Source organism: Trichocoleus sp. FACHB-46, assembly GCF_014695385.1.
Lineage (GTDB): Bacteria > Cyanobacteriota > Cyanobacteriia > FACHB-46 > FACHB-46 > Trichocoleus.
In genome coordinates this window covers 1-57,671 of record NZ_JACJOD010000010.1, presented here as the reverse complement: position 1 = coordinate 57,671, position 57,671 = coordinate 1, and the positions used below count along the sequence as shown (strand labels likewise).

45 protein-coding genes and 1 pseudogene (1 of these 46 running past the window's edge) are annotated in these 57,671 nt (G+C 46.3%); 18 read left to right on the top strand and 28 right to left on the bottom strand.

The window, feature by feature from the left end:
• The 4 genes from radA to H6F72_RS06190 form a co-directional block, all read left to right on the top strand.
• Positions 1 to 489, top strand: partial view of a DNA repair protein RadA gene (radA, locus tag H6F72_RS06205; protein ID WP_190432839.1) — the 3' end only. 1,032 nt of this gene lie to the left of the window's left edge; the window shows 489 of its 1,521 coding nt (coding positions 1,033-1,521); the start codon falls outside the window, past its left edge; its stop codon occupies positions 487 to 489.
• 54 nt (positions 490 to 543) lie between these two features.
• Entirely contained in the window at positions 544 to 945 is a 402-nt protein-coding gene (locus tag H6F72_RS06200) for a biopolymer transporter ExbD (protein WP_190432837.1), read from the top strand.
• A 322-nt stretch (positions 946 to 1,267) separates the two neighbouring features.
• Positions 1,268 to 1,951, top strand: a complete 684-nt coding sequence (locus tag H6F72_RS06195) for a HEAT repeat domain-containing protein (RefSeq protein ID WP_190432835.1) — start codon at positions 1,268 to 1,270, stop codon at positions 1,949 to 1,951.
• Positions 1,952 to 2,329: 378 nt separating this feature from the next.
• Positions 2,330 to 2,806, top strand: a complete 477-nt coding sequence (locus H6F72_RS06190) for a tetratricopeptide repeat protein (protein ID WP_190432834.1) — start codon at positions 2,330 to 2,332, stop codon at positions 2,804 to 2,806.
• A gap of 39 nt (positions 2,807 to 2,845) precedes the next feature.
• Here H6F72_RS06190 and H6F72_RS06185 read toward each other — a convergent pair whose 3' ends face one another.
• From H6F72_RS06185 to H6F72_RS06170, 4 genes are all read right to left on the bottom strand, one after another.
• Positions 2,846 to 3,736 carry an LD-carboxypeptidase gene (locus H6F72_RS06185; protein WP_190432832.1) on the bottom strand — a complete coding sequence of 297 codons (891 nt, stop codon included), beginning with the start codon at positions 3,734 to 3,736 and terminating at the stop codon, positions 2,846 to 2,848.
• Positions 3,733 to 4,836: a glycosyltransferase family 4 protein gene (locus H6F72_RS06180; RefSeq protein ID WP_190432831.1), complete on the bottom strand. Its 1,104-nt coding sequence runs from the start codon at positions 4,834 to 4,836 to the stop codon at positions 3,733 to 3,735. Before H6F72_RS06180 ends, H6F72_RS06185 begins: the two co-directional genes overlap by 4 nt.
• 57 nt (positions 4,837 to 4,893) lie before the next feature.
• Positions 4,894 to 6,216, bottom strand: a complete 1,323-nt coding sequence (locus tag H6F72_RS06175; protein WP_199298923.1) for a HEAT repeat domain-containing protein — start codon at positions 6,214 to 6,216, stop codon at positions 4,894 to 4,896.
• A gap of 165 nt (positions 6,217 to 6,381) precedes the next feature.
• Positions 6,382 to 7,494 (bottom strand): DMT family transporter, encoded by a 1,113-nt coding sequence (locus tag H6F72_RS06170; protein ID WP_190432829.1) that lies wholly within the window; start codon positions 7,492 to 7,494, stop codon positions 6,382 to 6,384.
• Between the two features lie 473 nt (positions 7,495 to 7,967).
• On the opposite strand from H6F72_RS06170, the gene sppA reads away from it, so the two are divergent.
• Together sppA and aroH are read left to right on the top strand one after the other, a co-directional pair.
• Positions 7,968 to 8,789 carry a signal peptide peptidase SppA gene (sppA, locus tag H6F72_RS06165; protein WP_190432827.1) on the top strand — a complete coding sequence of 274 codons (822 nt, stop codon included), beginning with the start codon at positions 7,968 to 7,970 and terminating at the stop codon, positions 8,787 to 8,789.
• Between the two features lie 175 nt (positions 8,790 to 8,964).
• Positions 8,965 to 9,378 carry a chorismate mutase gene (gene aroH / locus H6F72_RS06160; RefSeq protein WP_370527456.1) on the top strand — a complete coding sequence of 138 codons (414 nt, stop codon included), beginning with the start codon at positions 8,965 to 8,967 and terminating at the stop codon, positions 9,376 to 9,378.
• 82 nt (positions 9,379 to 9,460) lie between these two features.
• Here aroH and crtR read toward each other — a convergent pair whose 3' ends face one another.
• Positions 9,461 to 10,432 carry a beta-carotene hydroxylase gene (gene crtR, locus H6F72_RS06155; RefSeq protein ID WP_190432823.1) on the bottom strand — a complete coding sequence of 324 codons (972 nt, stop codon included), beginning with the start codon at positions 10,430 to 10,432 and terminating at the stop codon, positions 9,461 to 9,463.
• A gap of 402 nt (positions 10,433 to 10,834) precedes the next feature.
• On the opposite strand from crtR, the gene H6F72_RS06150 reads away from it, so the two are divergent.
• A complete protein-coding gene (locus H6F72_RS06150; RefSeq protein ID WP_242016816.1) occupies positions 10,835 to 11,701 on the top strand; it encodes a COP23 domain-containing protein in 867 nt (288 codons plus the stop codon).
• 393 nt (positions 11,702 to 12,094) lie between these two features.
• Positions 12,095 to 13,876: a pyruvate kinase gene (gene pyk / locus H6F72_RS06145; RefSeq protein WP_190432821.1), complete on the top strand. Its 1,782-nt coding sequence runs from the start codon at positions 12,095 to 12,097 to the stop codon at positions 13,874 to 13,876.
• 71 nt (positions 13,877 to 13,947) lie between these two features.
• On the opposite strand, the gene H6F72_RS06140 is transcribed toward pyk, so the two are convergent.
• Positions 13,948 to 14,784, bottom strand: coding sequence for an alpha/beta hydrolase (locus tag H6F72_RS06140; RefSeq protein WP_190432819.1), 837 nt, complete (start codon positions 14,782 to 14,784; stop codon positions 13,948 to 13,950).
• A 146-nt stretch (positions 14,785 to 14,930) separates the two neighbouring features.
• Between H6F72_RS06140 and gcvH the strand changes: the two genes are divergently transcribed.
• Complete coding sequence (gene gcvH, locus H6F72_RS06135; RefSeq protein ID WP_190432818.1) at positions 14,931 to 15,320, top strand: glycine cleavage system protein GcvH; 390 nt, start codon at positions 14,931 to 14,933, stop codon at positions 15,318 to 15,320.
• Positions 15,321 to 15,497: 177 nt separating this feature from the next.
• A complete protein-coding gene (gcvP, locus tag H6F72_RS06130; protein WP_370527455.1) occupies positions 15,498 to 18,545 on the top strand; it encodes an aminomethyl-transferring glycine dehydrogenase in 3,048 nt (1,015 codons plus the stop codon).
• A 180-nt stretch (positions 18,546 to 18,725) separates the two neighbouring features.
• Here the strand turns inward: gcvP and H6F72_RS06125 are convergent, their stop codons facing one another.
• Positions 18,726 to 20,333: a glycosyltransferase family 39 protein gene (locus tag H6F72_RS06125; RefSeq protein WP_190432816.1), complete on the bottom strand. Its 1,608-nt coding sequence runs from the start codon at positions 20,331 to 20,333 to the stop codon at positions 18,726 to 18,728.
• 322 nt (positions 20,334 to 20,655) lie between these two features.
• Here H6F72_RS06125 and H6F72_RS06120 point away from each other — a divergent pair, with 322 nt between their 5' ends.
• Positions 20,656 to 22,296, top strand: a complete 1,641-nt coding sequence (locus tag H6F72_RS06120) for a CTP synthase (RefSeq protein WP_190432814.1) — start codon at positions 20,656 to 20,658, stop codon at positions 22,294 to 22,296.
• A 40-nt stretch (positions 22,297 to 22,336) separates the two neighbouring features.
• Positions 22,337 to 22,549, top strand: coding sequence for a hypothetical protein (locus H6F72_RS06115; RefSeq protein WP_190432812.1), 213 nt, complete (start codon positions 22,337 to 22,339; stop codon positions 22,547 to 22,549).
• 133 nt (positions 22,550 to 22,682) lie between these two features.
• On the opposite strand, the gene H6F72_RS06110 is transcribed toward H6F72_RS06115, so the two are convergent.
• The 6 genes from H6F72_RS06110 to H6F72_RS06085 form a co-directional block, all read right to left on the bottom strand.
• Positions 22,683 to 23,615: an ROK family protein gene (locus H6F72_RS06110; RefSeq protein WP_190432810.1), complete on the bottom strand. Its 933-nt coding sequence runs from the start codon at positions 23,613 to 23,615 to the stop codon at positions 22,683 to 22,685.
• Positions 23,616 to 23,673: 58 nt separating this feature from the next.
• Positions 23,674 to 24,252, bottom strand: a complete 579-nt coding sequence (locus tag H6F72_RS06105) for a hypothetical protein (protein ID WP_190432808.1) — start codon at positions 24,250 to 24,252, stop codon at positions 23,674 to 23,676.
• Positions 24,253 to 24,292: 40 nt separating this feature from the next.
• Positions 24,293 to 25,195, bottom strand: a complete 903-nt coding sequence (locus H6F72_RS06100) for an ABC transporter permease (RefSeq protein WP_190432806.1) — start codon at positions 25,193 to 25,195, stop codon at positions 24,293 to 24,295.
• Positions 25,196 to 25,286: 91 nt separating this feature from the next.
• Complete coding sequence (gene trxB, locus H6F72_RS06095) at positions 25,287 to 26,657, bottom strand: thioredoxin-disulfide reductase (RefSeq protein ID WP_190432804.1); 1,371 nt, start codon at positions 26,655 to 26,657, stop codon at positions 25,287 to 25,289.
• 78 nt (positions 26,658 to 26,735) lie between these two features.
• Entirely contained in the window at positions 26,736 to 28,703 is a 1,968-nt protein-coding gene (locus tag H6F72_RS06090; RefSeq protein WP_190432803.1) for a tetratricopeptide repeat protein, read from the bottom strand.
• 58 nt (positions 28,704 to 28,761) lie between these two features.
• Entirely contained in the window at positions 28,762 to 29,931 is a 1,170-nt protein-coding gene (locus H6F72_RS06085; RefSeq protein ID WP_190432801.1) for a glycosyltransferase family 2 protein, read from the bottom strand.
• A 139-nt stretch (positions 29,932 to 30,070) separates the two neighbouring features.
• On the opposite strand from H6F72_RS06085, the gene H6F72_RS06080 reads away from it, so the two are divergent.
• The 3 genes from H6F72_RS06080 (at position 30,071) to H6F72_RS06070 (ending at position 34,465) form a co-directional block, all read left to right on the top strand.
• On the top strand, positions 30,071 to 31,393 hold the full coding sequence (locus tag H6F72_RS06080; RefSeq protein ID WP_190432799.1) for a class I SAM-dependent methyltransferase: 1,323 nt from the start codon (positions 30,071 to 30,073) through the stop codon (positions 31,391 to 31,393).
• Positions 31,394 to 31,516: 123 nt separating this feature from the next.
• Positions 31,517 to 32,068 (top strand): type IV pilin-like G/H family protein, encoded by a 552-nt coding sequence (locus H6F72_RS06075; RefSeq protein ID WP_190432798.1) that lies wholly within the window; start codon positions 31,517 to 31,519, stop codon positions 32,066 to 32,068.
• Between the two features lie 153 nt (positions 32,069 to 32,221).
• Complete coding sequence (locus H6F72_RS06070) at positions 32,222 to 34,465, top strand: O-linked N-acetylglucosamine transferase, SPINDLY family protein (RefSeq protein ID WP_190432796.1); 2,244 nt, start codon at positions 32,222 to 32,224, stop codon at positions 34,463 to 34,465.
• Positions 34,466 to 34,563: 98 nt separating this feature from the next.
• Here the strand turns inward: H6F72_RS06070 and H6F72_RS06065 are convergent, their stop codons facing one another.
• From H6F72_RS06065 to H6F72_RS06000, 14 genes are all read right to left on the bottom strand, one after another.
• A complete protein-coding gene (locus H6F72_RS06065; protein ID WP_190432794.1) occupies positions 34,564 to 36,054 on the bottom strand; it encodes a glycosyltransferase family 1 protein in 1,491 nt (496 codons plus the stop codon).
• A 442-nt stretch (positions 36,055 to 36,496) separates the two neighbouring features.
• Positions 36,497 to 36,811 (bottom strand): tetratricopeptide repeat protein, encoded by a 315-nt coding sequence (locus H6F72_RS06060; protein WP_190432792.1) that lies wholly within the window; start codon positions 36,809 to 36,811, stop codon positions 36,497 to 36,499.
• A gap of 245 nt (positions 36,812 to 37,056) precedes the next feature.
• Positions 37,057 to 39,627, bottom strand: coding sequence for an O-antigen ligase family protein (locus H6F72_RS06055; RefSeq protein WP_190432789.1), 2,571 nt, complete (start codon positions 39,625 to 39,627; stop codon positions 37,057 to 37,059).
• Between the two features lie 17 nt (positions 39,628 to 39,644).
• Positions 39,645 to 41,168, bottom strand: a complete 1,524-nt coding sequence (locus tag H6F72_RS06050; protein WP_242016815.1) for a sugar transferase — start codon at positions 41,166 to 41,168, stop codon at positions 39,645 to 39,647.
• 346 nt (positions 41,169 to 41,514) lie between these two features.
• Complete coding sequence (locus tag H6F72_RS06045) at positions 41,515 to 43,671, bottom strand: glycosyltransferase (protein WP_190432787.1); 2,157 nt, start codon at positions 43,669 to 43,671, stop codon at positions 41,515 to 41,517.
• Positions 43,672 to 44,101: 430 nt separating this feature from the next.
• Positions 44,102 to 44,881 carry a WecB/TagA/CpsF family glycosyltransferase gene (locus H6F72_RS06040; RefSeq protein ID WP_190432784.1) on the bottom strand — a complete coding sequence of 260 codons (780 nt, stop codon included), beginning with the start codon at positions 44,879 to 44,881 and terminating at the stop codon, positions 44,102 to 44,104.
• A 12-nt stretch (positions 44,882 to 44,893) separates the two neighbouring features.
• A complete protein-coding gene (locus H6F72_RS06035) occupies positions 44,894 to 46,096 on the bottom strand; it encodes a glycosyltransferase family 4 protein (protein ID WP_190432783.1) in 1,203 nt (400 codons plus the stop codon).
• A 28-nt stretch (positions 46,097 to 46,124) separates the two neighbouring features.
• Positions 46,125 to 47,327 (bottom strand): DUF563 domain-containing protein, encoded by a 1,203-nt coding sequence (locus H6F72_RS06030; RefSeq protein WP_190432780.1) that lies wholly within the window; start codon positions 47,325 to 47,327, stop codon positions 46,125 to 46,127.
• Between the two features lie 55 nt (positions 47,328 to 47,382).
• Positions 47,383 to 48,240, bottom strand: a complete 858-nt coding sequence (locus H6F72_RS06025; protein ID WP_190432778.1) for a glycosyltransferase family 2 protein — start codon at positions 48,238 to 48,240, stop codon at positions 47,383 to 47,385.
• Positions 48,241 to 48,258: 18 nt separating this feature from the next.
• On the bottom strand, positions 48,259 to 49,161 hold the full coding sequence (locus H6F72_RS06020) for a glycosyltransferase family 2 protein (protein WP_190432776.1): 903 nt from the start codon (positions 49,159 to 49,161) through the stop codon (positions 48,259 to 48,261).
• Between the two features lie 22 nt (positions 49,162 to 49,183).
• Positions 49,184 to 50,404, bottom strand: coding sequence for a glycosyltransferase family 4 protein (locus tag H6F72_RS06015; protein ID WP_190432773.1), 1,221 nt, complete (start codon positions 50,402 to 50,404; stop codon positions 49,184 to 49,186).
• A 128-nt stretch (positions 50,405 to 50,532) separates the two neighbouring features.
• Positions 50,533 to 51,381 (bottom strand): bifunctional 2-polyprenyl-6-hydroxyphenol methylase/3-demethylubiquinol 3-O-methyltransferase UbiG, encoded by an 849-nt coding sequence (locus H6F72_RS06010; RefSeq protein WP_199298921.1) that lies wholly within the window; start codon positions 51,379 to 51,381, stop codon positions 50,533 to 50,535.
• A 77-nt stretch (positions 51,382 to 51,458) separates the two neighbouring features.
• On the bottom strand, positions 51,459 to 52,751 hold the full coding sequence (locus tag H6F72_RS06005; RefSeq protein ID WP_190432771.1) for an ATP-binding cassette domain-containing protein: 1,293 nt from the start codon (positions 52,749 to 52,751) through the stop codon (positions 51,459 to 51,461).
• Positions 52,752 to 52,766: 15 nt separating this feature from the next.
• On the bottom strand, positions 52,767 to 53,597 hold the full coding sequence (locus H6F72_RS06000; RefSeq protein WP_190432768.1) for an ABC transporter permease: 831 nt from the start codon (positions 53,595 to 53,597) through the stop codon (positions 52,767 to 52,769).
• A 174-nt stretch (positions 53,598 to 53,771) separates the two neighbouring features.
• Between H6F72_RS06000 and H6F72_RS05995 the strand changes: the two genes are divergently transcribed.
• The 3 genes from H6F72_RS05995 to ftsH3 all read left to right on the top strand — a co-directional run bounded on the left by H6F72_RS05995 (position 53,772) and on the right by ftsH3 (position 57,417).
• Entirely contained in the window at positions 53,772 to 54,572 is an 801-nt protein-coding gene (locus H6F72_RS05995; protein WP_190432767.1) for a hypothetical protein, read from the top strand.
• A 96-nt stretch (positions 54,573 to 54,668) separates the two neighbouring features.
• Positions 54,669 to 55,478, top strand: coding sequence for an aminotransferase class IV (locus tag H6F72_RS05990; RefSeq protein WP_190432764.1), 810 nt, complete (start codon positions 54,669 to 54,671; stop codon positions 55,476 to 55,478).
• 100 nt (positions 55,479 to 55,578) lie between these two features.
• Positions 55,579 to 57,417, top strand: a complete 1,839-nt coding sequence (gene ftsH3 / locus H6F72_RS05985) for an ATP-dependent zinc metalloprotease FtsH3 (RefSeq protein WP_348252499.1) — start codon at positions 55,579 to 55,581, stop codon at positions 57,415 to 57,417.
• Between the two features lie 122 nt (positions 57,418 to 57,539).
• Here the strand turns inward: ftsH3 and H6F72_RS05980 are convergent.
• Positions 57,540 to 57,671, bottom strand: a pseudogene (locus H6F72_RS05980) (IS1 family transposase); the annotation flags it as partial.

Here is a 57,671-nt window from a genome sequence, read left to right as displayed (position 1 = left end):
GAACTCCAAGCGTTAGTTAGTCCCACCAGCTATAGCTCTCCTCGCCGCTCCACCACAGGGATTGAGTACAACCGCTTGTTGCAAATTTTGGCAGTTTTAGAAAAGCGGGTTGGCATTCCCCTCTCTAAACTAGATGCATACGTCGCTTCATCGGGTGGCCTCAATGTCGGCGAGCCTGCAGCTGACTTGGGTGTAGCTGTTGCCGTCGCTGCTAGTTTCCGCGATCGCGTCGTCGATGCCAAAACTGTCTTAATTGGGGAAGTAGGCTTAGGCGGGCAAATTCGCCCAGTCTCGCAGATTGAGCTGCGCCTGAAGGAAGCCGCCAAACTGGGATTCAAACGCGCCATCATTCCTAAAGGGCAAACCGTTCCTGATATTGATTTAGAAATTATTCCAGTGGCAAAAGTGTTAGATGCGATGATCGCCGCCTTACCAGGCCAACCCCGACATACTGTAGAGGCAGTCCCGGATGCAGTCGAAGCCTCGTAGACCGCAGTAGCACCGCTACAATGGCTCTAACGTCGTTACCAGCGAGAGGAACTGATGCGTCTACCTTCTGAACCGGATGTGCCCCCACAGATTAACATCGTGCCGATGATCGATGTAATCTTTGCCATTTTGACCTTTTTCATCCTCTCATCGCTTTATCTGACCAGTTCTCAAGGGTTACCTGTCAATCTTCCCAAAGCAGCAACCGCTCAGGCCCAAAGCTCAACTCGCATCACAATCACGATTGATCCGCAAGGTCAAATCGCCCTCAACCGCCAAGCGATTCCGCTAGATGCTTTAGAGGTAGGGGTACGCAACCTGATTCCCTCTGGTCAAGAGTCGATCGTAGTTTTGAACGCAGACGAAAACGTCAGGCATGGCCAAGTTGTGCAAGTCATGGATCGCTTGCGTCGCGTTCCGGGAGCACGTTTAGCGATCGCGACTCAAAGACCCTAACTATAATTGGTTCTCTCTCAGCTCATGTCGTTGCCTCGCCTTTTCCAATTCCAGCAGTTGGGAAAAGTGAGGCAATCTTTATTAGTGGCCTTAAGTTTTTCGATAACTAAAAATCTTTAAGCTTTTATAGGCGATTTTTATATTCTTTACAAATCTTAATATATATAATATTGCTATTGTCACCCTCTAAAGTTTCTGCGAACTCTTACCTCAGAAGCTTTTCAGCATTTTCTACTTTTGTTTAACTGGATGGAGTGAAATCAACACTCCCCCAAGCAAGAGAGAAAGTGTAAAAATTTGTAATATAGCAAGATTAAAGTATATGACTCATTCTCATCTAGAACAAATTGCCAGCCAGCTAGAAAGCGAAAACTCACGCGATCGCATGTTGGCTTTGGCTTCCTTGCGGGGTGTTTCGGCGGCTGACGCAGTACCCCTGATTAAAAAAGTGCTGGACGATGAAAATTTACAGATTCGCTCAATGGCCGTGTTTGCCTTAGGCATCAAGCCTACTGAAGAGTGCTACCCCATTTTGATCCGCCTGCTAGAGAACGACCCAGATTATGGCATTCGGGCTGATGCAGCCGGAGCCTTAGGCTATTTAGCCGATCCTCGGGCGTTGGAGCCGTTGTCTCGAGCTTTTTATGAAGATACAGATTGGCTCGTGCGCTTTAGTGCAGCGGTCTCTTTAGGCAACTTGAAGGATCACCGAGCTTATGATGTGTTGGTTCAGGCGCTAGATAGCCATGAGATTGTGGTGCAACAAGCGGCGATCGCAGCCTTAGGTGAAATCAAGGCTGTAGAGGCAGTAGAAAAGATTCTGCGGTTTGCTCAATCCGAAGACTGGCTAGTTCGCCAACGCCTCGCTGAAGCGTTGGGTCATCTCCCAAGTCCTAAAAGTGTCTCAGCTTTGAAGTTTCTAGAGAAAGACGGCCATCCTCACGTTTCCGAGTCGGCTAGGATCTCGCTGCAACGTTTATCTGAGCAAACCGAAACCGCCGAATAGAACTCGTTAATCGATTCGTTAGCCAACTCAATAACCTGTCTGGTTCTAGTATCAGGCAGGTTTTTTGTTACCTGTAGGTTTACAACAATTTTCGATTCGTTAACCCAACTATTTCGCGAAAGCGGGTCTTGGGTTTGCCCAGTGCCAAAACCGGGTTATAGATAACCTATCAGCTCAGTGTACAGAGGCCGAATTTTGGTTAGATTACACTTCCTTGATGCTTTTAATGCTTTTACTCCTCCGTCTATAAAGACTCCAAAAAGATTGGTTCTTGGGTCTCTTCAGTGTTTCTGGCTTTGATAGAGTCAAATTACGGCCAAGGGACATCTTAAGTAATTTTTTTAACATAACTAAGCGCAAAAACACTGAGTAAAAGCAATGCCAGTTTCTAATTCATGGTGGTTTAAGTTTCCGATCGCCATTGGTTTAACTGCAGCGATCGCCGCCTCTGCTTACGGCTTTGGGATTGCCAACAAAGCGCCTGCCAGCAAACTTCAAGCAGCTGATCTGCTAGAGCAGGGCTTTTCGTTACGAGCCGCAGGTCAATTGCCAGAAGCTCTAGCAGCTTTTGAGCAAGCCATTGAGACCAAGCCGAACTACGCTGAAGCCTACACAGCCAAAGGAGCTTTACTAGCAAAACAGGGCAAAAATTCCGAAGCGATCGCTGCCTTTGGTCAAGCGATTGAAGCCGATCCGCAGTTAGCCGCTCCTTATCTAGGCTGGAGCCAAGTGTTGATTCAGCAGGGCAAGTTTATGGAAGCCAAGGTAGTGCTAAGTCAAGCCCGCAGCACCCTTAAACAACAAAGCGACACTCAGCAAACTGGAGTGGTTAATCACTTAATGTCCAGCTTCTAGACGGTCCAGCTAGCCTCAGTCTTTACTCAAACCCCAACTTTACTCAAACTCTAATCGTCCTTGATCACCATCTAAAGTGACGAGTCTACCAACTGGCAATGCGGCATTGGGGCCATCGTGACCAAAAGGCAAGTCAGAAACAATGGGAATGTTAAGGTCGCTGAGGCGATCGCGCAACACCTCTTCGATGCTAAAGCTGGGCACATTAGCAGGGGGTTGGCATTGGCTAAAGCGCCCCAATGCGATCGCCCGCACTGCTTGAAACGCTCCACTTAAGCGCCATTGCGTTAGCATCCGATCAATTCGGTAGGGCGCTTCCGAAACATCCTCGAAGGCTAAGATGACACCTTCTAACTGAGGTTGATGCGGTGTATGCAGCAAGTGAGTTGCAACCGTCAAATTGGCAGGCAGCAGAATCCCTCTGGCTTGTCCACCTCCCCAACCCTGCCCTGATAAAGGAGCGAGGGAATTACGTCCTTCCACCCAGCTAAATAAACGCTCAACCGACCAATCTGGCTCAGCGGCTAAAGTGGTCAACAAAGGGCCATGAACACCAGAAACTTCTTGCTGGCTTAGGCTCCACAGCAAGCTAGTGATATCAGAAAAACCGATCAACCATTTAGATGGTGACGGCGGCCAATGCCAATCCTCTAGCAGGCGCGCCCCGCCATAACCGCCTCTGGCACAAAGAATTCCTTGGCAATCTGGATCTTTCAGTGCGGTTTCTAGCTGCTGGCGACGGGTCAGATCATCCCCTGCCAAATATCCCCACCGAGCATCAAAACCAGGGGTGAGTTCTAGCTCATAGCCGCGCGATCGCCAAATTTCTAGCCCTTGCTGAAAGGCATTCAATTCTCGCAATGTGCCGCTAGGGGCAATCACCCGCAAGCGATCGCCCGGTTTGAGGAAAGGTGGAAGTTGGCAGTTCATGCTGGCCTCAGTGTTATTCCCAGAATGTCTGCAAACCATTCTTCCATGCGATCGCCCATTGCCGCTTGTGAAAACTCCGCCTCAGATTGTTGACGACAGGTCGCCCGATCGATTTGGTCAATTTTGGCGATCGCCGCCACTAAACCAGGCACACTATCGGGTTCTACTAGCCAACCCGTCTTGCCATCTTTCACGATTTCCGCTGGCCCACCCCGTCGATAGGCAATCACCGGAACGCCACAGGCTAAAGCCTCGATCGCCACATTGCCAAAGGCTTCCACCCAGCGGGGTGTAACTAGCAAAGCCCGACATTGCCGTAGAACCTGCTGCAACTCAGTAGTTGGGAGGAAACCCAAGTACTCCACGGGAGCATGGGGATAGCTTTGACAAAGTTGTTGCCAATAGGCAGCATCTTGCATCGCACCCAAAATCTTCAGTGGCATGCCTGTCTCTTGAGCCGCCGCGATCGCATCTTCCAAACCTTTTTCGGGGGCAATTCGCCCAACCCACCCTAGCCAAGGCTGGGGTTCTCCACAGAACTGATACAGAGACAAATCAAATCCATTACCCAAACAACGACAGTGGCTTGCAAAGGAAAACGTGGCCGCTTGAGCTTGGCTGTGTACTCCGATCGTGCGAGGAAATTGCCTTGCTACTTGTTCAATAATTTGGTCCATCGCATCGGTAAGCGAACCCATACTCACCAAATGCGCGATCGGACGTGGAAAAAACGGAGTTAAGTAAAAGGGCAGCCAATCGTAGGCAAAATTCACCAACAAGTCGTAATCTGGCACAACTCGACGAGCATAATCCCACATATTGGCCAGCACCGCTGCACCTGGCATCACGATGGGGTCAGTTCTCAACTGAGTTTGAGCAGTGGTCTGCAACTCTCCGGCAATTTCGATGATCGGCAGCGTCCGCAAGCTAGAACCTGTAGGGGCAAGAATCTGCAACGAGTGGCCCCGGCTCATCAGTTCTTGAGCAATGTTGTGCAACGTTAGCTCAACCCCACCGCCTAAGCCAGACCCTAAAGGCCCCACGGAAGTAGAAACAAACAAAAGTTTGAGTGGACTATCTAGGGAAATAATTGCACCCATTGAGTACTGATGAGAAGAACAAATTAATCCTGACCAACCAGAGCATCAAGAGAGCTTTTATGGATCGGAGGGACTCTCAGGTAAGCTTTCTGGGGGACTCACAGAATTTTTCAGCGCTGGGACGTTCTCCACATTGGCAATCGTCTTAATCCGGTTCACTTGATTGAGTGCCCAACGTGCTGTCTCTTGTACTTCTGCATCCGGATCTTCTGTCGCATGACGCAGCAGTTGGCTAATTTGGCCGACCAGATCATAAATCCGGGTGATGTCGCGGATCGCATTTTTCCGTACTTCTGGATTTTCATCTTGCAAGGAAATCGCTAAAGCTCGATTCATCGGCTTCAGGGTCCGTACGCCAATCTCCGACAAGGAAGCCAAAATTAAGCTGCGTTGCTTAGAGTCAGAGTCAATCATTAAGTCGACTAACGGCTGTACTGCCTGAGTATCGCCCCGTTGCCCGAGTTCCCAAATGGCCTTCCGCCGCTTAGCAGGATCTGGGCTGCGTAGATCCTTAACCAATTCCTCAACAATATTGATTTTGGCTAGTCGTGTGGTTTCTCGGACAGGCAACGACTCGGAATTAGAGGTTTCACTAGATGCCTCTGACTGCTTGCCATCAACCGCGATCGCTGGAACACTGTGGCCATTGCTGCTCACCTCCACGACAGGAGTATGAGGACTAGAAACTGACGGCTCTACGGGATTAGCGTCTGCTCCAGATAAGCTGGGCGGGGAAGATTCGCGACCTGCTAAAGTCTTCGGTTGTTTCGACTGGCCGCTCGCCCTTAGCAACAAATATAAAATTCCAGTTCCAATGGCTGCGATCGCGATTACACCCACCAACCAACCTAACCAACTCCGTTGCGGTCCAGCAGATTTAGCCTCTTGAGCGGGGGTTGGAGTTGGTTTCGGAGCCTCAGTTTTAGCGCTCTGTAACTCTTGTAGGCGAGAGAGCGTGCTTGGACCTGCAACCCCATCTGGACTGAGACCGATCGCTTTTTGAAAATTTAAAACAGCAGTCTCAGTACTTTGACTGTAAGTTCCATCGGCAGCGCCATCAAAGTAGCCTAAAAGCTTCAGGGTGGTTTGCAACTCTTTCACTGCTGCCCCTTGGGCACCAGGTTGCAGAGTTGTGCCAGGCGTAATGCTGCTAGGGGACGAGCTAGCAGTTGTGGATGCACTGGCTGAAGCACCCTCGATAGGTGGGGATTGGGCTAAGTTAAGTGAGCTAGCGAGTAAGAGAGGGCTAGGAGCCTCAGGTGCAGATGCCCTAGAGCGGACTCCCGCGTAACTCCTTGCTGGCTCAGAGATGACACCGAGGAAAGTGACACAGGTAAGCAGGAGTAAAGTGGAGCGGTAGAGCGTCATAAATAAACCCAAGGCTTAAAGACTACAACCAGGGCAAGCGGCGAGAGTGTGATTGTGGCAAATTAACATAGCGGCTTTGACTCTCATAGGCCTCCAAAAGATTCCTTAGTTTTACGAAATCACAAAGCCTTCTAAAAACAGGACATGATCTATAAATAACCTGGGTTAGTCGCACTATTACTGCAAAATTTTAGATTCCGCGTCGGTAATTTGCAGAGGCACCCTCGTAACATCGCTGATATTACCGCCAGATTGAGGTAATAGTTCTACAGTTGCAGCGGCAGTTTCCTCAAGTAGGGACACCGGTTTTGATGCAGTAGCACCCTGAAGCTTTCGGGCGATCGCCTCACGCTGATTGATCAGATAAATGCTAACCAAGGTCAGACCCACCCCAAACCACTGCAAAGGGCTAAGGACTTCTGCTAGGAATAAATTACCAAACAGTAAGGCAAACACAGGTGTCAGAAATGTCAAAGCGCTCAAGCTGGTTAGGCTACCGCTAGAGGCAAAGTAAAAGAACAAGCCATAAGCGATCGCACTACCAAAGACAGTGGAGTAGCTCAATGCCATCCACCCAGAAAAATCGAGATGCACCCACTGCTCGGACTCCCACAGCGATGAAAACGCAAAAAGTGGCAGACCTCCCAATATCATATGCCACCCAGTAGCTGTGACTGGATCAGCATAGCGAAAGACCAAACGAGCCATGACGGTGCCTACGGCCATAGACAGAGCCGCTAAAAGCATCAACCATTCGCCATTCTGAAACAGCTGGTGTAATAGTTCTGAGGCTGAAGGTAAGGAAGCGATCGCCAAACGTCCTTGCAGTAATCCCCAAATCCATTCATCGGGTAGCCCTAGCAAGCTAATACCCAGCACGCCTAAGCCTAAACCGAGCCAACCCCACAAGCCAATGTGTTCGCCAAACAGCCAACAGGCCAGCAGAGCCACAGCTAAAGGTTGAGAGTCAATCATGACTGACCCTAAACCCGCAGTGGTACGAGTCAATCCTTCTGCTAAAAAGCCTTGAAATAAAGCGCCATCCACCAAGGCAAAACTCAGAATTCCGAGCCAAGCCGCCCAACCCCGTGGTTGCGGTCGTCGCATCATCGCTGCGACCACTAAAATCATCATCCCCGCAGGCACCAAGCGCACCCCTGCTAAAAACATAGGGGTAGTCTGCGGAATGACTCCTTTCATCGCTACCATCGCCGTGCCCCAGAGAAAAAAGGGCGCAATCAAGAGGAGTGGTGCTACGGGTAACTTTGATTCAGAGGGTCTTAGGTGCATGCAATAACTCCGGGAAGGACTGGGCGGTGCCAAATACTAAACCTTAGGCCCGCATCCTAATCTCATCTAGGATGCTGAGTGATTGAGAAAACTGAGCTACAGCTTGAAGTACAGCTTTAATTAATTGTACTGAGTTATATACTTATGTTAAGTAACTTATTTAAAGATACTCGTTTTACTACTGCGGTACCGAAGTTTGAGCAAACGGCTGATTCTGAGCAACAGATCAGGCTTCTGGATCCAGCAGAATCCTAGTGCCCTAGCAGTAGCAACCCCAATACTTTCAATCCAATCGTCTAAGAATTAAGGCACACTAGGAGTCAGACCACTCCAGCTAACAGTGCAACACTTTTAACCTGCTGGTCAGCTTCAGCTGCTTGAGGAAAGCTGAAAACTTGGGCTGTCATTCCAGTCTGAGTCGGTCTCTGCCTCAAAATTGACTGACATCATTTCGTACTGGTTCTCAATTACTCATGATTTGGCCTTTCAAGCCTCGGTCTCGAAAACAAATTGCTCGCATTGAAGTCTCAGGGGCGATCGCAGGAGCGACACGCAAGCGAGTTTTAGAAGCTCTCAAAACCGTAGAAGAAAGAGAATTTCCCGCTCTGCTCCTACGAATTGATAGCCCTGGTGGCACTGTCGGAGACTCCCAAGAAATCTACAGCGCCCTCAAACGTCTGAGTGAAAAAATCAAAATTGTTGCCAGCTTCGGCAATATTTCTGCATCGGGTGGCGTTTATATTGGCATGGGCGCAAATTACATTGTCGCCAATCCGGGTACCATCACTGGCAGCATTGGGGTAATTCTCCGGGGCAATAACTTAGAGCGTCTTCTAGAAAAAGTAGGCGTTTCCTTCAAAGTGATCAAATCTGGTCCCTACAAAGATATTTTGGCTTTTGACCGAGAGCTGACAGAGCCAGAAGCCCATATTTTGCAATCGTTGATTGACACAAGCTATCTACAGTTTGTGCAGACTGTTGCTGACGCCCGTAAGCTGGCGGTGGATACAGTTAAAAGCTTTGCAGATGGGAGAGTTTTCACAGGTGAGCAAGCTCAAGAACTAGGGCTTGTAGATCGCCTAGGAACCGAAGAAGATGCTCGTCGCTGGGCGGCAGAACTTGCAGGTCTTGATCCAGAAAAAACTCGTTGCTACAACTTGGAAGAACGTAAGCCCTTCTGGAGCCGTGTCGTTCCTAGTACGAGTCAAACTCGCTTGGGAGTGAGAGCCAGCCTCGATTGGATGGAGTTTGAGTTATCTACCAGTGGTCTACCTTTGTGGCTTTACCGACCTTAGTGAACCACTTGCCCAAACTTGACAATTAAAGCCTTGAAAATCCTAGATTTTGTTAACATTGGCTCGCATTGTCAAGATTTTCAGTTATCGTTGCGATCGCTCAGGTTAGATAATCTGAGCCATAAAAATTCAACTTGATGAACCTTGGTTTAATCACATGACGGAGGATGATGGCGTGGAATGGAGAGTTCGGGCAATTCGTGGTGCAACAACTGCCTCAGAAAATACGGCTGAGGCAATTCGAGAAGCAGTCGCTGAGCTGTTAGATGAGCTAGAAGCTCATAATCAACTCGATCCAGAAGAAATTATCAGTGCGACGTTCTCAGTTACCCGCGACTTGGACGCCATCTTTCCGGCTTCAGTAGCGCGTGATCGTCCCCGTTGGCAGAATGTCCCTTTGATAGATGTGCAACAAATGCACGTTGAAGGCAGTTTGGAGCGTTGCATTCGCTTCCTGATTCATTTCAATACTCCAAATCCGCACGTCGAAATCTATCATCCCTATCTGCGTCAAGCCAAGAGCTTAAGACCCGATTGGATCTTGGCTCAAACAGGCTTGGCATCGCCCGTCGTTAAGTCTCATCGTTAACTAAGTTCAATCACTAAAAAAGGGAGCAGAGTTAAGTCTTGCTCCCTTTTTTAGTGGTTTAAGCCGGGTTTAACTGGACTGGTCAACTGTGAACTTCCAAGCCCTGAGCTACCTCTAAGCTACTGTTGGCTGGGCTAGCTTGGCTTATAGGAGTGTTTACCTCTGAAGACTCCAGCGATCGCGGGCGGTGAAAACGAATGCCTAGGAAGACATCGTACACAAAGTGCCAAAAGTCTTTAGTCTTTGATAAACCCAGCGATTGGTGGCAACCCTTAGCGTCTAACAAAGGCTGAGTGGCATAGTAAGCAGGCTGATAGTTGTACCAGGGAATAGAAGGCCACAGATGATGGATCAGATGGTAGTTCTGACCCATAATCAGCAGGTTCAGAATCCGGTTGGGGTAGACTCTAGCGTTCTTCCAGCGATCGCGCTCCTGAAAAGGTCGGTGGGGCAAATAGTCAAAGAATAAGCCCAGAGCTAAGCCTACAACTGCCAGAGGCACAAACCAAAAATTGAAAATGTAGCCCAGAAAGTCGTGCTGGCAGGCTGTGTAAATTAGAGCACCGACGGCTAGGCGAGCGAGAAACCACTCCAATAACTCGGACTTCCGCCATAACCGACGGCGGAAAAAGAAAATTTCGTGGTACATGAAACGAGCCGCAATAAACCAGAGCGGCCCCCCGGTCGAAACAAAGTGATCGGGGTCATTGTCTGGATCATTCACATTGGCATGGTGCTGCATGTGCACGCGCGTAAAGACTGGGAAAGAAAAACCCAGCATTAAGGCACTACCATGCCCCATGACGGCATTGATGATGCGATTGCGATGTGCCACATTGTGGGATGCATCATGAATCACCGTCCCCACCATATGTAGAGCAATGACAGTCATGCTAAAGCAGCACCAGTCAAGCCATTCCCAACACCAGTAACCCAGTATCGATAGGATTTCTATGGCTACCGCTGCCAGGAACATTAGCAGCGTCGGGTTAAATTGACCCGGAGGACCCATTAACTCCTTCGGCACTGTCAGGGGCTTTACTGCCTCCGACATCGTTATCAATACTCCTTGTTGGTCATCCTCGCGTAGTATACGATACGAATGCTGAATAATAAAGTTTTGTGAAACTAGCTCATCTAATCAGAGCTGCGCTAACAGTAGCGTCAAATTAAATAATTTGAGCCAATTTTAGAGTAACAAGGGCAATTTAACCTCAGAAGTTCACGGACCTTGCCTGACAACCTCAGCTTTAAACACTTCAGCAGAAACCCAACTTCAATGAAGACTCGGTGAAATCACCCTCCTAGGTCGGCGGATCTTCCGATGTAAATGCTAGGTCTGAATTGTTATCAGGGTTGTAGGAGTGCTCTGTCGCATTAGGTGCATCAGGGCTTTGTTACATCAGGGGTGGTGTTGCGGTGATTAGTTGTCATTCACTCTGAAGAGGCTTTGATTATGGTGTTATTGCAATCTCAAGGTAATTCTCAAGGTCGTTTCAAGCTAACGTTTCTTACTTTTAAGGCTACAAGTTTGGCTACAGGAGCTGTGGTGTTCTTAGGTGGTGGGTTGTTCGCAGGGATGACTGGTAGTGCGATCGCTGCCACACCTACCAGTTCCGGATCAGCATCAAAGGATATTCAAGTACAAACAGAGGCTGAAAATTCGGAGTCTACACCTACGACAAACCCAAGTAGCGGCTCTACTCAAACTAGCGTGGCAAATAGACCCCGCTTTACTTGTGAAATGCTCAACGGCCAGTACACGGTGGTTTATCACCCAGAGAGCCGTCCTAGCGAATCCTATCCCTGGGCGACACCCAGCCAACTAGGCGGTGGTTGGACTCCTCAAGCTCGTTGTCAAGAAATCAGTCGCCGTTTAGAACTCTACCGTCCTGATGGCCTACAGGAAATGCGAACGGCGGTGGAAAATAACTACAACACAGTTTGTGTTACCACCGAGAAAAATTCTAGTTGTCGGATTGTTCTGACAGTCCCGCCAAATCAAGACCCACTGACCACTCGCGATCGCGTCTTCCAAAACTTGACAATTGCTGACAGCGGCCAACAAACTCAAGCAGCTAACACGTTTGTAGGTAGCAGTCGTGTAGGCAATAGCCGTGTAGACGGCAGCAGCCGGGGAGGTGACAAGCTGGACGAATTGGTTAACTTAGGTGCCTCGCTTCTAGGCGGGCGGCAGGAGCGCTCTAGCAACATCAACTTGCGGCCCTTCCTTGATCCCGCTGATGGTGGAACAGGCAGCAAGCTAGGTCAAGGTATGTCTACTCGCAACAATCCTCGCCTCAATCCAGCCAATTTTCGTTAGGTAAAAATTAAAACAGGGTAGGTTTTGCAAATTAATAGTTTTAGCGCACCGAACAACTAACCTACTAAACCTGATGGAACGCACCCTAGAGACTGAAGGCACCTAAAGATTCTGTCGCTTGCCCTTGCAGGTTTTTGCAAAAGGGACTAGCCAAACGTGGTAGTATCCCTGTTGCCGCCTTGCCAAGAGGCAACAGCATTTTTCTCAACCGTTAATTCTTTGCTATCAACGCATGCGACTATTGATAGTTTAGAGTTATTTTCTTGTTGCACCTCACTTCGGGATTTCATTCCATGCCTAGGCTGGAAAGTGCAGCAAGTCACCGCTAAGCCAGTATCCTGAGGACATCAGCGGTAGGGTCTCCTTCAGTCTATTTTTACCTTCTTGGAATCCATGCAACTGCGTAACTCTCCGCGTCGGACAAAAATCGTCGCAACGATTGGCCCCGCCACTAGTAGCCCAGAAGTTCTACGCGCCCTGATTGAAGCGGGTGCAACTACTCTGCGTCTTAACTTTTCTCATGGGACGCATGAAGATCATCAACGCAGCATTCGGCTGATTCGGCAGATTTCTTTTGAGCTGAATCAACCTGTCGGAATTTTGCAAGATCTCCAAGGACCCAAAATTCGTTTAGGCCGCTTTGAAGACGGTTCTATTACTCTTAAGCGTGGCGATCGCTTCACATTGACTAGTCACGCTGTTCCTGGCACCCATGAAATCAGCTCTGTGACGTACGAGCCACTAGCCGAGGAAGTGCCTGAAGGTGCCACTATTCTGCTCGACGACGGCAAAGTGGAAATGCGAGTCGAGAAGGTAGACCGCGATCGCAAAGAATTGCATTGCGAAGTTGTAGTCGGTGGCGTCCTTTCCAACAACAAAGGCGTCAATTTTCCAGGAGTTTATCTGTCGATCAAGGCATTGACCGATAAAGACCGTAAAGATTTGATGTTTGGGCTTGATCAAGGAGTTGATTGGATCGCCCTCAGTTTTGTCCGCAATCCCCAGGATGTGTTGGAGATCAAAGAATTAATTTCCAACGCAGGTAAGCAAGTCCCGGTAATCGCCAAGATTGAGAAGCACGAAGCCATTGAGCAGATGGAAGATGTTCTTTGCCTCTGTGATGGCGTGATGGTAGCGCGGGGTGATTTGGGCGTAGAGCTACCTGCCGAAGATGTCCCCATTTTGCAAAAGCGGCTGATTGCCACAGCCAATCGGTTGGGTATTCCGGTGATCACCGCTACCCAGATGCTAGATAGCATGGTGAACAATCCACGTCCCACTCGCGCTGAGATTTCGGACGTAGCCAACGCCATTCTGGATGGTACAGATGCCGTTATGTTGTCGAACGAAACCGCAGTTGGTAAGTATGCCATTGAAGCGGTGGCAACGATGGCCCGGATTGCGATTCGTACCGAGCAAGAGCAGATTCGCCGCAACCTCGACAGTGACGGGCGATCGATCCCCAATGCGATTAGCCAAGCAGTTGCTCGCATTGCCGAACAGCTAAATGCCTCTGCGATTATGACGCTGACCAAAACGGGAGCCACAGCTCGCAACGTTTCTAAATTTCGGCCTCATACCCCCATTTTGGCCGTTACCCCTCATGTCGATGTGGCACGACAGTTGCAACTAGTTTGGGGCGTCAAACCCCTGCTAGTTCTGGACTTACCTTCTACTGGGCAAACCTTCCAGGCCGCGCTCAACGTCGCTCAAGAGAAAGAGCTGCTCTCTGAAGGTAATTTGGTGGTCATGACTGCTGGTACCCTGCAAGGGGTATCTGGTTCCACCGACCTAATTAAGGTGGAAGTGGTAACGGCTGTCTTGGGCAAAGGGATCGGTATTGGTCAAGGCTCAGTCAGTGGGCGTGCGCGGGTGGCTCACGCGAGTAATGAAGTCAGCAACTTCAACCCGGGCGACATTTTAGTCACCTCCTGCACCAGTGTTGATTATGTGGAGATGATTCGCAAAGCCGCTGGGATCATCACTGAAGACGATAGTTTGACCAGCCACGCCGCAGTGATTGGCTTACGTTTAGGGGTACCCGTGATTGTTGGGGTCAAGAATGCGACCGAAATTATTCGAGATGGCGCCATTCTGACTCTCGATACCCATCGGGGTTTAGTTTACTCCGGTGCTGTGGGAGCTGCTCAGACTGACTCAGCGATTACGGTTTAAGTGGTCTCAAACCTTCAAGAATCAGGGCGATCGCTTCTCTTAACTCAGGACTGGGGAGCGATCGCTTTCTCCTACTTAGATGTTGCCTCCGAATTTTTTACCAGTTGAGCAAATGCTTGTAACTGCTGGGCATATCTCGGGCCAGCCACCTCTACTAGGTCGTCATGGTTAGCATCCTCGACCCAAAAACTTTGCTTAGGAGAGCGCGCCGCCTGAAATAGCTGCTCTCCATGCTGAAACGGGATGATTTCATCGGCAGTGCCATGCACAATCAAAATTGGGCATTGGATGCGGCGAATTTTGGCAATATTGGCAAGTTTGTCGAACGGGACAATTGGAACGCGAGTAACCACGCGGAAAGCAGTGACAAAAGAGCTTTCCACAATCAAGCCAGCCAGAGGTTTACGAGTCGCTAAATCAACGGCAACACCACCTCCAACTGAGCGACCTAAAGCAATAACCCGATTCGCTGGGACTTTGAGCTTTTGGGTCAGATAGGTATAAGCAGTATCGGCATCTTGGTAAGCATGTTGCTCGGAAGGCTGACCTTGGCTGGTACCATAGCCTCGGTAATCGTAAGCAAACACGGCAAAACCAGCTTCGTGAATCATGGTCAGCGTTGCCTCAATATCCCCTAAATCTTCGGCGTTGCCATGACTGTAGAGAATGGTGTACTGGGCCTGAGGATTGGGCAGATAAATCGCTGAAATTAAGACATTATCGGCGGTTTTCAGCTTCAGAGTCGTTTGGGTATCCTGGTAGCTAGTGGGTTGTGGTTGAAAAATTTGGCGATCGCTCAAAAAGAAGGCGTAAAAGCATAGAACCGCATAGATCAACAGGGTGGAGCAGACGAAGCGCTTAACTGAAAACTCACCCAATACCAGCCGTTTGAGTGTTTTTGACTTCATTGAGGACTAACGTGAAGAGATGCAAGCCGATAAGACCCGCAAGAATACTTCCTACTATGCCCAAATAGGCTCCAAGACATTGTCAGAACCGGCTAAATCTTGCAAGCTTATTGGAAGTGTAGTGACATATCCGGTGAGGAATTGGTATGGCCTTTGAATATCCCGATGATCTAAAGTATCTAGACAGCCATGAGTACGTGCGTTTAGATGGCGATATCGCTACGATTGGTATTAGCGCCTTTGCCGTCGATCAACTGGGTGACATTGTATTTCTAGAGCTACCTGAGATTGGTGACAAGCTAGTCAAGGGAGAGACCTTTGGTACGGTTGAGTCAGTCAAGGCTGTTGAAGATCTCAATGCTCCGGTGACAGGGACTGTAATTGAGCGCAACACAACAATGGTGGATGCGCCGGAACAAGTTGCAGAAGATCCCTACGGTGAAGGTTGGCTGCTGAAGATTCGGATTGATGAATCGGAAGAATTAGATGAAGTCCTGACGGCTGAAGAATACCGCCAACAAGTCGAAGGCGCATAATTTACTGGAAGACTTCTGAAGGCGTGGCAGAAGCGATCGCTTCTGGACCCTGCATAGTCAAGTTTGCTGAGCAAGAATAGAAGAGACACAAGCTCACTCTGGTGAAATCAGGGTCAACTATCCATTGCAAACTATTGCAAAATGGTCAGAAATGACCTTCTTGTGTCCCTACGTTCCATGCCAGAGTCTTTCATGTCCGAGCCTTCTACCTACGAGCAAGGTGCAACTGGATTGAGCCATTCTAAATCTGACCCCCTAGCCGCGATCGACCCCGTGACCGTTTCTAAAGCAACCGTAAATGGACCTCAGATGCCAAGAACCAATGGTGGTGCTCACGCGGCTCAGCTCACCCAAATTCAGGGGGGACTGCCCCTAACAGACGAATTTGTAGACCGCCATCTTGGCCCCAGCGCGGCGGAAGTGGATCAAATGCTTTCCGAATTGGGTTTTTCTAGCTTAGAAGCCCTGATTGACAAAGCTGTACCCCCAGGAATTCGACTCCAGCAACCGCTGCAACTCGAGGAGGGACGCAGTGAATATGAATTGCTTCAAGAGCTAAAAGCGATCGCCTCAGAAAATCAAGTATTTCGCTCGTTTATTGGCATGGGCTACTACGGCTGCATTACCCCGCCTGTAATTCAGCGCAACATTCTCGAAAATCCCGGCTGGTATACCCAATACACCCCTTACCAACCCGAAATTGCTCAAGGTCGCTTGGAAGCTCTGCTCAACTTCCAAACGATGGTGATTGATTTGACAGGTATGGAGATTGCCAACGCTTCACTGCTGGATGAAGGCACGGCAGCTGCAGAAGCGATGACAATGAGCTACGGGCTAGCGAAGGGAGATGAGCAGGCATTTTGGGTGTCAGAGGCTTGCCATCCCCAAACTATCGAAGTCGTGAAGACAAGGGCGCGGGCGCTAGGCATTGAAATTCTGGTAGGCAGCCATCAAACCTTCGCCTTCGACCAGCCGATTTTTGGGGCACTTTTGCAATACCCCGCCACCGATGGCGCAATTTACGACTACCAGGACTTTGTTCAGCGCGCCCACCAAGCTAAAGCACTCGTGACAGTCGCGGCGGATCTTCTGAGCTTGACGCTCCTCAAGCCACCAGGAGAATTTGGGGCAGACATTGTGGTGGGGAGCACCCAACGCTTTGGCGTGCCGCTAGGTTATGGGGGACCTCACGCTGCTTACTTCGCTACCAAAGACACCTATAAGCGGCAAATTCCTGGGCGATTGGTAGGTGTGTCTAAGGATGCTCAAGGTCAGCCTGCTTTACGCTTAGCGCTACAAACACGAGAGCAACATATCCGCCGGGATAAAGCCACCAGCAACATCTGTACGGCCCAGGTGCTACTGGCAGTCATGGCTAGTATGTACGCTGTTTATCATGGTCCTAATGGCTTACAGCGCATTGCTCAACGCATTCATCACTTAACCGTGACTCTTGCAGAAGGATTGAGGCGGTTAGGGTATCAACTGGGCTCAGCACCCTATTTCGATACCTTACGTGTAGATGTAGCCGAAAAACGAGCCTTAGACATTGTGGAACGGGCCAGCGCCCACCAAATCAACTTACGTTTGATTGATGTTCATACCATCGGCGTCTCTCTAGATGAGACGACATCAGCCGATGATTTGCTGGCGCTATTCAAAGTTTTTGCAGGCGACCAAACTCCTCACTTCACCCCTGAAGAGTTAGCCACAGAAGCCAAGGTTGAATTCAGCGATCGCTTTGCTCGTACTAGCACCTATCTCACCCACCCAGTTTTCAGCCAATACCATTCTGAAACTGAGCTACTGCGCTACATTTATCGCTTGCAAGCCAAGGATTTGTCGCTGACCACAGCCATGATCCCTCTCGGTTCCTGCACGATGAAGTTGAATGCCACAGCAGAAATGATCCCCGTGACTTGGCCTGAGTTTGGTCAGATTCATCCCTTCGCGCCGCTAGAGCAAACCCAGGGCTATCAAACTCTTTTCCAACAGTTGGAGCAATGGTTAGCCGAAATTACAGGCTTTGCAGGCATTTCGTTGCAACCGAATGCGGGCTCGCAAGGAGAATATGCGGGGTTATTGGTGATTCGCCAATACCACGAGCAACGCGGTGACTTCCACCGTCATATTTGCTTGATTCCGCAGTCGGCACATGGCACCAACCCCGCCAGTGCAGTCATGGCAGGGATGAAAGTGGTTCCGGTGGCTTGCGATCGCGATGGCAACATCGATGTGGCTGACCTCAAAGCCAAGGCAGAGCAGCACCAAGAAAACTTAGCTGCGCTCATGGTCACTTACCCATCTACTCACGGAGTATTTGAAGAATCGATTCGAGAAATCTGTGCGATCGTCCATGCCAATGGCGGACAGGTTTATTTGGATGGAGCCAACATGAACGCTCAAGTTGGGCTGTGTCGTCCAGGTGACTATGGGGCCGATGTTTGTCACCTAAACTTGCACAAAACCTTCTGTATTCCCCACGGCGGCGGCGGACCTGGTATGGGACCAATTGGTGTAATGCCACATTTAGTTCCGTTCTTGCCAGGACATGCCGTTGTGCCCATTGGTAGCGAGCAAGGCATTGGGGCGATCGCCTCAGCGCCCTGGGGAAGCCCCAGTATTCTGCCAATTTCTTGGATGTACATTGCTTTGATGGGCGGCACTGGTCTTACCAAAGCGACTCAAGTTGCCATTCTCAATGCCAACTACATTGCCAAGCGCCTAGAGCCTTACTACCCAGGGCTGTACAAAGGCAAAAACGGCTTGGTGGCTCACGAGTGTATTTTGGATTTGCGGCAGTTCAAGAGAACGGCTGACATCGAAGTCGATGACATTGCCAAACGCTTGATTGATTATGGCTTCCACCCACCGACTGTCTCTTGGCCAGTCCCAGGCACAATCATGGTGGAGCCAACCGAGAGTGAGTCGAAGCAAGAACTCGATCGCTTCTGTGATGCCATGATTGCCATCCGAGCTGAAATTGCCGAAATTGAGGCGGGTCAAGTCGATCGACAAAACAACCTGCTCAAGAATGCCCCTCACACGGCGGCTGCCCTAATGACGGCAGAATGGGACAAACCTTACCCTCGCGAACAAGGCGCTTACCCCACCACTTGGACTCGCGAAAACAAGTTCTGGCCCGCAGTCGCTCGGATTGATAATGCCTACGGCGATCGCAACTTGGTTTGCTCTTGCTTACCAATGGACGCTTACTCAAGTTAAAGAGCTGAGCCTGAATCACAAATTCCCTACAGCGATTGGGATGTAATTCGGTTCTCCCTTATTACCAGGGTGAGGAGAGCGGGAGTGAAAGGCTGTCCTAAAAACAGTTACCGCTCCCGCTCTTTTTGTTGGAATAAAAACAAACTGTACGAAGGCAGAGCAGTATCGCTCCACTTGAGTTCAAATTTTTTCCAATCGCCACAGATCGTTACTTTTATGAATAGACTCCAGCTTGTACTTTTCCTCAAAAATATTCCGTAACTTTTTCGAAGGTTTGAACAGGAACACACTTCTAAAGCCTTCAGGAATATTCAGTAGACGGTTGGGGTCGGATACCAGAGAATTGGAGCTACAAGTGTGGCAAGCAGGTTGGATTCTGAGTCGCACTTCTGGAGCCAGTAAATGGCTCAACGACAGAATTTCCCCAGTTCTAGCGTTGCTAATGACCAGGGGTTGACTAGCTTGATTTAGAATTCTGGCAATCTGCGGATTATGATAGCTAGATCCCTTATTCCACCAAGTTTCCGACTGAGCAATCAGGATACAAAATAGAACCCCACCTGACAGCAACGCGGCCAGCCCTAATCGCCATAATTTCTGCCTCTGCATTGAACCAGTTATAGAACTAGAGACAGAAGTAATTTGAGTCGCAAATAGATGAGCAACTGCTATTTGAATCCCCAAATAACAAGGAATCATGTAACGACTAGTAATCGATCTAAAAGATTGATTGATAAAATCTGGTGCTATTAGAAATACCGCTGTCACACCGATTAGTAGAAGCACAAACAAAAAAGCTTTCCTTGTAGCTTTTTGCCCCAGAAAGTAGATTGAATATAAAATTAAAATCAAAATTGCTGCCATCAGCAAGCGTTTTCCTCGATGAGGAAAGTTGATGTCCACAAAAACAGAGCTAATATTAATCGTCCAGCGTTCCAGGAAAAAGGATAAAGGTTTTGCTCCGTTTTTCGCTAGTAACTGGGGTAGGCGATCGGCACTGTTAATAACGACAGGTAGCCAAGGCAAAAAAGCCGAAAATCCTAATAAAGAGGCCAGCACATAACCAATTAAATTTTTACTGAACCGAAATCTTTCAACTATAAATATGTAGAGTCCATGCGCGATCGCCACTAGCGCAAAAGATAAATGTGAATAAAACCCAAACGCTACTGTCGCTGCATAAGCTCCCCAACTTCTCCTAGTGCCAACTCGATTCGCCCATAACAAAACTGCGCTTGAGAGTAATGTGGCCACTGTCCATAGACTATACTCTCTCGACTCTTGAGCAAACAATAAGTGAAAAGGTGAGACAGCAATTAATGCAACCGCCATCCAGCCTGTTAAGGGTGACTTAAATAGTTCTAGACACAACCAATAGATTGTAGGAAAAGCCAGTAGACTAACCAGGGCTGGCAAACTTCGTGCTACTGCCAATGAGTCCCCAAATAACTGTATCCAGAATCGTGCCATCACATAGTACAGTGGCACATGCTGAGGGTCTTCTATTGCCAAAGATTTGATCGTATCGACTAAGTCTTTTTCAATGTTGGGGCGCTGATACTTTTGTAAATCTTCAGCGCTAACTTCACGGCCATCAGCAAATTGCTGGACGATTTCAGCCTCTGTATATCCAGAAATTCGTAAAGAAGTAAAAGTTTCATCATACCAGTAGACTTTTTGGCCAAGATTAACCAATCTGAAGAAGATGCCGAGTATTAATAAAGTTATGAGAAATAATTTCAGCCACTCAGAAGTTAGGTTCCAATGCCCTTTAAGTGCTGTTCTCATAAATGTTCGTAGTAACAGTAAGCTCTGAAAAAGCTATGCCCAAGAAATAGAATTTCATGGCTTACTACTTAACGTCAGTACTGCTGGATACGGTTTAAATAGTTCGCTCCATAGCAAGCCTAACGGCAACTCATTGGGGTGTGGAGATTTTATCGAGGGTCGAATTACATACTGAGCGGTTTGGGTGCAGCGATCGCTCCTTTCAGCTTTAGCGCGAAAGTTAGCTTGATGTACAAAAAAATACTCCCCTTCCCACGCGGTCTGCCATGCCTGTGGCACAATTGACGGGTGGCTCTCCAGAAGGCTGTGCTCCTAGAATTTTATGACTAAGTTTGTATTCGTGACGGGTGGTGTAGTCTCTAGTATTGGCAAAGGCATCGTGGCAGCGAGCCTGGGTCGATTGCTGAAGTCTCGCGACTACTCCGTTTCCATCCTCAAGTTAGACCCTTATATTAACGTTGACCCTGGCACCATGAGCCCTTTCCAGCATGGTGAGGTGTTTGTGACCGAAGATGGTGCGGAAACCGACTTAGACTTGGGACACTACGAGCGCTTCACAGACACTTCCATGTCTCGCCTCAATAGTGTCACCACTGGTTCTATTTACCAAGCCGTGCTGAATAAAGAGCGCCGGGGTGACTACATGGGCGGCACCGTCCAAGTCATTCCGCACATTACGAACGAGATCAAAGAGCGCATCTTACGAGTTGCAAAAAATACCAATCCAGATGTGGTGATCACAGAGATTGGTGGAACAGTTGGAGATATTGAGTCGCTGCCTTTTCTAGAAGCAATTCGGCAATTTCGTAAAGCCGTGGGACGGCAGAATGTGCTGTACATGCACGTCACGCTGATGCCTTGGATTCCAGCAGCCGGGGAAATGAAAACCAAACCGACGCAACATTCGGTGAAAGAACTCCGCTCGATTGGGATTCAACCGGATATTTTGGTTTGTCGCTGCGATCGCCCCTTGCATCCTGGTCTTAAGGACAAGTTATCTGAGTTCTGTGACGTTCCTGTTGAATGTGTCATTACCTCGCCAGATGCCAGAAGTATCTACGAAGTCCCACTGATTTTGGAGCGAGAAGGCTTAGCTCAGCAGGCGCTAGATCTTTTGCATCTAGAACAGCGGCAACCTGACTTAACTCAATGGCAAACCCTAGTCGATCGCTTGTATCGTCCAAGTCAATCGGTCAACATTGCGATCGTAGGTAAGTACGTTCGGCTCACTGACGCTTATCTCTCGGTCGTGGAAGCACTACGGCATGGCGCGATCGCCCAAGGAGCAGACCTGAATCTACGCTGGATTAACTCCGAGGACATCGAAGCTTACGGAGCCGAAAGCTATCTGCAAGATATTGACGGCATCATTGTCCCCGGTGGCTTTGGCGTACGGGGTGTAGACGGCAAAATCAGTGCCATTCAGTACGCCCGCGAAAAGAAAATTCCCTTCTTTGGCTTGTGCCTAGGGATGCAGTGTTCTGTGATTGAGTGGGCGCGACACACGGCTGGCCTTGAGGATGCGAATAGTGCTGAGTTTGCTCCCAACGTTAAAAACCCCGTGATTAACTTATTGCCAGAGCAGCAAGATGTGGTCGATTTAGGCGGCACAATGCGGCTAGGTTTATATCCTTGCCGGATCGCGCCAAATACGATCGCATTTAGTCTCTACGGCGAAGAAGTGATTTACGAGCGGCATCGCCATCGCTATGAATTCAATAACGCCTACCGTAACTTGTTCTTAGAAACTGGCTATGTCATCAGTGGTGCCTCACCCGACGGACGTTTGGTAGAAATTGTGGAACTGCCTGGTCATCCGTTCTTCTTGGCAACTCAGTTCCATCCCGAATTTCAGTCGCGCCCCAGTACCCCTCATCCTTTATTTAAGGGATTCATTGAAGCTGCAACTACCTACGCGGGCGAGTCTACGCGATCGCTAGAGCCTAGCCTAAGTCAACCGTAAGCTCCAGACTAAAACCCTTTCAATCTTAGTGAGGAGTGCTGTGGGGCATTGGGTCAAAATTAATTACGAGAGGAACGTTTATGTAGTTGACCTCGAACGTGTCAGTGCCTTTGCTTTTACCCCTAATGGTAGGTTGTCCTTTTATTTGCCAGAAGGGGGAACCCACATGATTTTGAACCAGCAAGGTCATCCCGAAGCTTTTCAGCAAGTCATGGATTACGTGGAAAAATCCACTGGGCACACCTTACCTTAAGTAGTCGTTGACACTTAGCTTTTATGAATGGGTATCACTGGTAGGGGCATCTCTTGTGGGTGCCCTTCGTACGGTGAGCAGGTACAAGACCTACCCCCCACAAAAACGGTGTCGCTTAATTAATTCAGAATCGCTAACTGCTAAAAGCACCAATTAACTGCCACGCTAGTTTCGCCGCTCCTACCATCCCAGCGCGATTGCCTAGTTGAGCTTTTAATAACTGCAAGTTCCCCCGAGAACTCGGCAAAACTCGTCGCTGAATTTCCGCTTGGACTGCTGGCAAGAAAAACTCAGCGCTGGCGCTAATTCCGCCACCAATCACTACTGCTTCAGGCGCTAGAACGTAGATCAGGCTGGTTAAGCCTGCTCCCAAATCTCGGCCATATTCTTGCCAAAACGCCAAAGCATCGCGATCGCCTGCTTGCGCTTTCAATCCCAGCTCAATAGGTTCTAGCCCAGTCTGTCGCCGAATCGCTTGCACTGAGGCGTATTGCTCTAAGGAACCGTGATTGCCACTGTTACAAGCTGGACCGTCTGGCCTTAGAGTAATCAGGCCCAACTCACCCGCAGCCCCCTCTGGGCCTGTAAACAGTTGACCGTTGAAAATAATTGCCCCCCCAACGCCTGTGCCCAGGGTTAGTAAAATTAAGTTCTGAAACTGCTGACCTGCCCCTAACCAAGCTTCTCCCAGCCCAGCGCAATTGGCATCATTGGCAATCACCGTTGGTCGCCCGGTTTTTGCTTCTAGCCAATCTGCTATCGGAATATCTTGCCAACCAGGTAAATTAATTGCGATCCTGGCGATACGGCCTCGGCGATCGGCGGGTCCCGGCGTTCCGACGCCAATTGCCAAACTGGTTTCGGCTGGATCAAGCTGAGCGATCGCCTCAACCATTGCCGCTAAAACAGCCTCTGGATGAGCAGGTTGAGGAGTGGGCACGGTCATGGCTTGCAAACAAGTACCATGCTGGCTAAAGCGACCTAGTTTAATCGCCGAACCACCTAAGTCAATGCCTAAGACCTGAGGTGCTAGGGGCTGGGCTGAAACATCGGGTGTTGTCCCCATACTTCTAACTAATGCTGCGGTAACTGACGAGGTGACGGTCTACGATCGTACAGCGTTCCTAGTCAGCAATGCTAAAGGACTTCCAGAATTGATCAAACTCTTGCGCCGCTTTTTGAGCATTCACAGCTTTCTGCGTCAGTTCGGCTTTGGTAATCTTCTTATCGGCGTGTTGCTGCTGCGCCAGCTCTAGTTCTAATTGAGCAATTCGAGCATTCTGCTTCAAAATAGTTCCTTCTACCGCACCCACCCAATTGTGAAAGCCTAAATTCTGAGTTTCCCAATCGGTATTGCCAACCCCAGCAACCTCTGCTTGTCCCAAGTTTTTCTGACTAGTTTCTGTTAGTTGCCGAAAACTCGTCAAAGCTGCGTCGATTTGCTGCATTCTTACTCGTGAGTTCTCGACCGAGAATCTTTGGTCAAGGGTCTCCTGAACAGGTTCATCAGAATGAGCAGCGCGATTCAGCGAGCGATCGCTAGATACCCCAGCCTGAGCAGCAGGACCAGAGCCAGTCGCAACACTCGCTGCAACACCAGACGAACGCCAGAGTGGACCAGAGTTTGCTCGCAAACTACCACTCACCGCTGCAACCAGCGTGAAGCAAATAGCGGTTATAAATAATGAAGTCTTGAGTGGCATCTGGCATATTCAGCGAGCTGACTAGTTAATCAATACGCACTTACTCAGCCGCTTTCCGGTTCCAGTTTTCTCGCCGTAGTAACGGGTTGACAAACTCATTCAACCCTTCTCCTAGCAAAGACAAACCCACGACCATCAAAGTCATTGCCATGCCAGGGAAAAAAGCAGTCCACCAAATTCCGGTAGGCAGCGCGTCTAAAGCTTGGCGCAAGTCATGTCCCCACTCTGGCACCTCTTCGGGTAGCCCTAACCCCAAAAAACCCAAACCGCCTAGGGTCAAGATTGCGTCTGCCGCATTCAGCGTAAATAGCACTGGCACACTTTGAATCACATTTAGCAGCAAGTAACGCGACAGTACGGTCCAAGTGGAAGCGCCCATAGCTTGAGCCGCTTCAATAAATAACTCCGTTTTCACAGAAACCGTATGGTTTCGCACCACCCGATAATATTGCGGTACATAAGAAATACTCAGAGCGATCGCCGCATTGAGGACCCCTCGCCCCACCGCAAACGCCAGCGTTACCGAAAGCAAAAGCCCTGGCAGCGTGTAGATCGTATCCATTAAAAACAGCAGGATGCGGTCGAGCCTGCCGCCTAAATATCCACTTACTAGACCTAGCGGCACTCCTATGACTAAGCTCAAAGCAGTCGCTAAGATCACCACTTGCAGCGCCGCTTGACTGCCAAATAAGGTTCGAGAAAAAACATCATAGCCTTGGCGAGTCGTGCCAAACCAATGACTCAGCCCAGGCGGTTCGTGAATCGGGTTAATTAAAGAGTCCGTGGGATTCTGGAGCCAGTCCCAAGTCTGAAACATAGGCGAAAGAAGCGCCACCAGAATAAAGAGAATCGTAATTACAAGCCCAACCCCCATCATTCGCATGGAAAGGCTGGGTCGTTCGGCAAATCGGAAACGAGGTAACCAGAGCTTAGTAGAGGCCATAAAATTAGTGCAAGCCAGCGATCGCGATAGGCTGATCTAATCTACCAAGCTCAGTTCCCTCTTGCTGATCCGGATTAGTTAGAAGTTGCTACTACAGATTGCTACTAATCAATTGGCGATACTCGCTCTTCTGTTTCACGCCCTTCAGCTCAGCAACCTTGTCCTTGTCCTTAAAGAACTGAATCGTTGGCGTACCCATGACGCCCGCTGCCTCAGCAATATCTGGATCTTGTTCCACATCAATTTCTACAAAGTGGATTTTTTCCTCAAACTCATCCACCAGTTTGTTCAAGATGGGTTTCAAGGTGTGGCAAGGTCCACAATTAGGCGAAGCGTATTTCACGACAATCAGGCGATCGCTCTCGTGGTAAAGCTTCCGTAGCGCATATCCCCCTTCGTGCCGAGTTGCATCCACGCTAAATTCAGACTCTTGCTCAGCTTCCGACTTTTTAGTAGCTTGCTCAGCTTTCGGTTTTTCCGATGCTTCTGTTTGGTGAAATTCTTGCACCAAGCCCTGAGTCGATAGCCAACGCTCCGCTAGCATAGCCGCCATACAACCCGTGCCCGCTGCCGTGATCGCTTGTCGATACTCATGATCCTGGACATCACCAGCAGCAAACACACCTTCAATGCTCGTTTCTACAGAACCAGGCTTCGTCACAACGTAACCAATATCATCAAGTTCTAGTTGCCCCTTAAACAAAGACGTATTTGGGGTATGACCGATCGCGTAGAACAAACCACGCACATGCAGTTCACTGGCTTCACCTGTCTTTTTGTTGCGTAGGTGCACCCCTTTCATGTGGTTTTCTTCGCCAAACACATCCAGAATATCCGTGTTCCAATGAACCGTAATCTTGGAATTTTTCAGCACGCGATCTTGCATAGCCTTACTAGCACGCATCTTTTCACCGCGTACTAATAGATGCACATGCGACCCATACTTGGTCAAATACACAGCCTCTTCTGCCGCCGAATCGCCGCCACCCACAACAGCCAACTCTGCCGACCGGAAAATTGGCGTTGCTCCATCGCAGATGGCACAAGCAGAAATTCCGCGGCTCCAAAACTGATGTTCGCAAGGTAATCCCAACCGCTTCGCTGTCGCACCTGTCGCAATTACAATACTGTGCGCCTTGACTTCCCGCTCCTCTGATCGCACCACAAACGGACGCTGGCTGAAATCCACAGACACTACGTCCTCAGTCACCAATTCCGCTCCCCAACGCACAGATTGGGCCTTCATCCGGTCCATCAACTGCGGTCCTGTAATGCCTTCCGGAAAGCCAGGGAAGTTTTCCACCTCAGTGGTTGTCATCAACTGGCCACCTGGTAGCCCCCCTGCCTGGAAGCCTTCAAACACAAACGGCTTCAGATTCGCTCTTGCAGCATAAATAGCAGCCGTATATCCCGCAGGGCCAGAGCCAATAATGACCAAATTTTCAACAGTTGGATTTGTCATAGGGTCTAGACAAACTCATAACGACTACACTTTAACCAGTATAGAGTAATTTTTTCTTTACAAAACACATCAGGCTGGTTAAACAATTAATGATCTTTGACTAGCCAAATTTTGTAAGGCTTGATTAACTCGCTCGAATACGTCTGACCAATCACCCAGTTTTGTTTGGCGGAACAATCGCATAGTTGGATACCAAGGACTGCGATCACTATCAGTGAACCAGCGCCAGTCAGGTACAAAGTTGAGTAAAACCCAAACTGGACATCCTAAGGCACCGGCCAGATGAGCCACTGATGTATCGGTTGTAATAATGAGATCCAACTGTGCTATTGCAGCCGCTGTATCACTAAAGTCGTGAATGCGATCGCCCAAGTTCTGTATAGGTATTTCATTAGGAAACTCAATTAGTTCAGTCGCTCTCGGTCCCTTCTGTAGGCTGTAAAAAGCAACCTTAACAATCTCAAGCAGTGGTAGAAATTGGTCTAGCGAACAAGAGCGACTGCGATCGCGTCCATATTCAGGATTTCCTCCCCAAGTCAGTCCTACCTTAAGAGACGTATTGGCAGTTGATTGCAAAGTAAAAGGAAAAATCTCAGGAGGGGACATATAAGGAATATTGGCAGGAATATTACCTAGCGTGGTACCAAACAAGTGCGGAAGGCTAAGCAGAGGTGCATGAACATCAAAATCAGGCAAACCTGATTCCCAAGAAACTACTTGCTCAATATTTGGTAAGCTGCTGAGCAGACGAACTAAGGGTTGAGGGCAGATGATCTTAACAGAACCGCCGCGCTCAGCAACTAAGGGCGCATAGCGGACAAATTGCAACGTATCACCGAAACCTCCTTCGGAGTGGAGGAGAATACTGCGACCTTCAAGGTTGGTACCATCCCACAAAGGTTGAGGAAAGGAACGAGGCGCGATCGCCTTCATTTGCCAACGAGCCTCAAACTCTGCAAAACCGACTTCTAAATGACCTGTTCTCAACAACAGTAGACTTCGGTTCCAATGTTGACTAGCACGTTTAGGCTCTAATTGAATCGCCTGCTCATAACAGACGAGTGCCTCAGAAAATTCCCCCTGTTGCTCAAGGGCAACTCCTAAATTGTTGTGAGCAGAGGCATGGTTAGGATTTAATGCCAACGCTTGCTGCTGAAAGGTAATTGCTTCTTCAAAATGATCTTGCCTTTCGTATGCGATCCCCAAGTTGACATAAGCTTCAACCTGGCTAGAATCAAGGGTTAAACTTTTCTGAAGTACAAGCACCCCTTCTTCCAGTTTACCAAGTTGGATATAGGCAATTCCTAAGTTCGTTAGAGCATTTGTATAGTCAGGGTTTAGTTGTAAAGCCTGCTGAAGAACTGAAATGGCTTCTTCATACTGGCCTAGCTCATTTAAGATGAAGCCTAAGTTATTAAGTGTTGTGATATCACAGGAATTTAGATTAAGCGCTTTTTGATAGTAATGACGTGCTGCTTCTAGCTTGCCTTGCGCCTGAGAAATATATCCTAAGTTGTAGTAAGTAATGCTGTTATCAGATTCTATAGTTAAAAGCTTTGTGTAGCAGGCGATCGCAGCTTCCGGCTGATTGTTGCTTTGAAGAGCTAAGCCTAGATTGTTGTGCGCTGCTGCATCGGTTGAATTAAGCTCAATGGCACGTCGATAATGAGCGATCGCACCTTCAAGCTGGTTTTGTCGTTGAAAAATTAAACCTAAGTTGTAATAAGCAGTTGCGTAGTCTGGGTCTAGTTCTATAGCTTTTTGGTAACAAGCGATCGCATTTACAAAATCACGTTGCTTGAGCCATGCGTTACCAAGATTTTTATGAGTTTCAGGTGATAGTGGATTTAGTTCTAAGGCTTTGTGATAGCATGCGATCGCCTCAGGCAACTGGTCCTGCTGCACATAAGCGCTAGCCAGTAAGTTATATAGCTCAGGTTGGTCATGAAGTTGCTGGAGTGCCTGATTGAGTAGTGCGATCGCCTGGTTATATTGCGCTTGAGATAAAAGATCTTGGGCTTCATTAGCTAGTCTGGAAACATTCATCGGTTGGACTAAGGGCTAGATGATGTTTAAGTTGAACAAAAACAATGTGAAAATGAGTTTAACGCCGAATCTGGCACAACTGCTGCTTAGCGCTTTCTAATCCTGCTTGCGCTGGTTCGTAATCTGATTGAAAGGAGAGAGCTAATTCAAAAGCTTGTACTGACTCGGGGAAACGCTTGAGTGCCATATAGCTATAACCCAGGTCGCAAGCAGGCCAAACAGTTAAAAAGTTGAGATCGAAAGGTTCTCGCTGAAAATAGCGGCCTTGGCGACCCATTGCAAGACATTGCTCAAAGTAAGTAGCGGCGGCCAGCGGAAAGCTCAACTCTTGCATGAGTGAGCCAGTCAGATGATTGAGCGGAGGGTAATCAGGAAACCATTCCAACCCACGACGACAAACCAGCATGGCTGTTTCATAATCTTGTTGCTCGTGGAGAAGGTCGAGACCCAAAATGAACAGCAAGGCTGGCAGGCGTACCGTCTCACTCGGTAACTCACCGAGCAGTAAATGGGGAGAAAGGCGCTCAAAAGCTTCTGACCAACAGTTTCTAGCTTTATCTATTTGCTCAGTTCTTAAATAAGCATTACCTAAAGTTAAGAGTAGTAGTAAACTGAGAGGCTCCTGCTGGCGAAGTCTTTCCAGCAGGGGAATATTTCGAGTCAAATTTTTGTGTAGAAGTAAGTCATCCCTATAGCCGTAGTGCCGAATTTCTAGACAACTTAGGCTCTGGATAAAGTTGGTGGGGATATATTGGTTTTGATAAGTGATTTGTTCGTGATAGCGCCCAGAATACTGTAGTTCAGCCAAATTTCGGAAGAGCCTTATCGTTGGCAAAGCAGTCATTGGTTGATGGGCATCGAGTAGGGGAATCCAATAAGCAAGAGATTCAGCACTACTACTCATTAATTGCTCGCGCCAAGCCTCTGATTTAACAAGTAGCTCTTCATCAGCATCCAGCGTTAAAATCCAGTTTCCAGAAGCTTGAGCGATCGCAAAATTTCGGGCAGCAGCAAAATCATCACACCATTCAAACGACTTAACCTGAGCTCCATACTGCTGAGCAATCTCGATTGTATTGTCGTCCGAACCCGTATCGACCACAATCATCTCGTCTACATACGATCGCACACTGCTTAAACAACGGGGCAGGTTCTGCTGTTCGTTCTTAACAATTATGCAGAAGGATATCCAAGGCTGAGGCATAGAAACGGAAACTGGGCGGCTCATACTAGTGATCCATACAAACCAAACATTAGAATTCCCTAGTGATTGCAAGAGTAGCGCAAGCAAAGCGGGAACAATGGAAGTGAATCACTAATATGCCTCACCTGAGGTACATCATTCAAAACTTCAAGGAAGGTTTTACATGAATAATCAAGTATCTGAACTTGAGAGAATTCGCCAGCAATTTGAAATGGCTCCATACCCAACGATTCCTTTAGAGGAATCTCCTAAAGAAGCTACCAATATTCTCTATTTGCATAACTTAGTAACTGCATTTTATCTAAAGAATCACAAAATCACTGATACCAAGGACAAGATAATTTTAGATGTAGGTTGTGGTAGCGGCTATACCTCCTTGATTTTGGCAGAAGCTAACCCAGGAGCCAAAATCGTAGGTATGGATATTTCCGAGAAGTCTGTGGAATTAGCCCGTCAGCGCTTGCGATACCACGGGTTTGACAATTCTGAATTTTATACTTTAACTGCCGAAGAACTCCCTAGTCTAAATCTTCAGTTTGACTACATCAACTGTGATGAAGTTTTGTACTTGCTTCCTGACCCCGTTGCTGGTCTCCAAGCAATGAAGGCAGTCCTTAAAACCAATGGTATTATTCGAGCCAACCTTCATAGCTCACTCCAACGAGAATTTTATTTCCGAGCGCAAAAGATCTTTAAGATGATGGGTTTAATGGATGGCCCACCTGAGGAATTAGAGATAGAGATAGTCCGAGAGATTATGCGATCGCTAAAGCCAGATGTTTATTTAAAGTTAATGGCTTGGAAGCCTGCTCTCGAGACTGATGTAGAGCAGGTAAGGGCAAATTTGCTGCTACAAGGCGACAAGGGCTATACAGTTAAAGAGCTTTTTGCCGCTCTCAAAGCTGCCGACCTGGAATTTGTCAGTATGGTGAAGTGGCGACAGTGGGAAATTATGGATCTTTTTCAAGACCCTAATGATCTCCCATCTTTTTTGGCAATGAGCTTGCCTGATATCTCCGTAGAAGAGCGCCTTCATTTATTTGAACTTTTACAACCAGTTAATCGATTATTAGACTTTTGGTGTGCTCACCCTATCGAATCTGCCAACCCTAGGTCTGCTTCTGAGTGGAGCTTGGCAGAGTGGCAGCGTGCCCAAGTTCAGTTACATCCTCAGTTGAAAATACCAGTAGTCAAAAAAAAGCTGATAGAGCATATCACTGAGCGCCAGCCTTTCAACATTAGCCAATTTATTCCGGAGCCTGCTAAAACTTCGGTCATTGTAGATAGTCACATTGCTACTTGCCTATTACCTCTATGGGAAGGGAGCCAGTCTTTTGTGTCCTTAGTGAAACGATGGCAGGCTGTAAAGCCAGTTGATCCTATTACTTTAGAGCCTCTTAGTGAGCAGGTAGCTCTAGAGGAAGTCAGGCAATTTTTGGGCGACCTAGAGGTCTATCTATACGTTCTAGCAGAGGTCGTGCAGTGATATCACGGAGAAAAATAATTGTCAAAAGTTTTCATTGGCAGGTGATATGAAAGCGTATTTAAGTGGGTAAATTACATTCAGGAGTTAGAAACCAAGCACCCCGCACCTCAAGGAGAAACTTTAATGAAGACCGAATTTCAAGCCAAATTCCTTCAGCACCTGACCCAGAAAAAGCAAGAGCAGGGTTTCACCCTCATTGAACTGCTCGTTGTTATCATCATCATCGGTATTTTGTCCGCGATCGCATTGCCTTCCTTCTTGAACCAAGCTAACAAAGCGAAGCAATCCGAAGCAAAGCAAAACGTGGGTTCCATGAACCGCGCTCAGCAAGCCTACTACCTAGAGAACTCCACCTTCGGCAGCACTGTTGAGAACCTTGGTCTTGGCATTCAAACCCAAACCACCAACTATACCTACACAGTTACTGCACCAGAAACCAATGGTATCTCTACCGTTGCTACTAACCGAGGCAACTCCCTCAAAGCTCCTCTCAGACAATATGCAGGTCGTGTAGAATTAGGAACTGTAATTGCTACCAGTGAAGCAACTACCCTAGCAATTCTCTGTGAAACAAAGGCTGTTGCTGGCAACCCAATCGCTGCCAACCTTACTCCTACCAGCACTGTTGTTGCTGATGGCTGCACCGCTACCGGCAAAGTGGTAGATGCGAAGTAAGCTGATCAGCAAGCATTGGCAGCATAGAATATCAAGCTAGCTGTCCAGTTCAAAATATTTCTAATATTGGGGTGGGCAATACTTGCCCACCCCATCTTTTTGAGATCTGCTGGCATCTAGGATGCAACACTTAATAACATATTGAGCTAGGCTATGATTTCTGAGTTTAGTGCCGACAATTTACGTGAGTTACAGCAACAGGCAGACCAGTGTCTAGCACAAGGGCAATATAGCAAAGCTGCTGCTCTATACGAGGAAGCGATTGAAGGTGATCCTAACGTTAAACGAAACTATTGGTATTTAGGTTTAGCACTACTTTTGCAAGGGCAAGAAGCCGAAGCTCAAACAACTTGGTTTGTAGCTCTGGCAGATGTAGATGAACAAGCATTGCCAGCGTGCAGTGCGGAATTGGTTGCAGTGTTGCAGTCAGAAGCAGAGAAGCGGGAGAGCTTATTCTCTCAAGAAGAAGATGCGATCGCCTTAGCTATTCGGCACCATCTCCGAGAAATTTTACCCGCAGATATAAACAACCTCCTAAAGATTCTACAAATATCCGCTCAGCTCAACATACTTTCCGGAGATGATCTTGACTCCTTACACATCATTACATTACTGCGAAGGAATGATGCTCAAGATATTAGTTCACCTTTATTAAGGAGCACTTTGCAAAGTGTTCTAGAAGCTGACCCATTACATCCAGCAGCTTTAGAGTTTGCGGAAGTTTGCTTACCCTATGTAGAAGATCAGGAAGCATGGCTCGGTGTGCTAATCATTCCAGCCATTAAAATTGCTTATTCCTTGGGCAAAGTTGGAGTTGCAATTTGTTTGGCGCAGTTGGGGCTCACCATTGATCCAAATCACTTAGGCGCCTTAGGGCATTTATCTGCGTTTTATTACAAAGCTGGTGACTACGAAAAAGGTATTGAGGTTGCCAAACAATATTACAGTATTGCTCAGACTCTACCTGGAAAGGTCTACGGTAGCTTCTTATTACTAAAATCACTAACCATCTCTGGTGGTGCATGGGAAGAAGCAGACGCGACAATGCAGCACCACAAGAATTTATTGCGATCGCTGATTGAAAAGAATCCTACTAATCTGGATCGCGGTACAGCGTTGTCAATGTTTACCTCAACCTTCTTCTTGCCTTATATGGAAGATGAACCAGAAAATAATCGTCACTTCTTTAACCATATTGCTGAGCTTTGCCAAGCTAGCATTCATCACTATTCAAAGGGGCAAGCAGAGCACTACAAACAACACCACTCAATGGTGTTGAAAACTACTACTGAATCTACTAAATCGTTAAAAGTGGGTTATGTTTCTGGCTTTTTAAGACAGCACTCCGTTGGTTGGTTGGCCCGCTGGTTGTTCCAACATCACGATCGTGAGCGCTTCCAGATTTATACCTACTTTGTAAATCAACCCCAGGAGGAAACATTTGCAAACCGTTGGTTTGTGAATAATAGCTCTCAGGCTCGATTTTTAGGTATAGATGGCTTAGAAATTGCAGATGCAGTTTATCAAGATCAAATTGATATTTTGGTGGACCTCGATAGCATTACGCTAGATACCACTTGCGAAGTGATGGCGCTAAAGCCAGCACCAATTCAGACAACATGGCTAGGCTGGGATGCTTCAGGAATTCCAGCGATCGATTACTATATTGCCGACCCTTATGTTTTGCCAGAATCGGCACAGAATTACTATAACGAGAAAATCTGGCGCTTACCCAACACTTATATTGCTGTAGATGGTTTTGAGATTGGAGTACCAACTCTACGACGGGATCACCTAGACATTCCCAGTGATGCAGTCGTGTATTTGAGCGCTCAGAAAGGCCACAAACGGCACCCAGATTTAGCACGACTGCAAATGAAAATTTTGAAGGAAGTGCCCAATAGTTATTTTTTGCTCAAGGGTTTGGCAAATGAAGAGGTGCTGAAAGAATCATTTATTCAACTAGCTGAAGCGGAAGGAATCAGTAGCGATCGCTTAAGATTTTTGCCAACCGTTATATCAGAGACAGTTCACCGAGCTAACCTCAGCATTGCTGATGTTGTTTTGGACACCTATCCTTACAACGGTGCAACAACTACATTAGAAACGCTATGGATGGGAATTCCTTTAGTGACACGAGTAGGAGAACAGTTCGTCAGTCGTAATAGTTATACGATGTTGATGAATATCGGTGTTACAGAAGGTATCGCTTCGACTGCTGAGGAATATGTAGAGTGGGGGGTTCGTTTTGGCCAAGACCCAGCTTTGCGGCAACAAGTTGCTTGGAAAATGCGTGCCTCTCGACAGATATCTCCTCTATGGAATGCTAAACAATTCACGCAAAATATGGAGAATGCATATCTACAAATGTGGGCGACCTACCTGGAAACAAAATGAATGAAATATATCAGTCCCAAATGGATTGTGAAGAGGGAGTATGGGGCGTAGCCCTCACGCAGGGATGGAACCCCTGCAACCCCATTCAAGAATCAAAGTTAGTTGGTTGAGGGAGTCAGTAGCTGGTGAATTTCTAAAGTAGGCAGTTGCCTAGCATTGACTGCATCGATCGCAGCTTGGTCTTCGTGCGGTAGAGCAATACAGCCCTGAACACGAGTGAGAAGTAACTGCCACTGAATACTGCTTAAGTTAGAAACTAGAGAAATCTCAAGCCCTGCATCTACCTCAAGCTCTTCTTCCAGCAATAGATTCATCGTAATACTTGAAAGTACTAGGTTAGTATCTTCGGTTGAAATCCCATTGCTATGAATCAGTAAGGTCATACTGTTTCTGTCAGGATGCGTTGCGATCGCTCGAATCACATCTGCTAACTCTGTACAGAAAACTTCTTCTGGCTGGTTCCAATCAGGAAAGACAATTAAGTTGCGATCGCTTAAGTTGAGTGGAATCAAGGTGGCTGCAATTAGAGCAGAACCGACCTGCTGCGCCATCTTGGTCCATGAGAACTGCTTGGCTTGTTGTAGTCCAGCTTGAATGAGAGATTCGCGAACTTCTGGCTTCTGTACCTCACAAAGTGCGCTGGTTAAGCCGTTAATATCATTGGACTGTATATAGAGCGCTGCTTGACCTGCAACCTCTGGAATCGATGCATTAGGAGAAGTAATCACAGGGCAACCACAGGCCATTGCCTCAATGATTGGCAATCCAAATCCTTCATACTGCGAGGGATAAACTAAGGCAACAGCACCTGAGTAAGCGAGCGGTAACTCATTATCCTCCAAGTGCAGCATATGTACGGTAGTACCTGTGGTATAAGCTCTAAACTCAGTCTCTAGATGAGTTGTTCCTCCAGTGCAAACAATATCAAACCCATGTTTGCTAATTAGTTGAGCAAATGCTTGGAAGAAAACAATCGTGTTTTTATAACCCCTTCTACCTCCTGAAAGCAAGAAGTAAGGCTTGTCAATACCGTATTTATGTTTGAAGCTACTAATAGCTTCAGGGGTACCAGGAGCAAAAGAGTGATCGATGCCATTAGGTGCAACTGTAATAGTAGCAGGATCAACTTCTGGAAAAAACTTAACAAGATCACCAGCTGTATTTTTGGAAACTGCAATATAAGCAGAGGCGTGATGAATGCTATGGCGCTTTTCTTGCCATATCGGCTGGTCCAGATTAGTTCCAACTACTTCCGGGATCATGTCATGAACCATTAGAACAGAAGTAGTTGAGAGAGGGTTAGTGTAGTAAGTTGAGATAAAAAGATCCGCTTCTTCCTGATCACAAATTTCTTGCAATAGCTGGCGATCGCTCTCTGTATCGTTGTAGTCGTAGGGAGGAATAAGGCGATACTTAACTCCAGGAATAATTGGAGCAGTTTCAGCTCGGTCTAAAAATAATAGATGTTTAGCAAATCCAGTATTAACCCATTCTCTTAATAGCGATCGCCAAACCCGAGCAATTCCACTTTTGTAGAGCTGAAAGAAAACACCATCAATAATAATCGTTGGATGGGGGCAAATTAGCATGATTAACTGTTACTGCAGTTTTCTTCTAGGCTTAGAAATTTCCAGGTGTTTGTAATCTTTTCCCTTTGAGCAACTGGAACAATGACAAGCAAGTCAGGCTCCTGATGATGAGCCAATTTCTAGAGCAATCTTAATATATGCTTCTCTAGGTAAAGTTTGACTAACTTCATGAGATTCATCCTTTCTTACCTATAGAGGGATTAATCGATTTAGTTCCGAGTTGAATATCATTTCATCGTTTGCTATAAGTTTTGCAAAAAATATATAATGATGTTACAGGAAGAAAATATAAATCTTCAGAAATTCGAGAGCAAAGATTTGTTCACGGAGTATGAAATTAAACTTCAATCCTCATTAAAAGCCATATCCTCACTATTAACAAGCAAAGGTTTTATCTGTAGTTACTCATAACAAAAGGCTTCGTATACTTCGAGCACTTATATTATTGCTTGCGCTCGCCTATCTTTTGCTGAACCTGTTCTGCTAGAGCTTGATAGCCTGGGCGGCTAGGATTCAATTTTATGAGTTGCCCTAAAGGCTTTTGTGCACCTTGAAAATTCTTCATTTGTAAGCGGGTTTGCACTAAACCTTCCAAGGCTACTAAATTTTGGGGTTCCCGTTGTAAAACTAACTCATATCCCTTCTCTTGAATTTCTAGCTGCGAATTAATAGATTCTTTGGCCGTTGAAGCGGGCTGGCTTAGGGGTCGGAGATTATCAGTCACAAAGTGACCAACTGCAAAGATAGTAGAACCCATAAAGCATGCTGATGAGATGATCGCAACAATCCGTTGTTTGCGCTTAATTTGGGCCTGGCGCGATTCTATGTAATTGCTAAAGCTAGTCATATGGCACGTGTAGTCAGAACGTTGGATAGCTCGTGGAGCTGTAACTTTAGGTTACCCACTGACAAAAGTTAGAGATCATTTCATTGAGATTGAAACAGTGTATTTCAAGTAGACAACATAGGTGGTTATTTACACTTTCAAGGGTGAAAGCAGTATCAAAGAGTGTTAAGGAGAGCTTGGCGCAGTTCCTGTAAGGTCTGATCCCATACAGGTATATAAGGAGGGGCAGGCAAGAGACTGGGAAAAAGATAGGTGACCACAGCATTCTCAATCACAGTAAGAAAATCACTGGGTAGGGGGCCATCGATGTGGCGGCTGAGAACGCCAAAGCCAGTGCGAGTGCGGCGATATTGGCGAGTTGGAGCATTTTGTTTGAGCCATTGATCAAGAGATGCTGAACGATTCATGCTGGTAACCAAAGCTTGAAGGAGTTCAGGAGGAGGGTTTCTCTGTTCTGCTTGTATCCATGCTTGTTGCAAAAGCCGTTGACGTTGGGCAGGAGCGAGCCAAGCGGCGATCGCTAATTTACCTGGTGAATCAGGCAAGGCTTGGAATTGCGGTGCTACGGTTTTGTCTTCTGCAAGCTGTAAAATGATCTGACTGAGGGGACCGCCGTGGGCATCCCAATCTGCATGTGCTGCTGTATAGTTGCCGCGCCACCAATTCAGGCCACCACGTAGCTGGTGGCAGTAGTCGTGAATTGTTTCTGACTGAGTGGGGGATTGTAATAGCTCTGTGCATTTAGCTGATACCCGATCCAACATAGGTGCGTAAAGAGGTTGGAGAGTGGGCGATTGCCAAATAGGGCTAGTAACGAGTAGCGGATCGCGCAGTGCTTCCAATGCCACGGCTTCTGTTGCCAAATTGACTTTACCTTGTGCTACTAAGCTGAGTCCCAATCCATAAAATACCCCTCGCTTCGCTGGAATAAGCTGAGCAGAGCGGATAAACTCTTGAGTCGCAGCTTGGGGATTTTGATTCAATAAGAGCCAAGCTAAGTTAGTGTGACCAAACTCTTGGTAGGGAGATGCTTGAATTCCTTTTCGGAACCAAGCGATGCTATCAGCTTGAAGTTGGCTTTGCTGTTGGGGATCGTTGGTTTGTAAACTTAGATTTCCTAAGTTCCAACCTAGTTGGTAGGGATAATACGGTTCCCAGGGTACCAACTGAGCAGATTGACTGAGGCGTTGCACAAAACTAGAAATGTTTTCTCGGCTCAGGGCAATAAAACTTTGGCTTGATAACTGCCAAGCTCGGTGAATCGGAGTGAGCCAGATGCTGATGACAATCAGCAAACCCAATCCAGCAAAAGATAAGCCTTGAGCGGCTCGTCCCGTAACTTTAATCCTAGGTAGGGTAATGAAAGAAGCTTCTGCAAAAGCCTCACGCAATATAGCAGCAAGAACAGTGGTAAAAAGGATTAAAGTGCCACTGATGCAAATATTGTCGAGTTGGTAATCGGTCAAGCTAATGACTCCATAGCCAAAAAGACCTGCCAAGATGCCCCAAATAAGAACTTGATCTGTGCGTTGCGTGACAACCTTAGGAGATGGAACTTTACTGAGCCAACGAAGGCTGAAGTAAGTTAAAAGGGCGATCGCGATTAAGCTGGTGCTGATGCCCCACAAACCCAATTCAGCCCAGATTTGCACTGGAGTGCTATGAAGTTGATAGGTTAATTCGGCTTCTCTGCCTGCCCATTCGGGGCGATATTGCTGATAGACAATCGGAACGCTGCCGGGGCCAGCTCCCAAAATGGGGTGAGTAATGCCTATCTGCCAGCCTGTCACAGCAGTAATCATTCGATAGGCAAAATCACCACTGAGTTGGCCGCTGAGAATGGCAGTTACCACTGTTTTGAGGCGATCGTTGGTAAATGCTGATAAGCTCAAAAAAGCTAGCATGAAGAGACCCCCTAAGCCCAGCCAAAGACGGGGAAGAGAGCTACGCCATAACAGGACAATAAACCCAACGATACATAGCGCTGCTAAGCCTAACCAGCCACCTCGCGAACCTGTGCTGTAAAGGGTAATCAACCCCAGCCCTACACCTACTAGCCAAAGCCAGCGTTGCTTGCCAGTTTGTAGGATACTGAGGGCGAGGAGCAGGGGCAGAGCCAGGAGAAGATAACCTGCAACGTAATTGGGATGACCCATTGGTGCCCAGTTTCGTAACTCCAAGGTTGAAAGGTTGAGAGAAAGATTGACCCCGGACTGGCGGAGCGTTTGCAACCGATTTAGCTCTGGCAAGATGGTTTGAGTCAGCCATAAGCCAAGGCTAACGACGATGAAGGCTAGATTTAGGTATCCTTGTCCTACTAATAAGCGATAGCGATCGCGAGGAGTCTGCGTTTTGTAGTTGAGCGCATACAACCCAGCCAAGAAACACAAAGCAGCCCAAGCATACCAGCGAGCTTGCATAGGAAATTCAGCAACGCTAGTTGAAGCGATCAACCCTACCGCCGTTAGTCCTGCGATCGCATCAAAGCCATTGCCTAACCAAAGGAATCCTCTCTGGCACCAGACCATCCATAAAAGCCACAGTGGCAGGCAAGCCAGACCCGCTTGCCAGAGAAAGACCCAGGGCCACGAAACCATGAGGGTGTTGCTATCAGGCAGGAGTGTGAAGAGTAGGTAGAAACAGGCGACTAACAATCCTAAAAGTGAACCTTTGGGATTATTAGCTTCGGGTGGAACTTGCTTAGTAAGAGAGCGATCGCCAGTCATGAGCTTGTATTTGAAACTTAGTAGGCACCTTTACCAAATAAAACAATGCGGCAAGTTTCTACCAAAATGTCGAGATCTAAGTTGAGCGACCAATTATCAATGTAATAAAGGTCTAGACGCACAGCATCGCCAAAATCGGCAATATCTGAGCGGCCCGATACTTGCCATAGCCCCGTAATCCCAGGCAGAACTTGATGGCGAATGTGATGCCAGGTGTCGAAGCGCTCCACATCTCTTAGGGGTAAGGGCCGAGGACCGACCAGACTCATCTGTCCCAGTAAAACGTTAAATAATTGGGGCAATTCATCAATACTCGTAGATCTTAAAAAACGACCGAAGCGAGTAATTCGAGGATCATGCCTAATTTTGAACATGACTCCGCCTTTGATTTCATTGCAAGCTTCCAACTGAGCCTGTAGCGCTTCGGCTTCAGTTACCATCGTACGGAACTTCCACATGTGAAAGACTTTGCCATGCAATCCCATGCGTTCTTGCCGGAAGAAGATCGGGCCTGGAGAAGACAGTCTGCTCGCTATCGCCACAGCTACAAAGAGAGGCGATAGCAGGATAACACCTACTAAAGCTCCGAAGACATCAATCGAACGCTTTAAGCCATACTCCAAGCTGCTCAAGAAACGTGGTTCTACTCGCAGCGTTGGTAAGCCAGCAAAAATTTCGGGCAGACCCCGACGGTGCAGCATGTCCACGCTGGAGGGTAACAAGCGCAAAGTAATACCGTGACGGCGGAGCTGCCAATAAAGTGCTGAGGCGAGGGCGGTATCAGGTAAATTCTCGACTAAGACCTCTTTGGCCTTGGATGCCAAAATAGTTTGTACGGTTGTCGGGGTATGAGCCGTAGTCGCCAGTGCCGCTCCCACCACTTGGTAATGTGAGGCGCTCTGACCCTTAAAATTTAACTGCTGTTCTAATAAGTGAGATAAGGTTGCTAGGCGATCGCCGGGGGCAATTAAAAAGACTGGGATTGGAGATTGACTTTGCTCAAACTGGCGCAAAATCAAAGTTGTTAAGAGCCGAAACCCAATCACTAAAACGACGCTACCAAACCAAGCCGTAAAGAAAAGCGATCGCGGTGGGTCTAACTTGGGATCATAAAAATAGCCCATCACCAGGGAGAGCAAATAAACCATGCTCACCAACTTGCCAGCCCGGAGATAGTTTTTCCATTGGGTTGCCGAAGAGTACAGCCCCCCATAAGCAAAAAACAGCAACGTCGCAGCAGCAAAAAGCCAAAACAGGCTCGGTAGCCTTAACCAGCTACCCCAGTTCAACTCAGGTGGTAGGGGTGAATAAAATTGGTTGAAATGCGCCGCGATCTGCCAAGCCATCTTCAAGGCCAAGACATCGCTGAGCAGGAGGGCTAACATTCGGTACCCTTGCCAACCCAGAAGATGCGACAAGCTTAACTTGCCAGGAGCCCGAATATCTAGCTTGGGATTCTTAGAAACTCTGCCAGAAAAGTCAATCATTGCAGTACAAGCAGATTGCGGAGATGCAGCCAGAAGTGCTTCAGCAATCGCCATCTCATGCTTATTTTGAAGAAATGATGAAGCAGCAACTTCATTCAGTATTCCGCAAAATTCACACAAACCTGACAGGTGCAAGATTTAATTATGTGAGTTGCAGCCAGTGTCGTAATAGCTGCCAACCCCAGTTTCATGGTGGCAATCACTATAAAATGCGTCACACGAGCCGTCCCAGCTCTGCTTCCACCCTGAGTAAACAGTTCCCCACATCATCGCCACTTACTAACTGAAATATTCAGTGATTTACCCAAATCTCTACTCCCACTGGCTAAACTTTGGCCTCACTACGTTTAACTCCTTGTTCCACTGAATTCAAGGCAGTTGACATAGTGGGAAGCATTTTCTATCCAAAACTCCATGTGCCTGTTTCCAGAAAAACCACTCGTTTGTGATGAAGTACACTCACGTCAAAGGTGGGAATGTTGCTTGTAGATAATCCACTGGATGAAATTGAGCGCCGATCTTCATTCTCTAAAGCAATTCGAAAACAGGTTTGTTCTTCCAAAAAATTTTTTTGTAACTGATTTAGTGTTTCAAAAAAAGAGATCTCTGGCCCTTCATTAATGTCTATATCTTCCTTTAGGAAGAGTTCCATTACTACAGCTGCCAACATTAGCTCTGCACCTTCCTTACCTAGACTTCCAGTATATATTAAGAGGGAAATCAAACTTTTGTCTGTGTGGGTCGCAATAGACCTAATCACAGCGCTTAATTCTTGAAACAACAATTCTTCAGATTTATTCCAATCCGGAAAAATCATTAGATTTATTTCCTTGAGATTCCAATCCAAAAGATTTTTTCTTAAAGTTAATTTATCATTATCTTTGACAACTTCCAATACAGCTCTTACATGAATCACTTGATCAGGTGACTCTTCCTCCGTAAGAGTTAAAATTTTAAATTCGCCTTGAAATCCATAACTTCTGCAAAGTTCAATATAGGCAGGAAACTCCACACAGTAATATTTAAATGAATTGAGATTCCAAAAACTTATATGTGTTGGATCTTGAAAAGCTCCTCGACCATCAGTTGATGGTACGCGAACATCTACTCTTGCATATGGTTTACAAACCCTCCATATTTCATTCATACTATGAATGTTATTCTTTAAATGTTCGATAACATCGTGCGCTTTAATTTCATCCACGCTATTGTCTGGAAATGGAAAGCGCCGATTCAAATCAGCAATAACATCTACTTCTGGACCACCAGACACATCTACTCCAACAAAGCCCTCTGCTTTCCAAACACCGCAGCCTAAATCTAAACGAAGTGGTTCTTCTTGATTTCTTGTCATAGAGCCAATTTTGGAAAGTATAAAGATGGCTATATTATGGTAGCTGCAACTGTCAACTATATCCTGATGAAGCCTTTCTGCAATTTCAAGGCGTTCTGTTTCGTGTTTTAGATAATAGTCTGCTTTGAAATTAAGCTCATCGATTGTTCTAAAGGAAATCTCTTCATAGACAGATGTTAGAGATTTTAATTCAGATTTCCAGTCAGTCAGGATAAATCCGCCTACAGAAGCAACGTCCACAACTCGATTGATTACTGCATCATCAAACTGCAAAGATGTAATATTAAGATTAATCTTAGAGTTTGCATATATATATTTAGTATCGGAATAATTTTTTGTGACAGGATGATAGAAGATGTTTGATTTTTGAATTTTCCTATTTAAGGACAGGCCGCTAAGATAAGCAGGGTCTCCTCCAAAAATATGGACGTTTATGTTTTCTATTCGCTTAATTATCTCCCCACGAAAGAAAGGAGAGGAATTTGAATGAAGCATGGAAATGTATAAATACTTTGCTCCCAAAAAATCAATGATATTTTCTTGACTAGAACTTGCGCGGGTGGCAAAAGATATAGCTGATTGTTCAAGCTTTTTGTCTAAATGAACTAAACGGTTCCAAAAATCAGCCTTAAGTAGATGAGAGTATGAAGCTTCTCCAAGTGCCGTTCCCAATTCTGGTAGTATATGTCCTACGAATGAAACATCATACAGATACTTTCCTAAAGGATTAATATATTCGAACTCGGAAGCGTGGTGAATTGAGTATACGTTCTCAATTCCTAAACTTTTAAGATCCAAGAAATTATAATACTCAATACAAAAGTGAAAACTTTTATATTTCATTCTACAGAAAGCTTCTAGCTTTGGTTTTATTTTTTCATGTTCATATAAATCACTAAATATATTGTCATGATGAATAAATATGACTGGTATATCAATCAACTCAAATATAAAAGCTTTAAGAGTTTCAGAGTAAGAGGAGATCAAAGAAGAGCTATTTGTAATGATGCAATAATCTACTTCTTGAGAAGAAATGTATTGTAGATAGTCTGTCTCATCTTTAAACTGACCTGGATAAAAAATAATGACTCTATTTCCAAGCTCTGTTAAAACATTTTGTAGGTTGTCAATGATACGCTGATAAATTGGAGTGGGTGATTGCTCTATTAAAAAACTATAAAAGCTTGATGTTTTCTTATTCACGGGGCATTCATTAAGTAGTATGGTTTAAGTCACAGGCAGGGCAGTAGAGCGATCAACATAAATCACTAAAGTAGCCTTATCTTCCTCTCGCTCATTCGCTTGCTAGGTACTTCTCTGAATAACAGCATAGGTTGTGTGACGATTTAAACGCGTCGTGTCTGTTCTCTAATCTGTGTGTTCAACTGACTGAGCAGTAAATAATCCATGACTTTAAAGAACTCCTCTCTAGAAATACAGATCTCAGAAGAGGTCAACTTTAGCGATCGATCAAGCTTTGGTAACTCAGGCATATGATTTTTTAACCAATTAAAATACAAGCCTTTGTCTTGAGAGTGTACCCAAGCGATTGAAATTCCTAAAATTTTTTGCAAAAGTTTAAGAACCTGTTTAAAGAATGGAGCGAAGGACAGCAGCTGTTAGTACAGAGTATTCAATTCTTTAGAGGTAGCCAGTGTCTTAACAGCTGCCAACCAAACAAGATGATAAAAGCGGGATTATTGATGCAATAACGCTGCCACAAGCGTCTTGGTTCTTGGGCAAATCGGTATAACCACTCCAATCCAACTTTCATCATCCAACGAGGAGCTTGAGCTACCTCCTCACTATGGAAGCTAAAAGCCGCTCCTACACCAATCATGACAGCAGCAACTTTGCCCTGTTGACGGGCCATCCATTCTTCCTGCTTAGGACAGCCCAAGCCCACAAAAACGACAGCAGCTCCAGAGTCATTAATCCGTTGAACATCTGACTTCTCCTCTTCTGGAGTCAGAACTCGGAAGGGCGGTGCATAACTATCGGCGATCGCCAAACCCGGAAATTGCTGAGTCAAATTGTGCCGCAACTTCTCCAACATCGACTCAGTACCACCATATAAATAGATGGGCATTCCCAACTGAGCCGCGCGATCGCACCAAGCAAACATCAAGTCTGGCCCGTAAACCCTGGTTTGACCTTTGATCCCCAGCAATCGTAAAGCCCAAACCAAGGGCATCCCATCTGGGGTCACCAGAGCCGCCTGATTAATGATTTTTTGGTACTGTTGTTGCCAATAAGCCGTCATTACTACATGGACGTTTGCGGCAACGACATAGCAAGAGTTTCGAGTTTCAGCCCACCCTTGGATGCGATCGCAGGCATCCTGATAATTAGTGGCATCAACAGGACTGCCTAAAATAACTCGGTTAGAAAGTTCAGGGAGCACTGGCTTCACGAGAATTCCATCTCATTCATCATGCCCAACTTCTGAACCATTCAGGAGTTGTTCATAAACTCGTTCAGTTCGAGCCGCGATTTGTGACCAAGTATAGCGAGCTTCTACTTTACGTTGTCCTGCTAAACCCATCCCCTCAGCCGTAGCAGGATTGCTAAGTAGATCACAGATACGGCTAGCAATTTGGCTAGGATCTTGCTCCACTAAATAACCATTCACTCCGTCTTCAATCACCTCAGCCACCGCAGGAATAGAACAACCAATTACAGGTTTAGCAAAGCTCCAGGCTTCGGTATACACACCGCCAAAACTTTCTTGGCTTGAAGGTACACATAACAAAGTACAAGCCGCTAAAGCATTGGTTTTCTCTTGTAGGTCTACCTTGCCCAAGCGATGAATTCGAGGGTCTGTATTCTGAAAATCATGCTCAGACTGCTTAACTGCTGGTCCAATAAAGACAAAATGAGCATCAGGAAATTTTTGCCAAACTAAGTGAGCGGCTTGTAAAACTTGCTGGTATCCCTTGTAGCGGTAATGTTGCCCTAGAAATAAAACCATCGGGCCCGTAATTTGATGTGTTTGCAGGAATGCAGCAGCATCAGCTTGAGGCGCAAGAATCGGTCCTATACCTGTAACTGCAATCCGCTTCTGTCGAACTCCTAAAGTGATAAGAGTCTGTTTTTCTACTTCTGTCAGAGTAATCACAGCATCTGCAAGTTGGTAAAGCCGAATGTACTGCTGATAGCGCCAGCCTACCCAACGAGGATGGTGAACTGGGGTCAGGACAAAGGGAATCTGACGTTGTTGGGCAACGCGCCAAGACGCATAACTCAAGCCCTCTCGACCAATACGCACATTATGAATAAGAGTGACTGCCTGTGCAAAGGGTTGCAAGTTTTGGATGAGCGGTTGAGCGATCGCTGGGAGAGCGACACTCATCCAGGGATAGTACAACGGTAACCAAGGAGCCATTCGCAGCTTTTCTCGCCATGACAGACCCATCCGATGCACTGGAATCTCGTCAATGGCATAGTCGCGACTTTGGCTAGGTGCCCGTAGTGTTGTGCCTAAGAGCCAGTCGGTGCGATGGTGATCCCAGTGGCTGCAAACCTGAATTTGATGGTGACTTTTTAATTGTTGGGCCAGTAAATGTTGATGCAGTTGTGCACCGCCAATGTAGGGCGGATAGGCAGTAAGGGTGTAGAGGAGATTCATCACCTGTGACTAACTTAATGGAATTAGCTTAGAGATTAGCTCTTAGGCTCTGATATAACGAGATTAGCTCAGCTGGGTTACTCACATTAATATCTAGGTTGCCAGCAGCGAGATTATGCTCAACTAGCTCCATTAGAGGAAAGGCCATTGGCATATATCTTGCACCAACCAGTGTGGCCAACCGCCAGAAACACCAATGTAGATATTTCGTGTTAAAAAGCTCTATGACCAGAGGCTTTCTTGAGCAGAAAACCAAGTTTGCCAATCCAGCCCCATGAGGGGCAAATATTTCCTGTGCATAATAGAAGATATTTATTTGGTCTCGCCAAGGTAAATTTTCCAGATTGATGCGAGTGTAACCTTGAGCCTCGAAAAGTTGAAATATAGCATCCTCATTGATAATTCTCCTGCCGCGTGCTGACTTGCGGGAAATAAATATTTTCTCTGGATAGTTTTTCGTTGTAGAGATGAGAGGTTGAACAGCTTCGGTTAATAGTTCAACTAGATACAGGCTGGGCTCGCCTGTAGGGGCTATATAAGAGGGCGTAATTAACAAATCACACTCGTAGTGTTTTGCTTGATCGAGAGGAAGTATCTTTTTATTTTCTAACCCTAGTGCGCGGAGGGCTTCTCGATTAATTGCTGTGTCTCTTGAACAGACGATCTGATCGAAAGCAGGAATGTCTGACAGCAAATAACGGGGCAGTTCGTCTAGCAGCCAGTGATAATAGCTACGGGTTTGCCAAGAGGCAACTGCAAGCGTGCTTCCCTTGAGAGGCTTACTCCTATGAATAGGTTTTCTACATAGGTAATGAGAGTCAATAGGAGAACTGAAATCCAAAGAAAGATCCCGAGCCAGAACAGTTCCGTCAGGTGAAAACACTGCTCCGTCAGAATAAATATGCCCACCGGGAATTGCTGTGATAGAAACAGGTGGATATCGCGAATGGGTAAAATTTGAGAAAAAATTAGCGATATTTGGATTGTCAGTTAAGGGAATTTCAAACCTCCGCTCATCTTCTCTACGGATTATTATCTGGTAGCCTCCTGATGCAATAGCGATTTCAGATGCAAGACCACAATGGATTGGACCGCGAGTGGAAAATAAAGTGGGACCATCGTAGGGTTGATAGGATAAATATATTTTTTTTAGTGTTTTTTTGAGCAAAGAAGTAATTGATGAATAATTAAGTGCAATCCTCCTATAAAAACTTATAATTCTTGTCTCCATTTGCTTCGTGCCGTATAGGACAAAAAAGACATTATTCAAGTGCATCTAGCTTTTGCTATTTTTTGGGCTGTGAGATAATAAGCCAGCTCCATTTGACTAGCCATTGAATTGATTTCAATGAAAACAGCCCAGCCCCTCGCCAAAAGCCATATTTCTCGGTGTTATAGAAAAATTGAGTTGGACAGTAATAGAGGGACTTCTTATTGAAAAAGAACTGTTTAAAGGCTTGGGGCAGAGACGCATTTGGTTTAACTAGGTTTAAAAAATCTTGGATTTTAGACTTGACTTCACCTGAATGATAGATACGCGCATCTCCCAAAATGCAAGCTGAAAACCCAGCACGCGTTGCCTTCAAAATATACATACTGTCCCCATGATAGTGAGGGAAACGATGTGCGTCAGGCAAGCCAATATTTTCTATGATATGAGTTGAAAAACAAACACAATGTCCACTCATTTCATCAACATCAACAACCTCACTAGGTCTTGCCATTACTAGTCTTCGGCCTTTAGCTCCAGACTCATATAGTGTGTTAGTTTCTAGAACATAGCAAGCTGAACCCGTGATGACTCCTGGGTTCTTACAGCTATGCTCTACTAGTAGACGAAGGGTTGTTTCTTCCGCTATACAGTCATCATTCAGCCAAATGATAAACTCTGCTCCCTTTTGCTGAGCATAGTCCATTCCTTTGCTAATTGCCCCCGTCCACCAGAGATTACCATCTCCCCGCAACAGAATTACGTCGGGATATATTGCTGAAATCGCTGCTCCAGTTCCATCAGTAGAACCATCGTCAATCACAATGGCATAGTACCTGTCTAGGTCACCATTTTGCTCTAGATTCTCTAAGCACTTTAAAGTAACTGATTTGCGGTTGTGGGCTGGAATTATAATAAAAACAGGCTTTTTCAAGAAATCTCCACTTTTGAACTAGAGCCAAATCGTATCTTTTATATGCTTTAGTCTTTTAATTAAAGTTAATGGAAGTATCCAACGAATAATTGTAAATAAAACAAGATTGAAATAAACTCGAATAAAAGGAATGATTCCTAGTAATCCATAAAAGCTTTTACAATAGTTCCAATAGGAAGGTGGATATAAGTTTGATTTTAGAGAAGACAATAGTTTCCAGCGATCGCTCATTGGGATTGAGCTTAATGACCAACCCTCCTCTAAGGGATTAAATTGACATACTGCTGTTGCATTGCCTAATACTGTAAGTTGAAATCCTACCTTTTTTGCCTGCCACGTGTAGACGATATCTGCTAGCGTATGGGGCAATTGTGCACTTGGAGGATAGCCGATTTTATCTACGATTGATCGAGGTAGACAAACTAAGTTTCCACTCATACAATCACATTCAAGCTCTTGTTCTTGAGGGGTATGAATGAGTTTAGTAGAAAAAAATTTTTTAACTTGACCCCCATAGGTCGGATGCTCAAAATTTGATGTGTCATAGCATTGAGCAGTAACTAGTTTATTGAGTCTTTGTGAACATGCTGCAAGTATTAATGGAATTGTATTCAAAGAAGGAAATGTGTCGTCATTTAGCCAAATGAAATAGTCTGCTCCGCATTCGTAGGCATATTTCATACCTTTGTGAATAGCTCCCGTCCACCACAAGTTACCATCACCCTGAAGGACTGTGATAGTAGGGTAAAGGCTACAGATTGCATCCGCAGTACCATCGGTAGAACCATCATCTACGACAATAACTTTATATCTTTGGAGGTCACCGATAGCCTGGAGATTTTCTAGGCAGGATAACGTAATATTCTTCCGATTATGCACTGGAATGATGATGTAAACACTGCTCTCCTTAGTTTGATTCATAAAAACCGAAAAATTAATAGAGTTAATTGTCTAAAATCTTCTCATATAGCTCAATATATCTTTTTGCTTGTAATTCTAACGAGTACTCTTGTAAGGCGATCGCACGGCATTTCTGACTCATATAGTCGCGTAGAGCTTTATCTTCTAACAACTGGATAATGCCATTACAAAAGTCCTCAACATTATTGGGTTCTGCCAGATAACCTGTTTGGCCTGGACGAACTAAATCTGGAATACCGCCCACTTTAAAGGATACTAATGGGGTACCACAGGCCATACTCTCTTGCAGCACTAATCCAAATATGTCTGCTTGTGAGGGAAATACAAAAATATCAGCAGCGGAATATGCGACAGCTTTGATACGATCGCCGCTAATATAACCTAGATTAAAGGTTGGTATATCTACAAGTGATGATATTATCTCTCCTCCATCTCCTAGAGTAAGCAGAACAGTTGTAGCCTTCACTTGTGCAGGTAGATTTTGAAGCGACTCTAATAAAAGTTTGGCACCTTTACGTGGGTCTTGGAGGTTTTGAGCTCCAAGCATTAAGACTTTTTTATCTAAGGGAATTCCTAATACAGTACGACATTGAATTGGATCGAGAGGTTGGTATGTTTCTATATCAATGCCATGAGGAATATAGTGGATGGGAAAGCGAGCAAGCATACTGCTAGAAATTTGCTCGGCCAACCACTTGCTAGGAGAAACTATAACTAGATTAGAAACTCCGTAAATCCAATTCTTTAGCCACCACTCTAAACGACTGCTGTCCGTTTTAACCTCTGGCATGATACTCAGATCTGGACATTGACCACAACCAATCTTCCAGCGATCGCAGTTATAGCTATAGACACAACGTCCAGTAAAACTCCACATATCGTGCAAAGTCAGTACTGCGAATTTATGTTTAGTAAGCTTGGGAAGCGCTAAGTAATTAAAATAATCACCATGTAAGTTATGAAAGTTGATGATATCAGCTTCCTGATAAAAACTATGTTCTGGGATGCCAAAAGAATTAGTAATGTTTATATAGTTAAGGCCCAATCGCCAAGCAAACCGAGAGGTAACGCTTTCAGCGTAGCGTCGGCGTGAGATTGTAGCAACCTCAGCACCACTCGTTTTGGCAACATCAACCAGTAAGCGAGAATGCACACCTTGAGCTAATAAACCTTGATGTAAACGGTAACCTGCGATCGCAGCTCCGCCAACAATGTCCGATTGATTAATGTGTAAAATATTCATATCATATATAAATAAATTTAACTTTAATTTTGTACTTAGTTTTCGGAATCATTAATCATCAAGAAAAATTATAAAGTTATGTTTAACTTATCTGCATGCAAACTAATAGTTAATATATCAATTATTCTTTAAAAGAATAATTTTCTCAGGCTATCAACCAAGTCCTTTGTTGACTTAATGAAACGATATCCCCAAGAATTTTCTAGAATAGGGAATAGAGTCTTTGAAAGTAACTCTGTAGATCTAATTGCAAACCAATTAAAAGGTGCTTCGTCAACTTTCCTATATATAGATGCATGACTATTTTGGCAGACAGTGATGAATTCTAATCCCATCATCTTAGCTAAAAGATTAAAGCTATATCTAAGATGAAATGTGCAGGGTAAGTGACATTTAATTACTGGATAAAAGCAATTTGCAATAATTAGAAAACCATTTAATTCAATAGATTTAGCCATTTGGGCTAGCAGTTCTAGGGGATCAGGTACATGTTCAAGAACGTCAGTACTTACAAGACAACCATATCTTTTGTTTAGGGTATTGACAAAGGAAATTTGAGTGTAGTTCGCAGCTTTTATGAGGGCCGATTCGCTAGGGTAAGGCTCATAAACATCTATAACTATATCTTTGTTTTTTTGGGCAATAAAGCGGGCAAGAGTTCCAAAGCCTCCACCATAGTCTAAGACAGTATATATTTCTGAGTTTTGTGTCACCCAATCAGCAATTGCTAAACGGTGTTGAATTGATAAATCATGAGTTTCAATAAATAGGCCATTCAACAACCAGATGGGGTGCCTATAAAAATCAGAAACTTTTCTGGAATCTAATCTGCGGTTGTCACAGCCTAATTCATCCCACACAGAATCCATGAGTTCCCATAGATTCTCAAGTTCGGGAGGCTGATTTTCTAGCCTTTCTAAAAGCTTGCAAACTGCTTTTCTCTCTTTTAAAGAAAGTTCAATTTGTTCTATGTCCATAAAAATGTCGTACTATTAACACCAAATCAAGCCACAAAAACACTACCTTTTCTTACTTAGTTGAGTTTTTGCTCGATTTAATGAGAAATATGCAACCAAGGTAAATCAACAATTACAACTCCAATATTATGATGTTGTTCATACTTTGCGAATGTAGTCCCTGTTTCCAGAATATTAAAGCTAAGCACATGCTCATGAATATCAAACATTTCTATCAGAGGTTTGTGAGCCGCAATTGTTACTAGATATGAGCCAGGCATTAAAAACATCCCTGGGAATTTTATATCGACTTCTCCATCAAGAGTTACAGGCATACTTAACTTCTCAGGAGCATAATCAGATTGGAGAGATGTTAAGACGGGTCTCCCATCACTAGTATCAATCCTTACGGAAAGCTCTATTTCGTTGAGAGGCACTGTAGATTCATATTGCAGCTTTATGAAGAATGGGTGGCGTACATCTATATCTATAGTTGGATGACTGTCATGATTTGTTATCGACACTCTCTTAAAGAAAAATTTTTTAAATCTTCTTACTTCATTGCCATTCTGATGGAGCTGTTTCTCACCCTCAATACAAATTGTCGAGTTCAAATAATTTGCAACAACTGAGTTCACACTACCAAGCTGAAGCATTTTCCCAGAGCTAAGATGTAGAGCCTTAGTACATAGTTGCGTTATTGCTCCCATGTTGTGACTTACAAATAGAATCGTGCGTCCTGTCTTTCCCGCATCTTCCATCTTGCCTAGACACTTTTTTTGAAAATCAGCATCGCCCACTGCTAGCACTTCATCAATTACTAATACTTCTGGTTCTAGATAAGCAGCCACGGCAAATGCTAGACGAACATACATTCCAGAGGAGTAGTATTTAACAGGAGTATCTAAAAATTTTTCTACTTCGGCAAAGTCTACGATTTCATCAAATTTTTTTTTAATCTCAGCTTTGCTCATGCCTAGGATTGCACCGTTGAGATATATGTTTTCGCGACCTGTCAATTCTGGATGGAAGCCTGTGCCTACTTCTAGCAAACTGGCAACGCGGCCTTTGATAGAGATGCGACCTTTTGTAGGTTCTGTAATACGGCTGAGGAGTTTTAAGAGCGTGGATTTGCCAGCACCGTTGCGACCGATGATGCCAACGCGATCGCCTTGTTTAATTTCAAACGACACATCTTTAAGTGCCCAAAATTCTTCTTTTGTAGGTGAGAGAGGTTGTTGAGCAAAAGGATTGAGGATGCGACGACCTATAGACTTGGTACCATCAGCAAGCACATCTCGTAGGGCTGTGTAGCGCGATCGCCCCTGCTGCTGATGGCCGATGATATATTTCTTGCCTAGATTTTCAACTCGAATGACCGTATCAGACACACCCGTCATTCCTGCCTAAATTACATCTGCAAATGTGCGCTCGGTTTGGCGGAAGTACCAAATGCCAGTTAGTAGCAGTAGCGCGACTAAACCTGTTGAGAGAATAAATCCTGGCCAATACAACTGAGCCTCACCTCCTAAGATTGCCCAACGAAAGCCATCAATAACACCTACCATTGGGTTGATGGAGTAAAGCAAACGCCATTGCGGTGGCACAATGCTGCTACTAAAGCCTACGGGGGAGATATATAGGCCGAACTGCACGATGAACGGCACAATGTACCGGAAGTCGCGGTACTTCACGTTTAAAGCTGCCAGCCATAACCCTGCTCCCATTGCAGCGGCAAAGGCCAACAGAATGAATAGCGGCAAAGTTAAGATTCGCCAGTCTGGGACAAAGTTGAACCAAATCATCAAGGCCAGCAGAATCATTCCAGAAATCAGAAAGTCTACAAAGCTGACGATCACGGCACTGGAAGGCACAATCAGCCGAGGAAAGTAGACTTTAGAAATCAGATTGGAGTTAACAATGAGGCTATTGCTACATTCGGCTAGAGCGCTTGCAAAGAACTGCCAAGGCAACATCGCGGCAAAGACTAAAATTGGGTAGGGGGCACCGCCAGACGGCAGCTTAGCCAAATTACCAAAAACGATGGTAAACACAATCATGGTGAGGAAGGGACGAATCAAAGCCCAAGCGATCCCAATTACGGTTTGCTTATAACGGACCAGGATGTCTCGCCAAGCCAGGAAGTAAAATAACTCTCGGTATCGCCAGAGATCTTTCCAATACTGACTTTCTGTACGACCTGCTTCAATAATGAGCTCTGGTGGATGGGTACTCATAGGTACTCGCAAAAGGGGCAAACTGAGTAGATAAGCGGGGGCGATCGCTCGATATGAATATTAGAATAATTTGATTCTAAGAATGCCCTAGAATTTGGCTCAAGCGATCGCCCTGGCGAGTTTTTCAGTCGCCTAGGAACTGAATCCGGTAGCTGAGGTTGTAATTTAGGACAAATGATGGTGTTTTCTCGGCAAGCCTGGGGCCAGCTAATCGGTCCTTCTCTAGTCGCATTAGCCTGTGCCGCTTTGATTGGGGCGACCCAACTGCCGCAACTGAGAAGGATTAGTACTAAAACCAGTACTGCTCCTGTAGCAGTTCTAGAACGGGAGCTTGCTGCGGAGAAGGTACGCCTCAATCTACTTGAAAAGCTGCCAACGTTTGGATTCAGTAATTTGCTGGCAGATTGGGTGTTTCTAAATTTTCTGCAATATTTTGGCGATGATGAAGCCCGCGAGAAAACTGGTTACGAATTAAGTCCAGAATATTTCGAAGTCGTTTTAAGCCGTGACCCTTACTTCTTGGATGGTTACTTTTTCCTCTCTGGCAGTACAGCTCTCTATGCAGCGATGCCAGAACGCTCTGTTGCCTTGATGAACCAAGGCCTCAAGCAACTTTCTCCTAAAGCGCCACCAAAGTCATACTATGTTTGGCGCTACAAAGGCATCGATGAACTTTTATTTCTAGGAGATGCTAAAGCAGCTCAGTACTCATTTGCAATGGCAGCAGAGTGGGCTAGTACTTATACAGATCCAGAGAGCCAAAGTATTGCTACCTTCTCACGGCGAACTTCCCAATTTTTAGCTCGGAACCCTAGAAGCAAATTTGCTCAGGTGGCAGCGTGGTCGCAGGTTTTGGGTAACGCTACAGATGATCGCACCCGTCAAATTGCAGTGAAACGGATTCGTGCTTTAGGCGGAGACGTCATCACAGGGCCAGATGGAAGTTCAAGGATCAGGCCTCCCGCACGAGATTAGTCAAGATTAGTCAAGCACCTCTAAAACCGTTGCTCCCAGTTCACTCGGAACTGTAAGATTTGTCTGGCTTTTCTCCAACTAGGGTCAGGCTTTCCGGTGCTTAACTCGAATTCGCAATTTTTCTGGTACGCTGGGGAGCTAGTTTGTGCAGCCTCACTGACGTTGCCTGTAGATGAACCAGGGTTGCTCTATGGTGCAACTGTGTTTACGACGTTGCGGGTTTACTCTCAGTCTTTAGAAGCACCGTTAACCAATTGGGCAGGGCACTGTCAGCGGCTAAAGCGAAGTTTACGATCGCTCGACTGGCAAGCTCCAGATTGGCAACGAGTGCGCCAAGGAGCCGAAGCTTTAGTACCTTATTTTCCCGTTCTCCGTATTACGCTGTTTCCTGATGGGCGGGAGTGGATTACAGGGCGATCGCTGCCACCAAATTTAGGGGACTGGCAACGGCAAGGAATTGTGGCTTGGTTGGCGGAGTCTTCTCGGTTTCAGCGATCGCTCCCTATACACAAGACAGGTAACTATCTCCCAACTTGGCTAGCTCGGCAAAGCGCCATGCAAAAAGGAGCGCAAGAAGCGATTTTAGTGAATCAGCAGGGGGATTGGCTAGAAACCAGTACAGGCAATCTCTGGGGATGGCTGGATGGCGAGTGGTGGACTCCCCCCCTAAAGGTGGGAATTTTGCCTGGACTAATGCGATCGCAGCTCATTTCCTGGTTGATGAGCCAGAATAGGACAATACGGGAAGAACCTTGGTGTCTAGATCTGGTCATGGAGTTTGAGGCGATCGCCTACTGTAACAGTGTGGTGGAAATCGTGCCGATCCACGGGATTCTGAGACGCAACTCTCAACTTGCCTACGACCCCTTTCATCAAGGTTTTCAGCAATTGCGGGGGCTTTTCTAGAGCTGATTGTTAACCTGTTTCTGAAATTAGGTTAATATTAGTTAACACAAACAATTTTGACAAAAGTCCCCGCAACTTACAACTAGGAGGATTGACCTCAGTGAACAAACGGTGGAGAAATGCGGGACTGTACGCGCTTCTAGCAATTGTGGTCGTTGCTTTAGCAACTGCACTTTTTGACAAGCAGCCCCAGAGTCGGGAGACGTGGCGATACAGTCAGTTTATTCAAGAAGTTGAAGGTAATCGAGTAGAAAAAGTTAGTCTCAGCTCCGATCGCTCCAGAGCCTTAGTCACGGCTCAAGACGGCAGCAAGGTGCTGGTCAATCTGCCCAGTGACCCTGAGCTGATCGATACGCTAACCAAAAATAATGTAGATATTTCAGTTCTGCCTCAAACCGATGATGGCTTCTGGCTCAAGGCACTGAGCAGCCTCTTCTTCCCAGTCTTACTACTAGTTGGTTTGTTCTTCTTGCTGCGTCGGGCCCAGAACGGTCCCGGTAGCCAAGCGATGAACTTTGGTAAATCCAAAGCTAGAGTCCAAATGGAGCCTCAAACTCAGGTAACCTTTGGTGACGTGGCGGGGATTGACCAGGCAAAACTAGAACTAAATGAAGTTGTAGATTTCCTTAAAAACGCCGATCGCTTTACTGCGGTTGGAGCCAAGATTCCTAAAGGTGTGTTGCTAGTAGGACCACCCGGAACAGGTAAAACTCTGTTGGCTCGCGCGGTAGCGGGTGAAGCAGGCGTACCTTTCTTCTCAATCTCCGGTTCAGAGTTTGTAGAGATGTTTGTAGGTGTGGGTGCGTCTCGCGTCCGTGACCTATTTGAGCAAGCAAAAGCCAATGCTCCCTGTATCGTCTTTATTGATGAAATTGATGCGGTAGGTCGGCAGCGGGGTGCTGGTCTAGGCGGCGGCAACGACGAGCGGGAACAGACCCTCAACCAGTTGCTGACCGAAATGGACGGCTTTGAAGGCAACACTGGCATTATCGTGATTGCGGCTACTAACCGTCCTGACGTGTTAGATGCGGCTCTATTGCGTCCGGGTCGTTTTGACCGTCAGGTGGTCGTCGATCGCCCTGATTTTGCGGGTCGTTCAGAAATTTTGCGGGTGCATGCTCGTGGCAAAACATTAGCGAAGGATGTGGACTTAGACCGGATTGCGCGTCGTACTCCTGGGTTTACGGGTGCTGACCTATCTAACCTGCTAAATGAAGCGGCAATTCTAGCGGCTCGTCGCAACTTGACCGAAATTTCGATGGATGAAGTCAACGATGCGATCGATCGCGTCTTGGCAGGTCCAGAGAAGAAGGACCGCGTTATGAGCGAGAAGCGCAAGCAATTGGTGGCTTACCACGAAGCAGGTCACGCCCTCGTTGGTGCGCTGATGCCTGACTATGACCCCGTACAAAAAATTAGCATTATCCCTCGTGGTCGTGCAGGTGGTTTAACTTGGTTCACCCCCAGCGAAGATCGCATGGACTCTGGTCTCTACAGCCGCTCCTATCTGCAAAACCAGATGGCAGTAGCCCTCGGTGGCCGCATTGCCGAAGAAATCATCTTTGGTGAAGAAGAAGTCACTACTGGTGCAGCCAGCGACTTGCAACAAGTAGCGCGTGTAGCTCGACAAATGGTAACTCGCTTCGGGATGAGCGATCGCCTCGGTCCTGTGGCATTGGGTCGTCAGCAAGGCAACATGTTCCTGGGACGAGATATCGCTGCTGAGCGTGACTTCTCGGAAGAAACGGCTGCCACGATTGACGACGAAGTTCGTAACTTAGTCGAACAAGCGTATCGTCGCTCTAAGGCAGTTTTGATCGAAAACCGTCACGTCTTGGATCTGCTAGCAGATATGTTGGTTGAGAAAGAGACGGTAGACGCGGAAGAGCTGCAAGAATTGCTCGGCAACAATGATGTGAAGATTGCAGCGATCGCGTAAATCTAAGCATCGCTTCGAAAACGGTTAACCCTCCTTAAAATTGTAGAGTCGAGGTCAGTCCTGAAATTCTCAGGTTTGAACCTCGACTCTTTTTATTGGGCGTTGCACAAAGAGCGAATGATTTAGACAGGAATCAGTACTTTCCAATGTCTCAGATAGTAGGTCAATAAGCAGATAGAGGCTTCCAGCATCTCTTGTGACTTGGAATAACAGAAGCTCTGACGATGCAGACGAGCCAGATAGTGCCGCAAGCG

Coding starts and splice junctions, on each gene's coding strand:
- H6F72_RS06200 (WP_190432837.1), top strand. CDS start 544: ATGCGTCTACCTTCTGAACCGGATGTGCCCCCACAGATTAACATCGTG.
- H6F72_RS06195 (WP_190432835.1), top strand. CDS start 1,268: ATGACTCATTCTCATCTAGAACAAATTGCCAGCCAGCTAGAAAGCGAA.
- H6F72_RS06190 (WP_190432834.1), top strand. CDS start 2,330: ATGCCAGTTTCTAATTCATGGTGGTTTAAGTTTCCGATCGCCATTGGT.
- H6F72_RS06185 (WP_190432832.1), bottom strand. CDS start 3,736: ATGAACTGCCAACTTCCACCTTTCCTCAAACCGGGCGATCGCTTGCGG.
- H6F72_RS06180 (WP_190432831.1), bottom strand. CDS start 4,836: ATGGGTGCAATTATTTCCCTAGATAGTCCACTCAAACTTTTGTTTGTT.
- H6F72_RS06170 (WP_190432829.1), bottom strand. CDS start 7,494: ATGCACCTAAGACCCTCTGAATCAAAGTTACCCGTAGCACCACTCCTC.
- sppA (WP_190432827.1), top strand. CDS start 7,968: ATGATTTGGCCTTTCAAGCCTCGGTCTCGAAAACAAATTGCTCGCATT.
- crtR (WP_190432823.1), bottom strand. CDS start 10,432: ATGTCGGAGGCAGTAAAGCCCCTGACAGTGCCGAAGGAGTTAATGGGT.
- H6F72_RS06150 (WP_242016816.1), top strand. CDS start 10,835: ATGGTGTTATTGCAATCTCAAGGTAATTCTCAAGGTCGTTTCAAGCTA.
- pyk (WP_190432821.1), top strand. CDS start 12,095: ATGCAACTGCGTAACTCTCCGCGTCGGACAAAAATCGTCGCAACGATT.
- H6F72_RS06140 (WP_190432819.1), bottom strand. CDS start 14,784: ATGAAGTCAAAAACACTCAAACGGCTGGTATTGGGTGAGTTTTCAGTT.
- gcvH (WP_190432818.1), top strand. CDS start 14,931: ATGGCCTTTGAATATCCCGATGATCTAAAGTATCTAGACAGCCATGAG.
- gcvP (WP_370527455.1), top strand. CDS start 15,498: ATGCCAGAGTCTTTCATGTCCGAGCCTTCTACCTACGAGCAAGGTGCA.
- H6F72_RS06125 (WP_190432816.1), bottom strand. CDS start 20,333: ATGAGAACAGCACTTAAAGGGCATTGGAACCTAACTTCTGAGTGGCTG.
- H6F72_RS06120 (WP_190432814.1), top strand. CDS start 20,656: ATGACTAAGTTTGTATTCGTGACGGGTGGTGTAGTCTCTAGTATTGGC.
- H6F72_RS06110 (WP_190432810.1), bottom strand. CDS start 23,615: ATGGGGACAACACCCGATGTTTCAGCCCAGCCCCTAGCACCTCAGGTC.
- H6F72_RS06105 (WP_190432808.1), bottom strand. CDS start 24,252: ATGCCACTCAAGACTTCATTATTTATAACCGCTATTTGCTTCACGCTG.
- H6F72_RS06100 (WP_190432806.1), bottom strand. CDS start 25,195: ATGGCCTCTACTAAGCTCTGGTTACCTCGTTTCCGATTTGCCGAACGA.
- trxB (WP_190432804.1), bottom strand. CDS start 26,657: ATGACAAATCCAACTGTTGAAAATTTGGTCATTATTGGCTCTGGCCCT.
- H6F72_RS06090 (WP_190432803.1), bottom strand. CDS start 28,703: ATGAATGTTTCCAGACTAGCTAATGAAGCCCAAGATCTTTTATCTCAA.
- H6F72_RS06085 (WP_190432801.1), bottom strand. CDS start 29,931: ATGAGCCGCCCAGTTTCCGTTTCTATGCCTCAGCCTTGGATATCCTTC.
- H6F72_RS06080 (WP_190432799.1), top strand. CDS start 30,071: ATGAATAATCAAGTATCTGAACTTGAGAGAATTCGCCAGCAATTTGAA.
- H6F72_RS06075 (WP_190432798.1), top strand. CDS start 31,517: ATGAAGACCGAATTTCAAGCCAAATTCCTTCAGCACCTGACCCAGAAA.
- H6F72_RS06070 (WP_190432796.1), top strand. CDS start 32,222: ATGATTTCTGAGTTTAGTGCCGACAATTTACGTGAGTTACAGCAACAG.
- H6F72_RS06065 (WP_190432794.1), bottom strand. CDS start 36,054: ATGCTAATTTGCCCCCATCCAACGATTATTATTGATGGTGTTTTCTTT.
- H6F72_RS06060 (WP_190432792.1), bottom strand. CDS start 36,811: ATGGGTTCTACTATCTTTGCAGTTGGTCACTTTGTGACTGATAATCTC.
- H6F72_RS06055 (WP_190432789.1), bottom strand. CDS start 39,627: ATGACTGGCGATCGCTCTCTTACTAAGCAAGTTCCACCCGAAGCTAAT.
- H6F72_RS06050 (WP_242016815.1), bottom strand. CDS start 41,168: ATGGCGATTGCTGAAGCACTTCTGGCTGCATCTCCGCAATCTGCTTGT.
- H6F72_RS06035 (WP_190432783.1), bottom strand. CDS start 46,096: ATGAATCTCCTCTACACCCTTACTGCCTATCCGCCCTACATTGGCGGT.
- H6F72_RS06030 (WP_190432780.1), bottom strand. CDS start 47,327: ATGGAGACAAGAATTATAAGTTTTTATAGGAGGATTGCACTTAATTAT.
- H6F72_RS06020 (WP_190432776.1), bottom strand. CDS start 49,161: ATGAATCAAACTAAGGAGAGCAGTGTTTACATCATCATTCCAGTGCAT.
- H6F72_RS06015 (WP_190432773.1), bottom strand. CDS start 50,404: ATGAATATTTTACACATTAATCAATCGGACATTGTTGGCGGAGCTGCG.
- H6F72_RS06010 (WP_199298921.1), bottom strand. CDS start 51,381: ATGGACATAGAACAAATTGAACTTTCTTTAAAAGAGAGAAAAGCAGTT.
- H6F72_RS06000 (WP_190432768.1), bottom strand. CDS start 53,597: ATGAGTACCCATCCACCAGAGCTCATTATTGAAGCAGGTCGTACAGAA.
- H6F72_RS05995 (WP_190432767.1), top strand. CDS start 53,772: ATGATGGTGTTTTCTCGGCAAGCCTGGGGCCAGCTAATCGGTCCTTCT.